This window comes from Arthrobacter bussei (assembly GCF_009377195.2).
Taxonomy (GTDB): domain Bacteria; phylum Actinomycetota; class Actinomycetes; order Actinomycetales; family Micrococcaceae; genus Arthrobacter_D; species Arthrobacter_D bussei.
In genome coordinates, this window is sequence record NZ_VJXX01000003.1 from 1 (window position 1) to 57,671 (window position 57,671).

50 protein-coding genes (1 of these 50 running past the window's edge) are annotated in these 57,671 nt (G+C 65.9%); 24 read left to right on the plus strand and 26 right to left on the minus strand.

All coding sequences use genetic code 11. From position 1 onward, the window contains the following. Window positions 1-909: 909 nt before the first annotated feature. Together FNH21_RS10715 and FNH21_RS10720 are read right to left on the minus strand one after the other, a co-directional pair. Complete coding sequence (locus FNH21_RS10715) at window positions 910-1,638, minus strand: hypothetical protein (RefSeq protein WP_152815286.1); 729 nt, start codon at window positions 1,636-1,638, stop codon at window positions 910-912. 892 nt (window positions 1,639-2,530) lie between these two features. Beyond that, window positions 2,531-3,085 carry a hypothetical protein gene (locus tag FNH21_RS10720; protein ID WP_152815289.1) on the minus strand — a complete coding sequence of 185 codons (555 nt, stop codon included), beginning with the start codon at window positions 3,083-3,085 and terminating at the stop codon, window positions 2,531-2,533. Window positions 3,086-3,862: 777 nt separating this feature from the next. Here FNH21_RS10720 and FNH21_RS10725 point away from each other — a divergent pair. The 5 genes from FNH21_RS10725 to FNH21_RS10745 all read left to right on the plus strand — a co-directional run bounded on the left by FNH21_RS10725 (window position 3,863) and on the right by FNH21_RS10745 (window position 10,672). Then, entirely contained in the window at window positions 3,863-4,561 is a 699-nt protein-coding gene (locus FNH21_RS10725) for a hypothetical protein (protein ID WP_152815292.1), read from the plus strand. Further along, entirely contained in the window at window positions 4,558-6,567 is a 2,010-nt protein-coding gene (locus FNH21_RS10730) for a hypothetical protein (RefSeq protein WP_152815295.1), read from the plus strand. Before FNH21_RS10725 ends, FNH21_RS10730 begins: the two co-directional genes overlap by 4 nt. Window positions 6,568-6,668: 101 nt before the next feature. Beyond that, window positions 6,669-8,816 (plus strand): hypothetical protein, encoded by a 2,148-nt coding sequence (locus tag FNH21_RS10735; RefSeq protein ID WP_152815298.1) that lies wholly within the window; start codon window positions 6,669-6,671, stop codon window positions 8,814-8,816. Between the two features lie 260 nt (window positions 8,817-9,076). Next, window positions 9,077-9,562, plus strand: coding sequence for a hypothetical protein (locus FNH21_RS10740; protein WP_152815301.1), 486 nt, complete (start codon window positions 9,077-9,079; stop codon window positions 9,560-9,562). Between the two features lie 30 nt (window positions 9,563-9,592). After that, a complete protein-coding gene (locus tag FNH21_RS10745) occupies window positions 9,593-10,672 on the plus strand; it encodes a PDDEXK family nuclease (protein WP_152815304.1) in 1,080 nt (359 codons plus the stop codon). Window positions 10,673-10,697: 25 nt separating this feature from the next. Here FNH21_RS10745 and FNH21_RS10750 read toward each other — a convergent pair whose 3' ends face one another. Beyond that, entirely contained in the window at window positions 10,698-12,467 is a 1,770-nt protein-coding gene (locus FNH21_RS10750) for a nuclease-related domain-containing DEAD/DEAH box helicase (protein WP_338403246.1), read from the minus strand. Window positions 12,468-12,740: 273 nt separating this feature from the next. Between FNH21_RS10750 and FNH21_RS10755 the strand changes: the two genes are divergently transcribed. The 4 genes from FNH21_RS10755 to FNH21_RS10770 all read left to right on the plus strand — a co-directional run bounded on the left by FNH21_RS10755 (window position 12,741) and on the right by FNH21_RS10770 (window position 24,030). Beyond that, window positions 12,741-16,076, plus strand: coding sequence for a helicase-related protein (locus tag FNH21_RS10755; RefSeq protein ID WP_191931871.1), 3,336 nt, complete (start codon window positions 12,741-12,743; stop codon window positions 16,074-16,076). Between the two features lie 4 nt (window positions 16,077-16,080). Continuing rightward, entirely contained in the window at window positions 16,081-17,970 is a 1,890-nt protein-coding gene (locus tag FNH21_RS10760) for a UvrD-helicase domain-containing protein (RefSeq protein ID WP_152815310.1), read from the plus strand. 243 nt (window positions 17,971-18,213) lie between these two features. Further along, the gene (locus FNH21_RS10765) at window positions 18,214-21,363 is read left to right on the plus strand and encodes a DEAD/DEAH box helicase (protein ID WP_338403247.1); all 3,150 of its coding nucleotides are present in this window, start codon (window positions 18,214-18,216) and stop codon (window positions 21,361-21,363) included. An 837-nt stretch (window positions 21,364-22,200) separates the two neighbouring features. Next, window positions 22,201-24,030 (plus strand): hybrid sensor histidine kinase/response regulator transcription factor, encoded by a 1,830-nt coding sequence (locus FNH21_RS10770; RefSeq protein ID WP_152815313.1) that lies wholly within the window; start codon window positions 22,201-22,203, stop codon window positions 24,028-24,030. A gap of 75 nt (window positions 24,031-24,105) precedes the next feature. On the opposite strand, the gene FNH21_RS10775 is transcribed toward FNH21_RS10770, so the two are convergent. Continuing rightward, the gene (locus FNH21_RS10775; RefSeq protein WP_152815315.1) at window positions 24,106-24,897 is read right to left on the minus strand and encodes an alpha/beta fold hydrolase; all 792 of its coding nucleotides are present in this window, start codon (window positions 24,895-24,897) and stop codon (window positions 24,106-24,108) included. 147 nt (window positions 24,898-25,044) lie between these two features. On the opposite strand from FNH21_RS10775, the gene FNH21_RS10780 reads away from it, so the two are divergent. Then, window positions 25,045-25,545, plus strand: a complete 501-nt coding sequence (locus FNH21_RS10780) for an SRPBCC family protein (RefSeq protein ID WP_152815318.1) — start codon at window positions 25,045-25,047, stop codon at window positions 25,543-25,545. A 20-nt stretch (window positions 25,546-25,565) separates the two neighbouring features. Here the strand turns inward: FNH21_RS10780 and FNH21_RS10785 are convergent, their stop codons facing one another. Continuing rightward, complete coding sequence (locus tag FNH21_RS10785) at window positions 25,566-26,003, minus strand: GlcG/HbpS family heme-binding protein (RefSeq protein ID WP_152815321.1); 438 nt, start codon at window positions 26,001-26,003, stop codon at window positions 25,566-25,568. A gap of 172 nt (window positions 26,004-26,175) precedes the next feature. On the opposite strand from FNH21_RS10785, the gene FNH21_RS10790 reads away from it, so the two are divergent. Genes FNH21_RS10790 through dhaK form a run of 4 tightly spaced genes read left to right on the plus strand, consistent with a single transcriptional unit; the run spans window position 26,176 to window position 29,522 of the window. Beyond that, complete coding sequence (locus FNH21_RS10790; RefSeq protein ID WP_152815324.1) at window positions 26,176-27,039, plus strand: class II fructose-bisphosphate aldolase; 864 nt, start codon at window positions 26,176-26,178, stop codon at window positions 27,037-27,039. A gap of 2 nt (window positions 27,040-27,041) precedes the next feature. Then, window positions 27,042-27,848 (plus strand): HAD-IA family hydrolase, encoded by an 807-nt coding sequence (locus FNH21_RS10795; RefSeq protein WP_152815326.1) that lies wholly within the window; start codon window positions 27,042-27,044, stop codon window positions 27,846-27,848. Next, the gene (gene dhaL, locus FNH21_RS10800; RefSeq protein WP_152815329.1) at window positions 27,845-28,477 is read left to right on the plus strand and encodes a dihydroxyacetone kinase subunit DhaL; all 633 of its coding nucleotides are present in this window, start codon (window positions 27,845-27,847) and stop codon (window positions 28,475-28,477) included. Before FNH21_RS10795 ends, dhaL begins: the two co-directional genes overlap by 4 nt. Before the next feature lie 49 nt (window positions 28,478-28,526). Next, window positions 28,527-29,522 (plus strand): dihydroxyacetone kinase subunit DhaK, encoded by a 996-nt coding sequence (gene dhaK, locus FNH21_RS10805; protein WP_152815331.1) that lies wholly within the window; start codon window positions 28,527-28,529, stop codon window positions 29,520-29,522. 128 nt (window positions 29,523-29,650) lie between these two features. On the opposite strand, the gene FNH21_RS10810 is transcribed toward dhaK, so the two are convergent. The 3 genes from FNH21_RS10810 to FNH21_RS10820 form a co-directional block, all read right to left on the minus strand. After that, window positions 29,651-30,652, minus strand: a complete 1,002-nt coding sequence (locus tag FNH21_RS10810; RefSeq protein ID WP_338403248.1) for an EcsC family protein — start codon at window positions 30,650-30,652, stop codon at window positions 29,651-29,653. Between the two features lie 106 nt (window positions 30,653-30,758). After that, window positions 30,759-31,526: a VldE C-terminal domain-containing protein gene (locus FNH21_RS10815; protein ID WP_338403249.1), complete on the minus strand. Its 768-nt coding sequence runs from the start codon at window positions 31,524-31,526 to the stop codon at window positions 30,759-30,761. Window positions 31,527-31,782: 256 nt separating this feature from the next. Next, complete coding sequence (locus FNH21_RS10820; RefSeq protein ID WP_152815333.1) at window positions 31,783-32,466, minus strand: class F sortase; 684 nt, start codon at window positions 32,464-32,466, stop codon at window positions 31,783-31,785. A 258-nt stretch (window positions 32,467-32,724) separates the two neighbouring features. Here FNH21_RS10820 and FNH21_RS10825 point away from each other — a divergent pair, with 258 nt between their 5' ends. After that, window positions 32,725-34,161, plus strand: coding sequence for an excalibur calcium-binding domain-containing protein (locus tag FNH21_RS10825; RefSeq protein ID WP_338403250.1), 1,437 nt, complete (start codon window positions 32,725-32,727; stop codon window positions 34,159-34,161). 76 nt (window positions 34,162-34,237) lie between these two features. Here the strand turns inward: FNH21_RS10825 and FNH21_RS10830 are convergent, their stop codons facing one another. Genes FNH21_RS10830 through FNH21_RS17105 form a run of 3 tightly spaced genes read right to left on the minus strand, consistent with a single transcriptional unit; the run spans window position 34,238 to window position 35,720 of the window. Next, the gene (locus tag FNH21_RS10830; RefSeq protein ID WP_152815337.1) at window positions 34,238-35,140 is read right to left on the minus strand and encodes an aldo/keto reductase; all 903 of its coding nucleotides are present in this window, start codon (window positions 35,138-35,140) and stop codon (window positions 34,238-34,240) included. Window positions 35,141-35,158: 18 nt separating this feature from the next. After that, window positions 35,159-35,464 carry a GNAT family N-acetyltransferase gene (locus FNH21_RS17100; RefSeq protein WP_338403251.1) on the minus strand — a complete coding sequence of 102 codons (306 nt, stop codon included), beginning with the start codon at window positions 35,462-35,464 and terminating at the stop codon, window positions 35,159-35,161. A gap of 10 nt (window positions 35,465-35,474) precedes the next feature. Beyond that, entirely contained in the window at window positions 35,475-35,720 is a 246-nt protein-coding gene (locus FNH21_RS17105; RefSeq protein WP_241743200.1) for a GNAT family N-acetyltransferase, read from the minus strand. 99 nt (window positions 35,721-35,819) lie between these two features. On the opposite strand from FNH21_RS17105, the gene FNH21_RS10840 reads away from it, so the two are divergent. The 5 genes from FNH21_RS10840 (at window position 35,820) to FNH21_RS10860 (ending at window position 39,799) form a co-directional block, all read left to right on the plus strand. Beyond that, complete coding sequence (locus FNH21_RS10840; protein ID WP_152815339.1) at window positions 35,820-36,671, plus strand: helix-turn-helix transcriptional regulator; 852 nt, start codon at window positions 35,820-35,822, stop codon at window positions 36,669-36,671. Window positions 36,672-36,770: 99 nt separating this feature from the next. Next, window positions 36,771-37,391, plus strand: coding sequence for a 6-phospho-3-hexuloisomerase (gene hxlB / locus FNH21_RS10845; RefSeq protein WP_152815341.1), 621 nt, complete (start codon window positions 36,771-36,773; stop codon window positions 37,389-37,391). 47 nt (window positions 37,392-37,438) lie between these two features. Continuing rightward, window positions 37,439-38,062 carry a 3-hexulose-6-phosphate synthase gene (gene hxlA, locus FNH21_RS10850; RefSeq protein ID WP_152815343.1) on the plus strand — a complete coding sequence of 208 codons (624 nt, stop codon included), beginning with the start codon at window positions 37,439-37,441 and terminating at the stop codon, window positions 38,060-38,062. 146 nt (window positions 38,063-38,208) lie between these two features. Further along, on the plus strand, window positions 38,209-38,400 hold the full coding sequence (locus tag FNH21_RS10855) for a hypothetical protein (protein ID WP_152815345.1): 192 nt from the start codon (window positions 38,209-38,211) through the stop codon (window positions 38,398-38,400). A 7-nt stretch (window positions 38,401-38,407) separates the two neighbouring features. Further along, window positions 38,408-39,799, plus strand: a complete 1,392-nt coding sequence (locus FNH21_RS10860; RefSeq protein ID WP_152815348.1) for an amidase — start codon at window positions 38,408-38,410, stop codon at window positions 39,797-39,799. A 38-nt stretch (window positions 39,800-39,837) separates the two neighbouring features. Here FNH21_RS10860 and FNH21_RS10865 read toward each other — a convergent pair whose 3' ends face one another. Further along, entirely contained in the window at window positions 39,838-40,545 is a 708-nt protein-coding gene (locus FNH21_RS10865; RefSeq protein WP_152815351.1) for a DUF6318 family protein, read from the minus strand. 176 nt (window positions 40,546-40,721) lie between these two features. Between FNH21_RS10865 and FNH21_RS10870 the strand changes: the two genes are divergently transcribed. Both FNH21_RS10870 and FNH21_RS10875 read left to right on the plus strand, forming a co-directional pair. Then, entirely contained in the window at window positions 40,722-41,954 is a 1,233-nt protein-coding gene (locus FNH21_RS10870) for an amidohydrolase (protein ID WP_152815354.1), read from the plus strand. After that, window positions 41,951-43,360: an amidase family protein gene (locus FNH21_RS10875; protein WP_191931872.1), complete on the plus strand. Its 1,410-nt coding sequence runs from the start codon at window positions 41,951-41,953 to the stop codon at window positions 43,358-43,360. The genes FNH21_RS10870 and FNH21_RS10875 overlap by 4 nt, the downstream gene beginning before the upstream one ends. Here FNH21_RS10875 and FNH21_RS10880 read toward each other — a convergent pair. The 6 genes from FNH21_RS10880 to FNH21_RS10900 form a co-directional block, all read right to left on the minus strand. Next, window positions 43,357-44,517 (minus strand): hypothetical protein, encoded by a 1,161-nt coding sequence (locus tag FNH21_RS10880; RefSeq protein ID WP_191931873.1) that lies wholly within the window; start codon window positions 44,515-44,517, stop codon window positions 43,357-43,359. The genes FNH21_RS10875 and FNH21_RS10880 overlap by 4 nt on opposite strands. A gap of 36 nt (window positions 44,518-44,553) precedes the next feature. Then, a complete protein-coding gene (locus FNH21_RS10885; RefSeq protein WP_152815357.1) occupies window positions 44,554-45,378 on the minus strand; it encodes a nuclease-related domain-containing protein in 825 nt (274 codons plus the stop codon). A 173-nt stretch (window positions 45,379-45,551) separates the two neighbouring features. Beyond that, the gene (locus FNH21_RS10890) at window positions 45,552-46,415 is read right to left on the minus strand and encodes an ABC transporter permease (RefSeq protein WP_241743201.1); all 864 of its coding nucleotides are present in this window, start codon (window positions 46,413-46,415) and stop codon (window positions 45,552-45,554) included. Next, on the minus strand, window positions 46,405-47,352 hold the full coding sequence (locus FNH21_RS17110; protein WP_338403252.1) for an ABC transporter ATP-binding protein: 948 nt from the start codon (window positions 47,350-47,352) through the stop codon (window positions 46,405-46,407). Before FNH21_RS17110 ends, FNH21_RS10890 begins: the two co-directional genes overlap by 11 nt. 55 nt (window positions 47,353-47,407) lie before the next feature. Further along, window positions 47,408-48,604: a LolA family protein gene (locus tag FNH21_RS10895; RefSeq protein WP_152815365.1), complete on the minus strand. Its 1,197-nt coding sequence runs from the start codon at window positions 48,602-48,604 to the stop codon at window positions 47,408-47,410. Between the two features lie 221 nt (window positions 48,605-48,825). Beyond that, window positions 48,826-49,086 (minus strand): GlsB/YeaQ/YmgE family stress response membrane protein, encoded by a 261-nt coding sequence (locus tag FNH21_RS10900; protein ID WP_152815368.1) that lies wholly within the window; start codon window positions 49,084-49,086, stop codon window positions 48,826-48,828. Between the two features lie 190 nt (window positions 49,087-49,276). On the opposite strand from FNH21_RS10900, the gene FNH21_RS10905 reads away from it, so the two are divergent. Further along, window positions 49,277-49,759, plus strand: a complete 483-nt coding sequence (locus tag FNH21_RS10905; protein ID WP_152815371.1) for a PGPGW domain-containing protein — start codon at window positions 49,277-49,279, stop codon at window positions 49,757-49,759. A 110-nt stretch (window positions 49,760-49,869) separates the two neighbouring features. After that, window positions 49,870-50,277, plus strand: a complete 408-nt coding sequence (locus tag FNH21_RS10910; RefSeq protein WP_152815374.1) for a four-helix bundle copper-binding protein — start codon at window positions 49,870-49,872, stop codon at window positions 50,275-50,277. A 57-nt stretch (window positions 50,278-50,334) separates the two neighbouring features. Here the strand turns inward: FNH21_RS10910 and FNH21_RS10915 are convergent, their stop codons facing one another. The 8 genes from FNH21_RS10915 to FNH21_RS10950 all read right to left on the minus strand — a co-directional run. Beyond that, the gene (locus FNH21_RS10915; RefSeq protein WP_191931874.1) at window positions 50,335-51,564 is read right to left on the minus strand and encodes a helix-turn-helix domain-containing protein; all 1,230 of its coding nucleotides are present in this window, start codon (window positions 51,562-51,564) and stop codon (window positions 50,335-50,337) included. Window positions 51,565-51,665: 101 nt separating this feature from the next. After that, complete coding sequence (locus tag FNH21_RS10920) at window positions 51,666-52,364, minus strand: glycosyltransferase (RefSeq protein WP_194718423.1); 699 nt, start codon at window positions 52,362-52,364, stop codon at window positions 51,666-51,668. Beyond that, on the minus strand, window positions 52,361-53,728 hold the full coding sequence (locus FNH21_RS10925; protein WP_152815383.1) for a bifunctional PIG-L family deacetylase/class I SAM-dependent methyltransferase: 1,368 nt from the start codon (window positions 53,726-53,728) through the stop codon (window positions 52,361-52,363). Before FNH21_RS10925 ends, FNH21_RS10920 begins: the two co-directional genes overlap by 4 nt. Beyond that, a complete protein-coding gene (locus FNH21_RS10930; protein WP_194718424.1) occupies window positions 53,722-54,771 on the minus strand; it encodes an acyl-CoA dehydrogenase family protein in 1,050 nt (349 codons plus the stop codon). The genes FNH21_RS10925 and FNH21_RS10930 overlap by 7 nt, the downstream gene beginning before the upstream one ends. Before the next feature lie 142 nt (window positions 54,772-54,913). Next, window positions 54,914-56,182, minus strand: coding sequence for an MFS transporter (locus FNH21_RS10935; RefSeq protein WP_152815386.1), 1,269 nt, complete (start codon window positions 56,180-56,182; stop codon window positions 54,914-54,916). Further along, complete coding sequence (locus tag FNH21_RS10940; RefSeq protein ID WP_191931875.1) at window positions 56,179-56,793, minus strand: TetR family transcriptional regulator; 615 nt, start codon at window positions 56,791-56,793, stop codon at window positions 56,179-56,181. The genes FNH21_RS10935 and FNH21_RS10940 overlap by 4 nt, the downstream gene beginning before the upstream one ends. Further along, on the minus strand, window positions 56,790-57,380 hold the full coding sequence (locus FNH21_RS10945) for a sugar O-acetyltransferase (protein WP_152815389.1): 591 nt from the start codon (window positions 57,378-57,380) through the stop codon (window positions 56,790-56,792). Before FNH21_RS10945 ends, FNH21_RS10940 begins: the two co-directional genes overlap by 4 nt. 98 nt (window positions 57,381-57,478) lie before the next feature. Further along, window positions 57,479-57,671: the end of a hypothetical protein gene (locus FNH21_RS10950; RefSeq protein ID WP_152815392.1), read on the minus strand. It continues 257 nt past the right edge of the window; 193 of the gene's 450 nt are visible here — the last part of the coding sequence; its start codon lies off the right edge, out of view — the gene reads right to left on this strand; the stop codon is at window positions 57,479-57,481.

Sequence of the window (57,671 nt, forward strand, 5' to 3'; positions counted from 1 at the left end):
ATGGGCGGCTCGAGCACCTGCGTGGATCGGCTCTGGGCTTCAGGAACCTCACCCACTACATCGCCCGAAGCCTGCTCGAATCAGGCGGCTTCAGACCCCACCTACACTCCTAATTACGAAGAGCCCATATACCGCCGTCTCAGGGGGCATGGCGTCCTCGAACGTGTTTGCGACGTGGGCGGCCAGAACGTACACCGAGGCGCTTCCGCCGAGCCGTCGGGCGACAGCGGCTGCGTCGATCCGAGTTCCCTCTCTAAGGGAGGAAATCACTACCACGGGATAATCACGCTCGCGATGGCACAGGAGTGCCGCGAGCTCGATAGCGTCCTTGCCGGTATCGACGGTTTGGTAATTTGTTACTGATTGAGGCGCAGTGGTCAAGGGGGTCCTCCAACTTGAGGCGCAGTGGTCAAGGGGGTCCTCCAACGGTGGGACTACAGCCACCATGTGTGGACGACGGGGGCCACCTCCCCAAGGCGGGCTTAGTACTGATTGGGACGACAGCTTAGCTGGAATTCTTTGCCGGATTCCGCAGTCAGGCTACCGCTGGACAGATCTTCCGAATGCCCAGTAATAACGGCCGCTGAGCGGATGGCTCTTGTAGCTGTGATATCCCCGGGAGGCGGAGGTCCTCGGCCCGATGCTCGTAGCGGTGGCACATGCCGGTGGCGAGGCCGTCGCCGAAAAGGCGCTCTCCTGAGCTCTATTCCTCTCGGGTCAGCTAGTGAAGCTCGGATCAGCTAGTGAAGACTGTGCTTGACTTCCGTAAAGCCGCCGCGAGCCGAGCGATTAGTCCCGACAGCTACCGGGACAGGCTTCTGGTTGGGGCCAGGGTAGAGGGGGCAGCCGGAGAATCGGGGTAAGACGAGCTAGCTGACGGTTTTCGTCGGGAGCGTCGGTTTTTTGTAACTAGGCGTCATCTATTGAGGCTTCCTCGAGTACATCGCCATCATCGTCGAATTCCGGTTTGGGTTTTCCGAATGCCAGTTTGCTAGTGCCGATGAGAGACCAGGTGGTCACAAAACTATACCCGCCACCGAGGGTAGCGCCGAACAGGTAGGGCAAGACAACAGCCAGTACGACGATGCCCTGTTTGTCACCCGATTTAGTGAAGAAATTATTGCCAAAGACGCTATTGAGTGGTTTTAAAGCCTCACCAGGAATGCGCTTCAACGTGTTCCTAGCCCAGTGCTGGCCCGTCCGTTCGGCAACCTTGGGTATGGCGGTGTTGGCGCCCCCACCGACGAGGATGGCGAGAGCGAGCTTCCGCCGGTGTTCAATGTCGGCAGCCGGAAGCTGGTGCACTTCTGCCACGGCGAGAACGTAGAAGACTGCGGCTGACAACGAAACCGCGGGTTCACCCAGGCTTATGGCCGCCATCGCAGCTTTCCCAACACCTGGCGCGGCGGCGGAAGCACCTAGGGCTGCACCGGTGCTGGTGGCGGATGCAAGCAGCTGGCGGTCTAGCTTCTTCAAGATGCCAGCCGGTTTGAGGTTGGGATGTTTCTTGCGCATTCTTCGGATGTGTGCAGCTGCAGGCGAGGTTTGGGCCCGCATGAAAGCGTCTACTTCGTCTGGTGCCCCCGGGGATCTCGAACCAGCGTTGCTTTCTGAGCCGTTCAGATCTTCGTCTTCCACGTGTCTCTCCTCAAGTAGCCCAAGGCTCCCAGTGCGGGCTGAACACTGCAATAAGTATGCCCCGATGAACACAAACGAGCAGCCGTCTAATCTTATATTCCTGAGAAGAAGAGGCCTGCGCGACGCTCATTGCGTGACCGCCCACCCTGAGATCGTTCGTATCTACCAGCTGCCTGGTTAGACCCGGAAGGCTGAAGCGCTGGCCCGATACTAGGTCCTGAGCATTTGTTGCCGCTGCACCACCGTCGGCACTTCTCAACCAAAGCCGAAGGCCCCGACTCCCTCTGCTTACAGGGAACCGGAGGTTTTTCCATTGAGCGTGACGGCGTATTAAACCCACCGTCGGTGAAACGCATGTTGAGCAAGCTTGACCCGAATTCCGTGCCGAGCACGGTGGTTGCCAGCCGGTGCCACTCGTTGTTGTTGCCCGGCTCTTGCGCCTGGGAACTCGCATGAGCGAAGCTGAGACGGATCACCGGCCGGTTTCATCATGCTGGGCTGCCTAGGTCGCTACCGGTGGGCCTTCCAAGCCACGAGACCGGGTCGGGCCGTCGAAATTCATCTTCCTCTCCCCAGCGCCAGTTGGTCGCGGTCAATCGGCTGAAACTACATCTTGGTCGAGGTTATTCTCGTCTTCGTCTGAGCCATCACCTATAGGCTGCCGGGACGAGCCGCCTCTCCGACATGCTCAATGACGCCAACACCGAGCAGCTTTACGCTCGGCCCATCCAGGCTGTCGCCGGGATACGGGGCGTGAAAGGTCACTTAGACACCTAACTGGCTGTAAGGGCTTCGCGTAGCCCGAAGGTTCCGCTTAGTCCTCGACGAGCATCTGCATTTCAGCGGAGCATTCTTGACGAGAAGCTTCGTCAAAGAACCTACGGGTTACCGCTCAGGGTTTTGCGATCACCGCGGAGTGAACTTCGTCGTGGGAGAGGAGCAGCGGCTCGTCGAAACCGGTGTGCATGCGGCCGTCATTTGGGACGCGTTGTACCATCATGCCGTACACGCGAAGAAGGGCGGAACGGTTTTCAGAGAGCAGTGTCTGGGCGCGTTCGATTCCTTCTCGAAGAACGGGCCTCACTTCGTCCGTCTGCGCCTCGGATCGGCCGCTCCCGAGGCGCCATATCTTTAGGTCGCCTTCGTAGCCGCCAGGCAGATAGTGTCCACACAATTCCGCCTCCGCGAGGCTTCCGGCCAGTAGGTAGACGAGAGCGTCTTCCGGCCGTGGGGCGACCCACTCTACGGGTTCACCTGGCATCAAGACGCCAGCACCGACAACCTCCTCGCCGAGCATCATCTGTCGGTATACATCGTGTCCAGGGTTGATGGAGACCTCGACGAACTTGAAGTCGAGAAGGATCGCGGCGGTCGCGTGCCCTGCCTCGTGAATACCGAAATGCCCGAACCAACCGTGTTCGGGGCAGGTCATTTGGTCAAGAGACATAGCCAAACTATAGAACGAGGTCGAGCTCAATGGTGCAGCAGACGTTTTTCGGCACCGAAACGTGGTTGAATTTAGATATAATGTATATATTCTTATTTTGAATCAACAGAATTTCGCTTTCTATGATAGCGCACGAGCGTGGCATTTTTTCATACAGTAGGGACAACCATGCCGCGTCGTTCAGTCCTATTCAACAAGAGCCGATGGTGTGCCGAGTTTGTTGAATGTATACTAACCGTGTTCGGCGGTGGGGCACGCCTAACGTAATTGGGACTTCGGCGTGGTTAATGGTCGACTCCAATTTGAGTGCCCTGATGCCCCTGGTCAGTGAATGCCGTCAGATATGTCCTTGTTCTGTAACCCAGTGGAATTTGTGCACCCGCCACCCTGACGGGTTTGGGGGATGAAGTTGCGTGGGCAGTCCCAGCCGACAAACACATCGATAGAGGTGCGACACGGCGGGTTAGGTCTCTTCTTGGGGCGCCCCTGGTGCTCGCTGCCCTAAGGTGGAGCATCTGAGGCGTGGAGTGGCGTGGGGGAGGATCAAGTTTCTCGGTCGAGTTCACGGGGTGTGCTGCTCCTACCGGTGAACGATGCGGACGTGGTGGAAGCCTGCCTCCCCGGGCGCCAGCAGTCATTGCAACTTCCTTTGTCCTGATAGGCGGGGCGACGGCCTGCAGCCCGGAGCACTCGGATACCGAAGGTCCATCGGCTCCTTTACCTGTCCGATATATTGTCCGAAATGATGGCGAGTTTTACTTGGGGTGGGGAATTGTGATGAGCGAAGGAGCGCAGGCCGATGTTGCGGTCCGTCCGTCGCCGAGCGTCATGCAGCACGCCATTAGGCTGTTGGTTCTGCTCGATGGGTGTGGCGAGCCGGTCGTGCAGGGAGACCCCGGCGGGTGCGTGACAGTTGTTCGTGCAGAATTGCGGCTTCAGGCTCTCGATTTCTGGCTACGGAATCCTGATTACCTCGCGGGGGAAATTCTCGCTTTAGTCGAAACCGATGGGCTGCCAGCTGATGAATACCTTCCAGTTGCTGAGGACCTGCTCAGCAGTCCTGAGCCGGACTTGCACTGGTACCCCATGCCGCGGTGGCACCACGGCGCGTATGAAGCCATTGATGACGCCTTCTCGGTACTGTCCGCGTATGGGTTGGCGCAGGTGCGCCGCCAGGGCGGCATCCGGAAGACAGCGCGTAGTCAATTTTTCTTGACGGAAGCCGGCCGTGCAGCCGTCGATGAGTTGAGGACCGAGAAGGTTTTGTCGTGGTACACCGATCAGGTCAAGCTCGTGGCCCTGGTCGCGGGCTCGGATATAGGTAGCAAGCTGAAGCAGCGCCAGTACGAGCAGGCCGAGTACGCGCGTACCAAGCTAGGTACGAATATCGCACCCATCCATGCCATAGTCCGTGAACGCTTGGACGTTGTGAAGGCCACGGCCATCAGCGCTCCCGCGGCGGAAGGAGCGTCATGACCATCCTCGGTGAAGCGGTCTTCGCTGGACTGAAGCGCAATTGCGTAGAGATTGAGCTGGCTCGGGTTGAGAAAGTCTTACGCGAGTCGGATGTCTCTTCGACCGCCTCGAGGGGCGTGCCAGCCCAACTGCGTGTCCGGCGTCTGCACGTCACAGGCACGAAGAGGTACTCCGAAACGCCGGGGGAGGAGACTGAGCTGGCTGAGATGGAGACGGCGCCCATCAAGCTCGACTGGACGCCAAATGACGGTGTGAATGGGGTCGGCAGCGGAGCAAATCTACGCGGGAAATCATCAGTGCTTCACATGACGATGTGGGCGCTCACCGGACGCAGCCATCTCCAAGCTGACGTCGTATCCTGGGTCAACCACGTCGATGCCGAGTTCCACGTAGACAGTGTCCCGTTGTTCGTCGAGTTCGACGTGGAGGGAGGAGTTCCGGTCGGAAAAGTGGAGCAGCAGCTGCCGTCCGGTGGGAGGACTGTCCTCGGGACGTTTGCTGCGGAGGCAGAGTTCGAATCTGTGATGGGGTCGGTTATGCTCGAGCGGCTCCGGCTCGACGCAATCTCAGTGTTCTCCAAAGGAGTGGAGATCGAGCACACCTGGCCGTCCTACGCGGCGGCGCTGACCGTGCATGCCGACAAGCTCGACCCGATTATCGGCAACGAGAACACTCTAAAGACACGCATATTGCAGATGTTCGTCGGAACCAGTTGGGCCTCGATTGACGCGCAGGTTGCGACCGCCCTGAACTCCCTGATGTTCGAAAGGGATGAGCACAAAGCTGAGCGCCAAGCGGCGGTTTCCGTCACGGCCGTCGCCTTGGAACGGGCAGAAAAACGCGCAATGAATGCTAAGGGTGTCCTCGAGGAGTTCGACCTGGACGAGCCCGATGTGGACACCGTGCTCGAGCTCGCGTCCGCAGCTTCCGATCGCTCTCGGGAGGCACATGAACTGTCGCTTCAGCTCATGACCGCAGAGGCGGCGGCTTCGGATGTCCGGGCCCACCTTCGGATCGAGGAACTTCGGCAGCAGGCGGCGGTCGAGGACGCAGTCGCACGGCGACTGTTCAATGGGATGGCTCCGACCGTGTGCCCGCGGTGTTCGACCAAGGTCGATGCGGAGAGGTACGCCGCGGAGCCAGCTACGCTCGAGTGTTCTCTCTGTCTTCACGAGCTTGACCTAGTCGAGCACCTTGCACATTCCGAGCCTGACGCCGGCAGCTTGGGAGCGGAGGATTTGCCAGAGACCGAGACTGAAGTGGTTGTTGACCCGCTAGAAGCGCTGCGAGGAGCAGTTGCCGACGCGGAGCGGGGAGTTTCTGGCCTGCGGGAGAAGCGCCGGCTCGCCGAAACGCAGCTTCGCGAAGCCGAACAGGCGGCAGCCGTGGGCCGGGACAAGATTGATTCCGCTCGCGGGCGTCTAAAAGCCGAGCTGGAGCTGGCCCGTGCCCAGAGCGCACTCGACACTCTCCGTGAAGCCGTTACCGATAAGCCTGGTGTACCGGCTTTGGACGAGAAACTCATCGTGTTACGCATGGCGTCGAACCTGACCAAGAAGTGGGTTAAAGACGACCAAGAGTTGCTACTGGAGTCGGTGTCACATGCGATCGCCGTACTCGCGCGGCGGTTCGGGTCGACCAACATTACTTCGGTCAAGCTCAAAGGCAACGGCAATATGGACATTGTCAAAGGTGGTGCGAACACCACCTACAGTGGCCTGACCAACGGTGAGAAGCTCCGCATCAAGCTCGCCGCCGTCATCGCGCTCATCGAACTCGGCCATGGTAAGGGCGTCGGGCGCCACCCTGGACTCCTTTTCGTTGACTCGCCCGCCGCCGAGGAGATCCCTGAATCAGACCTCAAGACCATGCTGGAGGCCATGGCTGCGGTCGCCGAGGCGACCGATCTGCAGATTGTGGTGGCCACTACCTATGGCGGGATGCTCAACGCCGTGCTTCCGAAGGATAACCTGCTGGTCGCAACCGGAACGGAATTCGTCTGGTGACCAGATACCCGTCCCCGACCGCCAGTGCGCGCCCCAACATATGAAGGGGCGAAACAGCACACAAGCCTACAAGCCCGCGAACCTGTCAATAAGGAGGTGCCGTGCTGGAGCAGCTTGATCCGATGGTCGTTGTCGATTCGCTCCGAATTGCCTTCACAGGAACGGAGCCGCCAGCGAACCTGCTCGAGCAACTCGGTGGGTGGGATGCGGTGCAGACTGCTGCTCCGGTTCTCGTTGACGACCCGCTTTTGTTGCCCCTGGCCGCTCTGACCGCCCGTGATGCCTTTGCCATGAAACGGGCCGGAGAGAACCTTCAGGCACTGAGGCCCGCCGCCACTGCCGTCGCTAACGCTATCCTCGACACAGCCGACCCTGCCATTTTCGCATCCGGGGTGGACTTGTTTATCGGAGATGCCGTTCTCTCCCTGGCGGTCGGGGAACCGATCGCGACTCGGTGCTTGACGTTGGCCGTACCCCCAACGGGTGAAGAGGGTGGGCTCGTTGAGGCGTCCGTTCTTCGCCGTGCCGTCGCCCTTGAAGGTGCAGCTAGGCTGGCGGTAAGTGGACTTGGTTCCAAGAACAAACTGCTCGGGCTCTTAGAGGACGTCCTCGAACCGCAGCCCCGAAGGTACGCGCAGGCGGTTGCCCGTACCGTCGCCATGGCGTTCGACCATTGGTCGCCAGATGACGAGGTTGCTGATGTCATTCATATCCTGACGGGTGTCACAGCGCCGCATTACGACCATGCCCCCGAGGATGAGGTGTTGAGGCGAAACGAGGAGTTCCGTAAGGACATCGCACCAGACGCTGAGTGGACTCTTGCGAATATCGCCGTAGCCAAGGCGCTACGCTTCACCAGAGTGACAGACATCTGCGCGGCGCTGAACACCGCGACGGAGCACCTTTCAACAGTCATCGCGCTCGACGACCGAGATGATGCCGAACTCCTACGCGCGTCGGTCGTACTTCTGCGGAATCTACTCTTGTCCCTGCCGACCGGGCCCGGCTCTCACGATGCCGTTACTTGGGACATTGAGCTGACCGATGCGCGAGAACTCGCAGCCCGTGCGGGGAAGTTCGCGCTTGACCGGCATGGGCTCAACCACTGGAGCGGCGACAGGAAGTTAGCCGTCCTCCAAGGCTGGAGAAGGCTTGCTGATGACCTAGCGTTCCTAAAAGATCAGCTGTCGCGCGACAGCATATACGCCGCTTCCGTGGTGCTGGACGACATCACTTCCATCTACTCCGCCTCCCGCGCATACGAGCTCACCTCGGGGGCTTATGAAGCCCAAAACGTCGTTGCGGTTATCCGTCCTTCAATCTCAAGTGGGTTCGCTTCACGTGCTGGGCTGCTGAGAAACCTCGTCGACCATACAGAAATGCTCAAGGTTCTGCTTGCTGATAGCGAGGGCACCGACGAAGCTGACGACCTTCGGACGCGTATGGCCACCGCGGAACAAATCCTGAAAGCAGCGCGGGCGAACCTTGTACCGTCGGAGCCGCCGGGAAAACTACGGGGGCAGTCGGCGGACCTCCCGCCCCTGCTAGCTGACTTTTTCGGTCCCACTCCGGCCGCGGCCGCGGCTCTCGAAGGAGTTCCCCCAGAAGAGCTCCGGCGTCTCGCAACTGGTATCGCGGACTTGAAAGCCGCAACCGACCTCGATCCCGACCTGACCGTCACCGCGGCCCGTAGGCGGATTCTCGATGCGTTAGTAAGTGCAGCCGATTTCCGTGACGAAGTTATACCCGCTGTTACCGCGGTGCTCGACCAGCTCATCAAATTCGTCAGGCAGCGGTTGAACTCGCAGGAATCGTGGAAGTCTTACCAGTTTCGACCGAATGCAAATGAACATGACCTGCACGTTGACTTGTACGAGTGGTTGTGCCAAGGCCAGTTTGGTAGCTTCACGAATGTTGAGGTGCAGGAAGTCGGAGCAGGCAGGGTCGACATCCAGATCCAGTTCTCCGGATTCCACTTGTATCTGGAGCTCAAAGTCGATGACACATCGGTGCCCGTCGATAGTAAAGCTGCATATATCAAGCAGACCGTTTCCTACCAGGCCTCCGACGTTCGCATTGGATTTCTTGTCGTGCTGCGGATGAGCCGCCCGAAAGACAAGTCACCGTCTGGTCACTTGAGTGAGTACGTTTCACACACGACTGTTCCGATCCAAGGCAGCGACGTTGTGCGGCACATCGTGATGTTGGAGATCCCCGGTAACCAGACAAAACCATCTAGCGTGCGTTAGCGCGCCGGATCGTTTGGGATCGTGGAGTTCGAGCACTGCAGGAGCGACCCCGTCACACGTTATTCGATTACTGAACGTGGTGGAGTTCCGCTTCAACGTCTCAGGATATTCATAGATTTTGGATGGCTTCAACCAAAGCGGGGCTGGAGCGCCCTGTCTGCAAGAACCACTTGGGTTTTCTACTGGTTTTCCGTTGGCGGCCCGGTATCCTTAACCCCGAGCGCAGAGTTGCGCCCGGTCGCCGGAGACAGGTGCCGAGAATGCAGCAGCTTCCCACGCCCAGCAACACTCAGGACCAGCAGCACACCCCGCCCTCACAGCTGCACCGCATCACGGAGCTCGCTGGGGGCATCGCCGCCCAGTTCGAGCTGGTCCCACTGCTCGAACGCGTCCGCGGGCACGCCGCCGCCCTCCTCGGATGCGAGAGCGACTCCATCTCAATCGTCCAAGAAACCGAGGGCTACTACCGCAAGGAAGTGGATCAGGGCGTCGGCTGCCGCGAAGGCCAGACCTTCCCGCTGACCGAAGGCCTTACGGGGCAAACCCTTAAAACGCACGGTAGGTTCAACCTCGATCGCTACGCCTTCGTGCCCGTCGGCCACATCGACCCGACTGACCCGCGGTGGATGAGCGCCGTGCTCGGTGTCCCCGTCACCTGGGCCGGCCGGAGTACATTCGACTTTGAGAGTGATGGACATCGTGCTGTGGATGCATGGCATCGACCTTGGGCTCAAGGCCGAGAATGACGACGAAGTCACCGATCCTGAAGAGTAGCAATGACAACCATCCTCACTCGCCCACTGGGCGGCCTCTGGAATGAGCCGCAGGAGGTTAGCTATGGGCGGGAGGCTGACCTGCAGCAGATCCTTGCCGATCACCCCAGCCTCATTCCTGGCGTAGGGGAGGATGCCGTCGCCTGCAAGGAGCTGCAGTCAGGTGCGGGCCCCGCCGACCTGCTCGTCGTCGACCAATCCGGCGGTATCACACTGGTCGAGTGCAAGCTCGCCTCCAATCGCCAAGTCCGGCGGGAAATCATCGGGCAGATGTTCGACTACGCCTCGGCGTTCTGGCGCATGCCCATGGAAGAGTTTGAACAGCGATGGCTCGCACGCGCCGGCAGGAGTCTCTCTGACAGCGTTGCATCGGCAAACCCCGATTTCGCCGGTGCTGTCGCGGCGAATCTTGTGGAGGGGCGCTTCAATATCGTGCTAGCCGTAGATGCCATCAATGAGGATCTGAAGCGCATTGTGGAGTACCTGAACGCGACGTCCGGACCCGCAACATCCGTCATCGCGGTCGAGTACAAGCGCCTGCTCACCGAGCACACGGAGATACTCATGCCGACGACCTACGGGAAAGAGCTCGCCGAGGCGAAGGTCGCTGCGTCGGAACGGGCCCAGGGTCGCTGGACCGAGAACGAGTGCCGCACGTGGATGCAGGACCACGACCCGGTGAACCTTTCCAGGTTCGATCTTCTGCTCGAAGCAGCTCGACAGCACGCCATTCCGTTTGTCGGGTCGCTGAAGCGCGCAAAGGCCATGCCGGCCGGGTCGCTGCAGGTTCCTCTGGACAACTCCGGTACGACCGGGCACGTGTACGTGTACCACTACACCGGGACCTCGACCTCAATCGAACTGAGTTTCACGAACGTGCCAAGGGCGGGAGGGCCTGACCCGCTGCACGATCGCACTCGGGGATTCTTGAACCAACTCGCGACCATTAGAGAGTTCGAGGACGCAGCAGCCACTCTCAGCGATCTCGGATGGAAGCGTCGCCCCAACGTTCCCCCGTCCGAGCTGTCCCCTGAGGCGCTGGAGGGGCTCGTCGTGGCCGTCGCGGGGCTGCGTCCCGGGTAGTCGCCTCGCCAGCGGTGTGACGCTGTCAGGACGCCGGCTTCCAGACCTCTGCTGTGCGCAGCGCCAGTTCCAGCCGCCGTCCGCCGGCCGCGATGATCTCAGCGTCATCTCCGACGATCACCAGCAGACTGCGCGCCCGGGACAGTCCGACATACAGCTGTTCTGCCGCCCTCTCCGCGTCGCGGAATCCATTGACGCAGAGGATGATGACCGAGCGCTCAAGCCCCTTGAAGCCCAAGACGTGTCCGTAGAACTCGGCATCGTCGCGATGGAACTCGCGCCAGTAGTCCGCGATGGTGCCGTTCTCGAAGTGCTCCAAATGAATCGGATGGCGACGTTGGGTGGTGAGCAGCGCGATCTGGTTGTTGGCCCAGCCATCCTCGATGAGCGCGTCGACGCAGTCCCCAGCGACATCTAGCGCGTCTTCTGTTGAGCAGTGGACGCGCCGGACGGGCAGTCCCGTCACACCTCGGGGTCTGAAGTGCGCGCCGGCGAAGCCCTTGAATGTTTCCGCGATTCGGCGGGTGTTGCGGAGATTGTCGTCAACGTGGATCGGTACGAGGTCGGCGAGCGGTGCGGTCCCCTCCTCCAGTGTGTGTGCCTTCCAGCGCCGGTAGACATCCTGCTGGTCGTCCATGAAGGCGTAGATTTCGCTCGACGCCGGGTCCTTCAGGCACGTTTTCAGCGCATCCCACCACAAGGGTGCGAAGTCCTGTGCCTCATCGACGACGACGGCGTCGAGCTTGTCCGCGTTGGCAAGGTCTCCCGCGAGCAGCAGCAGTTCGCGGGGCAGTTGATCATCGAAGTATTCCTGCCCCTCGCCGTCCCGTACCCCGAGGGTGAGGGCGTAATCGTGAAACTCGCCGGTGAAGACGGGAGTGGCCTGACGCCAGCCCTGCACCTGGTTCCTCAGGTACTGACTGAGCCCTTTGTTGTAGCAGAAAAGACCGACCCGTTTGCCTTCCTTGGCCAGCCGCTTCGCCTTCTCGACGGCTAGCCACGTTTTGCCGCTGCCTGCTCCTCCTATGAAGCGCACGCGCGGCAACGAGCGGGTGGCTGCCAACAGGATTGCCTGACGCTCGGTCAGATGGTTCTGCTCGTCTTCAACTTCGCGCGCGTCATAGGCGAGGTCGACCTTCGAATCGAGCTGTCCGAGTTTCGGAAGCATGCGCTCCATGAAGGAGGCTGCGAGGGGCGTCGTACCGCTGCCTTCGCGTTCGATGGCGGTCCGGATTAGTTCGACAGGTGAGGTGAGGTCGTCCCGGTCGAGGACGAGGCTGCGGGGACATCCGGCCATCTCCCACGACTGGGGCACGGATGTGTACGGGAAGCAGACCATGTACGCGAATCTGCTTGAAATGGGGCTACCGATTTGCTCGCTCATCCATGTCCGGAAGGCGTGCATCGAGCTTTGTGATTGAGCGACCGGGCTCTGTATCCCTCGCCGGCCTTCCGCGCCGCCTGACTGGTACCACTGGCCGCCGGCGATCGAGATAAGGCCGCCCTTGACCTCGATGGCGGCAAGGCCCACGCCTGGCCAGAAGACAAGCAGATCGATCTCGCACTCGGCCCGGCCGTGCCGCACCTGCACGGAGTGTGCGACGACGACCTCATCCGGCAGGTCCAACCGAAGCTTCTCCCAAACGACCTTCTCGGCCGACTGCGCCTCAGAAAAATCCGGCTCTGCAGGTATCGAACGCATTTCTTCCCCCCAGTAATAGCAGCATGTTACCGTCAGCGCGGTCCCACCAATGGCTCTGTCGACCACTTCCGACGCGCGGCCCTCGGCTTCCACAACTCCACCAACTATCCGAACAGACCACTCCTAGTAGCAGACGGCTAGAGAGCCGAACAACGAATGGTCCTGTCCGCTATTAGTGAGTTCTCGAGAAGCATGAGCAGTGAGACCCCAGGTTCAGATTAGTTCGACACCGCGGGTGAGCACGCAAAATGTCATCCCTCGCATTTACACTCAACTCACGACCGTCAGACCGACGGCAGCCGCAGCGTGGGGGTAGAAGTTTGAGATCGAGTCAAGTAGTCGCGTCCGATGTTGATGGGCGCGACCATGGTTGCTGACAACAGCTGCGGCTACCACCCACAAATCTCAGATCTCTCATCGCTGGATGGCGGAGCAATCGGCCGAGTTCTTCTGGTTGCACCGAGGTCGAAAGACCTTGGTGTCGATCATCAGTACCGAGTACTGCACAGCCCGGATCATGACGTCTCGCTGCGCCCCGGCGTTTATTGGGCGAAGGTTGATAACGAGTGGAACGCCCTTGTGATCGACCCGGATGCAGTTCCCGGACGGACTCCTCGGCCTGTGGAAGAAGTAGCGCTCTCCGATGCGGACGAAAATTCTCTCGGTGTTGTTGGCATGGAGTGGCTCGATGAATGGTGGGAGTCTGCCCGACCTATCACGCCGCCCGCCTTCCCATCATCCGGCGGAGCGATCTCGCGTAGCTCGGGCCGTGACGTGATCATTATTCGTCGTCAGTTGACGGGGGCAAACTGGTCGTACCTCGTGCGCCAGGACGGCCGAATGGTGACGGTGTCCGAATCAGATCTAGCACCAATCCCCGAAGTCTCCGAAGCCACATCGTGGCTTTGCCATAAACCGGCTGCGGCACAGTCGTTTTCAGCGATGGTGACACGAGCGAAACTCAACAGGGGTGTCACGGACGCGCTTTTCTCCTACGGCGTGACTAAGACGATCATTAACCCGTTTCAGTTCAAGCCGGTTCTGAAATACCTGGACTCCTCGATGGAGAGGATGTTAATCGCCGATGAGGTGGGCCTCGGCAAGACCATCGAAGCGGGCCTCCTCTGGACGGAGATGGCGGCGCGCGGTCAGGCCAATCGCGTAATAGTGGTATGTCCGGCGGCGCTTGTGCCCAAGTGGCAGCGAGAAATGAGCGAACGGTTCGGGTTCACACTGGTTCATTACACAACGCCTGATCTTCGCCGGCTGGTCGAGCAACTAGAGTCTGGAACCGTCCCGCAGACATTCGCCGTTGTCGTCTCCCTTCAAACGTTCCGGGCGTTCGACGGACTAGAACACATGGAAGAGCTAAACTTCGGGCTGGATCTGTGCATCGTTGATGAAGCGCACCAGATGCGTAACCAAGGGACCGCAAGTCTCAGGCTTGGCCTCTTTCTCCGGGACGTATCTGGCTCGCTGGTTCTCCTGAGCGCAACGCCCCTCAACCTCGGCAACCGGGATCTGCTCTCGATGATACGACTGATCATGCCGGGCGAAGTTGAGAGTCAGGCCGACCTCGAACTTCGCATTGATCACCACGGCCCTCTCCAGGCGCTGCGCAGGAGCGCGACCGATCCGAATATCTCGAACCTCTTGCGGCGCCAGTGGCTCCTCAAAATTGCCGGCTCTCGCATGGGAAGGGCTCTTCGCGAGCGCGCCGCGTTCAAGGATCTCCAGAGCCTCTTAGCCCATGACGACTATACCGTTGCCTCCGCGCCCGTTCTCAGGGACGCATGCAACCAGCTCCACGGACTTTCCTCGGCGATCACCAGAACGCGAAAGTCAGAGGTTCACGCAACGCGGGCCGTCCGCGAAGCAAAGAACGCTGAAGTCACGTGGACGGCAAACGAGCAAGCGTTTTACGACGTGTATGTCGAGTGGCTACGCCAAATCGCAACAGAGCGGAACATTCCTACCAACTTCGCGCTCCAGATGCCACTCCGCCTCGCCAGTTCCTGCCTTCCAGCCGCGGCCAAGCAGGTGCTCGGCCTTGCAGCAGACCAGGCCGTAGATGGAGACGCCGCCTCAACCGCCCGTGGGAGCAGTTTTCTCGCGTCCGAGCGTCCACCGTCGGATGTCCGGTCTCTTGCCGAAAAGGTCCTTAGGACGGACACCAAGTTCGAGGCCTTCACGGAGGCACTGGCCAGCCCCGAGATGGCGGGTCGCACTACACTCGTATTCACGTTCTCGCGCAACACTTTGGACTATCTTCATCGTCGTCTGTCGCAAACCCATCGTGTAGCCGTCCTCCATGGCGGGATTGCGTCTGAGGAACGCGAGTCGATCATGAAGCGGTTCCGAGCCGGCGCCTTCGAGATGGTCATTGCAACCCGCGTTGCGAGCGAGGGCCTCGACTTCGAGTTCTGCTCGATGATCGTCAATTATGACCTGCCGTGGAACCCGATGGAAATCGAACAGCGCATTGGGCGCCTGGATCGCATCGGACAGACGTCGGACAAGATCCTGATTCTCAACTTCTCCACCCCTGGGACTATTGAGTCCCGAATACTCGAGCGACTGTTGGATCGCGTGGGGGTCTTCGAGCACTCAATTGGTGAACTCGAGCCGATTCTCGCTGAGAAGTTCGAGAACCTGGCCGACCTCGTGGTCGATTTTCATCTCACCACTGATGAACGCGAGCGACGTATCAATGAGGCCATAGCTGCTGTAGAGCAGGGAAAGTTGGACGCCGCGGAACTCGAAGAATCGTCTTCCAAGCTCCAGGCCGAAGATCAATTCGGGATCAAATCCGTTGAGGAGCGGATTAGCCAGGGGCGGTACTTGGGACAGATCGAACTCGCCCACTTGGTTGCAGACTGGGCTCGGCTCCGCGGGGGTTCTGCCGTCATTAATCGACACGACAGAACTCTCCGAGTAGAAATCAGCCAAGAGATGCTGGTGAAGATCGTTGAATGGCGGCGGGATCAAGGCGTCACATCGGCCGAGGTGACGCGTGTTGAGGGGGCAGGTCGCACGAAAGCGCCACTGATCATGTGCCTCGACGCAGAAGAGGCGAGGGTCAACGGCGGGTCACTTCTCAACGGACACCATCCTTTGGTCCGGGTTGCTAGCGAGGACTACGAGCGGCACCACATCCCACGGTTCGCGGTCCTTCGCACGGCGGGCGGCTCGGAATGCGCTCGCGGGACGTACCTCATCGCGGTTGCGGCGACCGAGTGGAAGGGCTTGCGGCCTACCAGTGAGCTCTGGACGGAAGCGGTCGACCTCACATCCGGTCGCGGGATGACCGAAGAGGCCGGCGCCCTCCTCATGACCGCGGTGGCTTCGGGTGCTCTGGAGCGGGCAGATGAGGTCGACATTCACCCTGATGCCGATGCCTACTGCGAGCAGCTCTTAGCTGACCTCGAACGTCGCCGCCACGACGAGCAGGCGAAGCGTCGACAGGAGAACGACGCGCTCATCCTCGAGAGGAGGGTGCGTGCGGAGGAAGTCTTTGAGAACCACCGACGGTCCATTGAGGAGCGGATTCGTGAAGCGACGGCAAAAACGGTCCGAATGTTCGAGGGTCAGCTGAGGCGAGCCGAGGAGCGACGGAATGATGCGCTGGCGAGGATCGGCGACAGCGCCCATTCGAGCCTCGCCTTGGAAAATCTGGCGCTCCTGCAGCTGGAAGTGATCTGAGCCCGTGAACGACAAAAAGCAGATTCTTGCGTACGAGAACTCAATGAATGACCTCTACCTGCAGCAGGTAGAAAACAAGACTTGGTCGCACGCCGCAGGTGTGCCCGAGCGAAGGAAGACTGATTTCAGCCCACTTTCCGGGCGCATTTCGATCGGAGGTGACAGACCAGGTGAGGTAGTGAATTACTACATCGGCCCCATGCACATCGACCAGGATAACCTGTTCGTCATCAGCTGGGTGGCCCCCGCGGCTGCGGTGTTTTTCAAGAATATGAACACGTGGCAATCGAAGCCGGTACGAGTTCAGCGGCGTTTCATTCAAAAAGCACGCCGGCTAACGAACTATGCCGATATCTGGATCGGCCGACCCAGCGGTGAACCTTTCCCACTGCTCGGCGACGAGGTCGAACAAACGCCTCGGCCCCCCAAAGCCTCGCCCTGGCTTTCGAAAGCGAGGGCCAGGGCCGGAGTGCATACGACCAAGCCCGCGAACGACGTGATTGTCGAGTTTTCATCGCTGCAGGGCACGGAACAGGAAGCTCCCGCTGCCACGATGGAGGACCTGCTCCGCGAAACTCTCCTTCGCCCACGATCGCTTGGACTTTCATCAGTCCTTTCAACGCTCCAAGCGGAACAGTATGACCTCGTCACGTACTCGGACGATAAGTCTCTTGTGGTTCAAGGGCACGCTGGGACGGGTAAGACAATCGTGGCGACTCATCGTGCTGCATGGCTGGTGGATGAGAATCGCGCTGAGGCATTGGAATCCGTTCTGCTTCTCGGCCCAACCCCGGCGTGGGAGGCACACGTGTCCAGCGCTGTTAGTGAGTTGAGCGGCGGGGGGAAGGAGATTGTCGTCAGCTCTTTGCACAGCCTGATTCTGAAGGTACTCGGCTTCGAGCCTGAGATCCGCCCGCGCCCTGTCGATGCCGCTCGAGTGCCCGTCGGCGCGGATGCCCTTGTTCGAGAGGCTGCTCTGGGTGCACGAAAAAGCGGAAAGAAGGGCCCGACGGCCCTTGGGGATTTCTACCACTCATTTGTCACGCAACTGCATCTAAATGGGATGTCGACTGAGCTGAAAGACTGGGCTGGAGATCTGCCGTCCACCTTCAACGGTGCACGCAAGGATCCCCTGCTGTGGCCGCTACTCGCCTACATGTCCACTCTCATCGACCCGGGCGAGGTATTCGAGCACGTCATCGTTGACGAGGCGCAGGACCTCACGCTCTTCGAGTGGCGCGTGCTTGAGGAAATGAACGCTGGGTCGTGGACTCTTGTCGGCGACATGCAGCAGCGCCATTCCCAGCAGGTGAAGTCCTGGTCAGATGCTACCTCTCGCATCACAGACACCCCGTGGGACGAGCGGGTCATGAACGACGGATACCGCACCTCGCAAGCAATTGCAGAGTTCGCAGCGTCTCTCCTTTCGAAATCTGCTGGCATGCGCCGCGCATCTCCTCTCGGCCGCGGCATTTCCCCGCGAGTGATCAATGCGGCAGAGCTGCGTCGAACAGTCGAGGCTATCGCGCTCGAGCAATGCAGGAGGTTGGCGTCTGACCACGCGGAGGGCACTGTAGCTGTCATCACTCCTCACATAGAGAAAGTTCTCCGGGAGGCGAGGATCTCAGGATGGTCGGCCGAAGACCGGTGGACCTGGTCGGACAAGGAACTCTACCGTTACTCCTTCCTCACCCCGGAAGAGGCCCGGGGCCTCGAATTCGATGCGGTCGTTGTAGTTGAGCCATCGGCATTTCGAGCGAATTCCGGGTCAGACGGCAAACTTTACACGTCCCTTACGAGGGCGAATCTCGAACTCGTTGTTGTGCACAGCGGATCCATGCCCGCGGCGCTCGAGAGGGAATCCGCGCGCCTCGCCAGGAAAAACTCCTCCTAGGCGTAGTGGTTGAAGTGCATCCAGGTCACGAGTTAATCATCAGACGTACGGTAGAACCTGACAGTCTTGACCAGCGACGTTGATGCCTGTGCTCATGCATTCAAGGACATTGTAGGAGCTGCGGAACGTTGGGGACCCGACGTTTGCGTGCTGTCGCTCGCCCGATGGTCGACGTATAAGCTTTTGCAGCGCGCTTTCTGCGGGGCGTGAAGCTCTGTTCCTTAATGGCCATACCCTAGGACTGTGGATAACAACATTGGGCGAAGGGAGCAGAAGTTGCTCACCGAAGGTCTTTACGAATCGCTTGTCACTCGCTCGCTCGCCGAGCGTCTGACGCATGCACCGCAGTTCGAAGCTACCCTTGAATTACTTGAGGAGAAGGGTGCTCTCGTTGCCGTTTCGCGGCACGTTTCCGCGGTTCTTAGGGATGCACTACAAGGGGCTGACCTAAAGGATCAGCTTTCTCTGGCCAATCGACTGCTCGCGGCGATGGCGTCTGACGATGCAATCGACCATGAACCATCGCAGCTCCTCGCCTTACACAAGCCGGAGTCAATCAAGCGGCGCGACCTGCGCCGCCCATCGACAGCCTTGTCAGATTCTGCGCTGCTTACGAATGGCCGGGACGAGCCGAACTTAGCTGCCGAGCTGCGTGCTGAGATGGAGTCCGCGAATACCGTCGACCTTCTTTGCGCTTTCGTTCGATGGACCGGGCTGAGGCTTCTTCACCCCGCGCTCGAGAGGCTGGCGGAACGGGGGGTGAAGCTGCGGGTCATCACGACCACGTATATGGGAGCTACTGAACGCCGTGCCATCGACGAACTGGTCAAGCGCTACGGCGCCGAAGTGAAGATCAGCTATGAGTCCCAGGCGACGCGACTGCATGCAAAGGCATGGCTCTTCCGCCGCAACACCGGATTCGACACGGCCTATGTGGGCAGCTCCAACCTTAGTCAAGCAGCGTTGGTCGATGGGTTGGAGTGGAACGTGCGGCTCAGCTCCGTCGCTACACCGGAGCTCCTCAAGAAGTTCGAAGTCACCTTCGACAGCTACTGGGCGCAACGGGCTTTCCAGTCCTACGATCCCGAGCGGGATGGCGACAAACTCGACGCGGCCCTTGAACGCAACGGTGGACGACGAACGGGTGGGCCAGCACCGACAACTGGACTTGAGGTTGAGCCTTACCTGCACCAGGTCGAGATGCTTGAAGACCTCGAGGCAGAACGCATCAAGGGCCACACACAGAATTTGATGGTCGCCGCTACCGGTACGGGGAAGACCGTGATCGCAGCACTCGATTATCAGCGGCTCTGCGCTGCGGCAGGACGGCGACTCAAGTTGCTCTTCGTCGCTCACCGCCAAGAGATTCTGAAGCAGGCGCTCAGTACCTATCGAACCGTCCTGCAAGACGGCGCGTTCGGCGAACTCCTTGTAGGAGACAACAAACCGACCCGTTGGAACCACGTTTTCGCGTCCGTGCAGTCATTGGCGTCGCTCAGTATCGAGACGTTGCAACCGGAGGCGTTCGACGTCGTCGTCATCGACGAGTTTCACCATGCCATGGCGCCAAGCTATCGACGACTCATCAACCACCTGCGTCCCCAGCAATTGCTCGGGCTGACGGCCACTCCTGAACGTGGGGATGGAGTGAACGTAGCGCAACAGTTCTTCGACGGACGCACCGCGAGCGAGCTACGACTCTGGGACGCTTTGGACGCAGACCTGCTCGTGCCGTTCCACTACTTTGGCGTTTCGGACGACGTCGACCTCAGCCGGCTGGAGTGGAAGCGCGGGAATTATGACCTTGCGCAACTCGACCGCCTCTACACCGGAAACGATGCGCGTGCAGCGAAGGTGATCCGAGAAGTACGGGACAAGGTCACCAGTGCGGACGACATGCGGGCACTTGGCTTCTGCGCCTCAGTTCAGCACGCGCATTACATGGCCGAAGTGTTCAACCGCGCTGGCATCCCATCGCTCGCGATCGATGGTGGGACGCACGACGTTGAGCGCGCGCTCGCCCTGGCCCAGCTTCGGAACGCGACGATCAACTGCCTTTTCACGGTCGACCTTTTCAATGAAGGCCTCGACCTACCTCAGGTGGACACCGTTCTTCTGCTCCGTCCCACTCAGAGCTCGACAGTCTTCTTGCAACAACTTGGTCGCGGACTTAGGCGAGCCGAGGGGAAGTCAGTGCTGACGGTGCTGGACTTCATCGGCCAGCAACGACGTGAGTTCCGCTTCGACCTCCGATACCGGGCTTTGACAGGCTACGGGCGCAAGCAGCTCGAGAAAGCGGTTGAGGACGAGTTTCCGTATCTTCCGTCGGGTTCTCAGATCATCCTCGACCGCGTCGCCCAACAAGTCGTGCTCGACAACATCAAGTCTCAGTTGCGCTTTAGTCGAGCACAGCTCGTGCGCGACATCGCGTTCTATGGCGAGACCGACTTGAGTACCTATCTGGAGAAATCCGGGAGCGACCTCAAGCAGCTTTACCGCAGCACGAAAGACTCTTGGACGGGTTACCTTCGCCTGGCCGGACTGATCGGATCCCTGGCGGAGGCTGGGACGAGCGAACAGATTGTGACCCTGTCCGGCCCCGATGAGCAGAAGCTTCTTGGCCGTATGGTGCGCTTCCTGCACGTCGATGATCCTGAACGCGGAGACGCATACGCGCGGCTGCTCGAACCGACCTGCCCGGGGTACGCGGAGCTTGGTGCGCGGGATCAGACCTTCGCACGAATGTTGTTCTTCACGCTATGGAACGACGGCGGCGGATACGCGACTTACGACGCGGGGTTGCAGCATCTGCGGCGATTCCCGTTTGTCTGCAGTGAGATTCAGCAACTGGTGTCCCTGGGGGTTGCCGCCTCACGTCACGCGGGCAAGAGTCTTGGGTTGGGGTTGCAGCACGTTCCTCTTCTACCCCACGCGACCTATCGTCGAGAGGAGATTCTTGCTGCCCTGGGCTACGGCTCACTCGAATCAGGTAAGAGCGTGCAGCACCGTGAAGGTGTCGCCTGGTGCGCTGAAACCTCGACCGACGCGTTTTTTGTCACCCTTACTAAAGACGACAAGAATCACTCAGCATCGACGATGTACAAGGACTACGCAATTAGTCCTGCGCTGTTCCACTGGGAATCACAGAACGCGACGTCGACCTCGAGCCGGGTAGGACGGCGATATCTCGACCACAAGGGACATGGCTCGCACGTCCTGATTTTCACACGACCGGTTGCTAAGGATGAGACGGGGCCTGCGGTGCCATACACGTGCCTAGGCGCGGTGGACTACGTGCAGCACTCGGGGGAGAAGCCCATCGCCATCACCTGGAAGCTGCACCGGCCGATGCCGGCGGATGTGTTCGCAGAGGCGGCCGCAGTGGCGCAGTGATTGGCGTTCGACCGCTGTGCTGATGGACGAAAGAGGAATAGCTGAACACGCTTTCCGAATCACGGAAGGACTGCGGGTCACCGGCATCGAGATTGATATCGCGGTGTCGTGGCTCGAAGCAGAAACAGCATCATTAGAATCTGACCAAGCATCACGAAAGTTTGCTTGCCGACAGTCGGGCTGTCGGCAATACTGGAGCGCAATGAATTGTGGCGGAGGAGCAAGAGAGTGGATCAACACAGTTGTTCGCGAGCTTAGCTTTCATGATCGACAGGAACCAAAGCATGATGTTCTCTTGTCCGCGATGCACGCGACCACTGTCAGCTTTCAGCGCTCAACAGACGATAGGTAAGCACTCAGCTCCGAACGGCTCATACTGTGACGAATCGGGGGCGCCACTGCCTTCGGGAGTGAGCGCAGGGCTCAGTAGAGACGTTTGGAAGAGTAAGCCCCGGTGGGGCATATGCCCGACGTGCGGCGGAAACTTTGAAATGCGCAACGACGTCCGAATAGTGCCTTCGCACAAGAACGCAAGACAAAGGCACTGTAGTGGGTCAGGCAAAAACCCGAAGGGCGTTAATTATGGACCTCTAGTGCGACGTAAGCTGCCTGGCTCCAGCAGTGTGCCCGATATCCCTGGCGGTGCGCCCGGCTTGGGTAAGCGGTCGTGAAGTCGCGAGTCGGTTAAGTCGTTGCAGCGACTCCAACAGGTCGGTAGCTCTCACTTCGGGGGCTTACCTTCGTTCGACGATCAGCAAGCTGAAGCTGGGGCATAGCCAGCTATCCTGAAGGCCCGAGCGCAGCGTCGCGCCCGGTCGCAGGAGACAGGTGCCGTACATGCAGCAGCTTTCCACGCCGAGCATCACCCAGAACCAGCAGAACCCTCCGCCCTCCCAGCTGGACCGCATTACCGAACTTGCCGGTGACCTCGCCGGGCAGTTCGAACTGGTCCCGCTCCTCGAACGCGTCCTCGGGCACGCCGCCGCCCTCCTGGGGTGCGTGAGTGGCTCGATCTCGATCGTCCATGAAACCGAGGGCTACTACCGCAAGGAAGTGGACCAGGGCGTCGGCTGCCGCGAGGGCCAGACCTTCCCCCTGACGGAAGGGCTTACCGGGCAGATCGTGAAGACCCGCGGCACCGTGATCCTCGACCGCTACGCGTCTGTGCCGATGGGTCACATCGACTCCAACGATCCGCGGTGGGGGAGCGCCGTCATTGGCGTCCCCATCACGTGGGCCGGCACGATCATCGGCACGTTCGCCATCTTCAGTGACGGTCCGGGCCGCGTCTTCAGCCCCGGCGACGCCTCTCTCGTAGAGCTCTTCGCAAACCACGCCGCCATTGCCATCATGAACTCCCGGCTCCACCAAGCCGCTGCTGCAAAGGCAGGTGAAGCCGCAATCGCGAGCGAACGCGAGCGTGCGGTTCAAGAGGTCCACGAGATCATCGGCCGGTCCCTCGGCTCGCTCCTGCTGCACCTCGACCGCGCGGACAAGGCGACGCCCGGCGGATCGCCCTCCATCCAGCACATAGACTCCGCCCGGGTGCTCGCCCACGAGGCGCTCTTCGAGACCCGCCGCACCGTCCTGGGACTAGGTCCCTCCAGCCTGGCCGACCGCTCGTTGGAGGAAGCGGTCCGCCAGGAACTCGACCGGGTGAGCGCGAATGATCCGATGGACGTGACGCTCCTCGTGACCGGCAAGCCTCACGAACTGGCGCATGCCGTCGCGCACCAGCTCTTCATGATCATCCAGGAGGCCGTGGCCAACGCGGTGGCACATGCGTGCGCCACCGCGTGCCGGGTGGGCATCTTCTACGACACCGCCGGCATCACGGCCGTCGTCGAGGACAACGGCCGCGGGTTCGAGGGCCGGGAGAGCACAGACCTGAAGGGCAGCCGGCTTGGCCTGCACGGCATGGCAGCCCGGGCCCACTATCTGCGGGGCGAACTCCACGTGGAGTCGACGCTGGGCTGGGGGACGAGCATCCGTGCGCAGGTGCCGTACTCCTCGAACGGCAACGCCTCCCGTGAACGGTGGAAGGTCCTCGTCGCCTGCACCCAACCTCTACTCCGGGCCGGACTCGTCCGGCTGCTCGAGACGTCCGAGCCGTCGGTGCAGGTACTCGGCGAATTCGGGACGCTCGAGGACCTCACGGAGTCCGTGTCCCTCCTGCAGCCGGACATGATCGTCCTCGACGAGCACCTGCTGTCCCGGTATGCCGAAGCGCGGGTAACGAACGCGGACACCGTCGAGCGGCCGGTGGTCGCCGTCGTCGACCATTTCGCGGACGAACTCCTGGCGGCCGCCGCGTCGTCGGGCGTGCGCGGCTTCCTCTCGTTGTCCTCGACACCCGCGGAGGTGGCGCGCGTCGTCGTGGCCGCTGCCCGCGGCGACGCCCTGCTGGACGGGGCGGTGTTCACGCGGCTCACGGAGAGTCGCGCGGCGGACACAGGCGAGGCGATATCGCTGACGGCTCGCGAGTTGGAGGTGCGGGACCTTCTGGCCGAAGGGCTGGCGGACAAGCAAATTGCCACGCGGCTTGCCATCTCGGTGAAGACTGTCGAGAAGCACGTGAGCGCCATGCTGCGGAAGACCGGGGCACGTAACCGCACCATGTTGGTGGGCCTGCAGCACCAGGGTCAGGCGATCGCGAATTCTAGGTAGGCGGCGGCGCCCGTCTTCAGCCTCCGCACTGAGGCGACACCAGCACGGTCGCCGAACGTCCGGCTCGGAGGATGCCTACGAAGACCCAGCGGCGGTGGCGTCGAGGATGAACCGGGCTGTCTCCTGCGGCTGGTCCCAGTGCGGGAAGTGCCCGCAGTCCTCGAAGACGTGCAGGGTGGCGTCCGGATAGAGCGACATGGCGACGGCGGCCTCACTGAGCGGGGTGACCCTGTCCGACCGGCCCCAGCCGAACGCCAGCGTGCCCTTGATCGTCCCGCGTGGCGCGCCTGCCTGGCGCGGTCCGTGCGCGAGCGACTTACGCGCTTCGTCAAGGCTGGGCGAGGTGGCGAATCCGCGAAGCTCCGTCAGGACGAGGTCCGGATCGAGCTTCCAGGGGGCCGCAGAGAACTGGGCCAGCAACGCCGTTCGACCAGCAGGGTGCTGGACGAGCGAAGGTAGGGCGGACTGGAGGCGCCGCACCAGCCCGATGGACGGGGTGATGGTGCCATTGAAAACGCGCACCTGGGTATCGTTCCAGAATCCTCCGGGATCGAGGGCGACGACGTTGCCGGTGTGACCTCGCCGCGCCAGCTCGACCACGATCCGCGCACCCATCGAGCTTCCGACGAGGTCCGCGTCGCCCAGGTTCTCCTGCTCGAGGAACTGCGCGACGGCGTCCGTCAGGGTCGCGATGGTCACCTCACCCGCGAGCGGCTTGCTGCCGCCGAACCCGGGGAGGTCGATGGCGATGACCTCGCGCTGGTTCCGCAGCAGCGGAAGGACGGGGTCCCAGGTGCGGATGCTCGAGCCGAGCCCGTGCACGAGGACGAGGGGCCTTCCGGTGCCGGTTCGTTCGGTGTTTAGCATGTGTGAGCCCTTCTTAGACGGCACGAGGCCCCAGTCTATGCGGGCACGAATCGCTGCAGCCGATCCCCGCGGTAGCGAGGGACGCTGCCGTCCTTTCTGGAGGCGACTGCCGCAGAAGCGAGGGGAATCTTCTGTGAGAATGAGCGCATGAGCCAGACAGAGATCCGCCATCACCAGGAGTCCGTCACGATTCAGGCGTCGGCGGAGAGCATCTACGACCTGGTCTCCGACATCACCCGCACCGGCGAGTGGAGCCCGGTGTGTACGCGGTGCTGGTGGGAGGACGACATCAATGCGGGCCAGGTCGGAGCCTGGTTCACCGGGCGCAACGAGCTTCCGCACCGCACTTGGGAGACCCGGTCGCAGGTCGTGGCTGCAGAACCCGGCCGTGAATTCGCCTGGGTGGTCGGCGGCGACAGGGTGCGCTGGGGCTACACGCTGGCGCCGGCCGGCACCGGGACCACCCTGACCGAATCCTGGGATTTCCTGCCGGGCGGCATCGCCATGTTCGAGGAGAAGTTCGGGGAGGATGCGCCCGCGCAGATCATCGACCGGACCCGGCAGGCGCTCGACGGCATCCCGACGACGCTCGCCGCCATCAAGCGGATCGCCGAGTCCGGCGCGTCCCGTGAGGGTGGCCTGTCCTAGTGCACTGACCCGCGCCAGGGTCAGGCGATCGCGAACTCCAGGTAGGCAGCGGCGCCGGCGGAGGCGACTTCCTGGTCCTGCTCGATGGTGCCCGTGGAGACGCCGATGGCGCCCATGATGTTGCCGTCGCGCACCAGCGGGATGCCACCGGGGAACACCGCGAGCCGGCCGCCGTGGGCGTCGCTCAGCCCGTAGATGGGACCGTCCTGCCGGGTGACACCCTGCAGGTCGCCCGTCTCGCACTGGAACGCGATGGACGTGTAGGCCTTGTTGATCGCGATGGTGATGCTGCCGATGTTCGCGCCATCCATCCTCACGTGGGCCTTCAGGTTCCCGCCGGCGTCGACGACGGCGATGTCCATGGGCTGGCCAATCTCCTCGGCCTTCGCCGCCGCGGCATCGATGACGAGGCGGGCCTCTTTGGACGTGATGGTTTCGAGTACTGATCCGGGAGTCATGGGGGTCCTTCGTCGTCGAAGTGGGCGGCCGGGCGGCCGCGGCCCACTCAACCACGCGTATCCATTGCTGACGAGGTGGTGATTACCCCCAGGGGGAGGGCGGGAGAACCCCCATACCCAGCGCGGCCTCGCCCACCTAGCGTGGGGATCAGCCTGACCAGGAGGAATCACTATGGCCGTTGTACCGCTGAAGGACATCGTCGACCCGGCATTCGAGGCACGCTACGGGGTGCCCGCCATCAACATCTTCAACGACCTGACCATGGAGGGCGTGCTCGCCGGCGCCGTGGAGGCCAACTCCCCGGTGATCCTGCAGACCTCGGTGAAGACCGTGCGCAGCATCGGCTCGCGGGTGCTGTTCGACATGTGGCAGTCGATGACGCGCGGCATCGAGGTACCCGTCACCCTGCACCTGGACCACTGCCCGGACCGCGACGTCGTCACAGAGTGCCTGAAGGCCGGCTGGAACTCGGTGCTCTTCGATGCGTCCAACCTGCCCGTCGAGGAGAACCAGCGGCAGACCGTCGACGTCGTTGCCGAGGCCCGCAGCTACGGCGCGCAGGTGGAGGGCGAGATCGAGGCCATCACCGGTGTGGAGGACGACCACGGGTCCGACGACGTCTCCAAGCAGCAGAGCCTCGAGGTGGCGCTCGCGTTCATCGACGCCACCGGGATCGACGTCTTTGCCCCCTCGATCGGCAACGCCCACGGCAGCTACAAGGCAGCCCCGGTGCTCGACGCCGAGCGTGTCACGCAGATCGTCGAGGCACGCAACGTGCCCATCGCCCTGCATGGCGGCAGCGGCTTGAGTGCCGAGCAGTTCGCCGACCTCATCGCCCGCGGTTGCGCGAAGGTCAACATCTCCACGGCGCTCAAGGAGACGTACATGCAGTCCAGCCTGGCGTTCCTCAAGCAGGCCGAGCAGAACAACAAGTGGGATCCGCCGTCGCTGTTCAAGCACACCCGGGCTGACACCGTCGCAATGGTCACGGACCTCTGCAAGCAGTTCGGCAGCGCGGGCAAGGGCGGCCGCTGACCATGCCGGCCCTGATCTTCGACTGCGACGGCGTGCTCGCCGACACCGAGCAGTACGGCCATCTCCCCGCGTTCAACCGGACCTTCTCCGACTTCGACGTGCCCGTGCAGTGGAGCGTCGAGGAGTACGCCGAGAAGGTCAAGATCGGCGGCGGCAAGGAGCGCATGCGCAGCATCCTGACACCCAAGCTGGCCGCCTCCCTCGGCCTGCAGGACGACGACGCCGTCGACGCCGCGATCCTCTCCTGGCACAAGCGGAAGACCGAGGTGTACAAGGGCCTCGTGGAGAGCGGTGTCATGCCCGCCCGACCGGGCATCGCGCGCATCGTGCAGGAGGCGCACGACGCCGGGTGGACACTTGCCGTCGCCTCCACCTCCGCGGAACCCGCGGTCCGCGCCGTCCTGACGCACGCCGTCGGGGAGTCACTCGCTGCGCACTTCTCGGTGTTCGCCGGGGATGTGGTGCCCGCGAAGAAGCCCGCCCCGGACATCTACCTCCTGGCCCTGCGGGAGCTCGGGGTGTCCACGGAGGATGCGATCGTCGTCGAGGACAGCGGGAACGGGCTGCGCGCAGCCGTCGCCGCCGGACTCAGGACCGTGGTCACGGTCAGCGGCTTCACGCGGGAGGAGGACTTCACGGGCGCCTCGCTCGTGGTCAGTTCCCTCGGGGATCCCGACGGCGAACAGGCCGAGGTCCTGGCGAGTCCCGTCGGCGTCGAGCCCTCCAATGTCGTCACCCTCGCCACCCTGCAGGAGCTGCTGTCCGCTCCCGCCCCACACGCCGCGAACACCGAAACGGAGACCTCATGAGCGCCACCGACCTCGCCGACGTCGAATACGCCGTCCATTCCCTGGCGCAGACCGCCGTCGACAAGGAGAAGGAGTTCGGCGATCTCGACGCCGTGGTGGGCGACGGCGACCTCGGCTACTCCCTCGCCCGCGGCTTCGAGAAGGTCCTCGCGGACTGGGACTCGTTCAAGCGCGACGACGTCGCCACGTTCCTGCAGCAGATCGCGCTCGCCATCTCCAGCAGGATCGGCGGGACGTCCGGGCCGCTCTGGGGGACTGCCTTCCTGCGGGCGTCCGCGGCCGCGAAGGCGGCGGACACAATCGACGGGACCGCCGTCGTCGCCATGCTCCGCGGGGCCACCGACGGCATCAAGGCCCGCGGCAACGCCGACCTCGGCGACAAGACCCTGCTCGACGCCCTGATCCCGGCGACCGACGAGCTCGAACGGCAGCTAGCCGCGGGAGCGTCACCGGCCGAGTGTCGGACGGCGTTCGCGACGACGATCCGCGAGTGCGCGGATGCGACGTCGACCCTGCAGGCCAAGCGCGGCCGTGCCAGCTACAGCGGGGAACGCAGCATCGGTTCGCCCGACGCGGGTGCGGTGGCCGTGGCCATCATCGTCGAAGGCATCGTGGCCGACTGGCCCTGACTCTCTGTACCTACCAACTCACCCCTACTCACAATGATGTGGAGTTCCCATGAAGAAGTTCGTCAATGATCCGCAGCAGTTCGTCCCGGAGATGCTCGAGGGCCTGGCGCTCGCGAACCCGGACACGCTGAAGTACGTGCCCGAGTACAACCTGATCATGCGCGCCGACAGCCCCGACCAGAACAAGGTGTCGATCGTGCAGGGCTCGGGGTCCGGTCACGAGCCAGCGCACGTGATGATCGTGGGCAAGGGCATGCTCGACGCCGCCTGCCCGGGTGACGTGTTCGCGGCGCCGCCGTTCGACTACGTGTACGAGACGACCAAGCTCATGGCCTCGCCCAAGGGCGTGCTGCTGTTGGTGAACAATTACACCGGCGACAAGATGGTGTTCGAGATGGCGCAGGAGATGTCATCGGCCGAGGGCATCGAGGTGAAGACGCTGTTCATCAATGATGACGTCTCCGTGGAGGACTCGACGTACACGATCGGCCGCCGCGGGGTGGCGGGCAACTTCTTCGTCATTAAGGCGGTAGCCGCAGCGGCCGAGCGCGGGGCGGACCTCGACGAGGTCATCCGCATCGGCGAAAAGGTCAACTCCGTGACCCGGACCATGGGCGTCGCACTGACCGCCTGTACCCCACCGGCGAAGGGCAGCCCGCTGTTCGAGCTCGGTGAGGACGAGATCGAGATCGGCGTCGGTATCCACGGCGAGCCGGGCCGCCGTCGGGGGAAGATGATGCCGGCCAACGAGATCGTCGAGGAGATGCTCGCGCCGGTGGTGAAGGACTTGCCTTTCAGCGACGGTGACCGCGTGGCCCTGATGGTCAACGGTCTCGGCGGCACCCCGATCAGCGAGCTGTACCTGCTGTACGGGCAGGCGCATAAGCGCCTCGCGGAGCAGGGCATCAGCGTGGGCCGAAGCTACGTGGGGGAGTACTGCACCTCCCTGGACATGGCCGGCGCGTCCATCACGCTGGTGAAGCTCGACGACGAGATCGAATCGCTGCTGATGGATCCGGCGGAGATTCCCATTCGCACGTTCTAGCTTAGAGTGCACGACGGCGGGCCGGTCACCTTCGGGTGGGCGGCCCGCCGCCGGAGGGAGTTATTTCGCGGCGTCCTCAGATCCGGCCTCTCATTAAGCTCGTCGACGAGGCGAAGCGGCGTGACCCATCATGCCGATTCGTCGTCTAAGTCAGGATGTAGTGCGGCTGGTAAGGGCATTCCATATTTCTCACAGAGAAATCGAGTCTGGCAGTATCTTCTAGCGTCAGCAGCTACATTTCCCAGAACAGCCGAGTTGGTCCCGGTCCCGATGACGATCCCGATGAATGGCACGACTTTTGCGACGTTCTGAAGAGGGACGGTCGCTCCCACGGGACCGAGTTGCTTCATCAACGCCTCAATTGCAGTTAGCAAACGATGGTCTGCGCGTAACTTCGGTGACCAATTTACGCGTCCCTTCACCGCGCCGGCGGCGCCAGCAACCCGCCTCAACGGTTCTGCTTTGCCCGCTTGCGCCACGAACGAGCGGCGCACCAATCGTTGAATGAAGAGCTGCTCGTCAGGGTCCTTCGCGTCGAAGCCATAGGAGTAAGCGATCCGGGAGGCGATCGACGTGCTTAGGACTTGAATGACGAGGAGATCCGCCGTCATGGCGATTGGTATGCCGGCAACAGGAATCAAGGCCAGAAGGCCCATCACTCCGCCTTCGAGCGCTCCTGTCGTGCGCCATCGAAGCGTATTGCCCGTCAGAAGGCGGTCACAGGACTTAAGGTCCTGATCACGAAGATCCGCGAAGGTGTCAAACGTGAGCCCCTGTTTACGGGCGAGAAGCTCAACTTTCGTCGGGTCATTTAGCTCCATTGCCCAGTCGTTTACCAGTTGCAGCAATGCGATTGCAGCTTCAACTGCCGGTCGCCCAGCCCGGTCAGCGACAGCTTCGCCCGCTCGATTCAGAGGCGTAGTGACCACATCTGGTATCGAGTTGCCTACCTTATTTGCAGCGGTACCCGCTACCTGCCTCGTCTTGCTAAGAGCAACGCCTGCCCAATTTGGTAATCCACGGTGATTATTGCGGCGCTCCCAGTGCCTGTCCAACCCGCTCCAAACTTGCAACTCGTACGCGCTCATCAGCTTTTTACCGCTGAGATCGGGGCCCACATTCGTGCTCACTAGAAGTCCGTTCTATCATCTTTGTCAATTTCTCATTGACGCTACCAGTTGAGATCGATCCTTCTACACAGAGATGTGAGGGGACGTCCCCTCTGGTCAGGTTCGGTCAGGATTCGCCCGCCAGCACATCCACGTGCACGTGGTCGATGTGCCGGAGGATCTCGCTCGCCGGCGCGGGGGCGTCGTAGGGATGCCATCCACCCCGGTCCAGGCGGGCGCTCCAGAACTGGTCGTCGAAGATGACGTACTGGATGTCCAGGTCTGCGGCATGGGCGACGAGCCAGTGGGAGAGCATCCAGCCCTGACGCCGGTTCTCTTCGGACACGGGACGGAAGAACACATCGATGGCGCGGCCGTCGTAGTGCGTCGATTCCCCGCCGTGCCCGGAGCCGACCCCGCCGGGCTCGAACCCGCCGAGGCTCTGCTCGCCGAACACCTCGGCCATGGATGTCCGCACCTGCTCGGCCCTCGGTGTGAGGCCCGACGGCGTCAGCTCCTCCACCTGAAGGTCCTCGTCCACGCTGCCCCGGCAACTGAGGACCGGCCCGGCGTCGTCCACGGGCCCGCCGGCAAGGGCCTGCAGCACGCCTTCCTCGAGGTCCTCAGGCGCCGTAGCCTCGACGCCTCGCGCCTGCAGCGCAACCGTCGTCGTCGCCTGTTGGGCCTGGTCGCGCGTCAGCCCGACCTCGCCGCCCGGCGTCTTCACCGTGCACTCCGGTCCACCGAGGAGTGGACCGCTGCCGGCGCGCAGCCCGCCGACGAGCCCCGAACCCAGCAGTACGAGCACCGCGGCGACGGCCGCGAACACGACGAGCCCGAGCAGCAGGGCCGTGGCAGCGCGCCGTCGGCGCCGCACCGCGCTGCTACTGACCACAGCTGGCACCAGCTTCAGGAAGGACCGGGGAGGCACCGCACGCCGTCGCGCCTCGGCAGGTACGTGCTGTCCTGATCCAGCTCACCGACGCCAACCCTTCCGTTGCGATGCCGTGAATCGCCCGTCCGTCGGGAAGAGCGTCTGAAGGGTTAAGGGACGGGAGACCCGGAAGGTTCCTTGCAACGGATCAATGTCGGAGGAGTCGAGGACCGAGAAAAGAGGTCCTGCCGAGGCCACGCGCCTGCCAGCCAGCGGGTCAGGTCACCTGCAGGGTCGCGTAGACGACGTAGTTGTCATCGAACAGGCCGGTGTCAGGGTCGTACCCGTCGCAGGTGATCAGGCGCAGTTCCGCTCCGTTGGTGTTGCCGTAGACCTGGATCGTGGGGAACTCGTCCTTCGCGTACTGCTCGCCGCGCTGGACGACGAACGTCGCCACGGAGCCGTCCTTTTGGGTCACCTTGATCGTGTCGCCCTCGCCGAGGTCGCGGAGGGAGGCGAAGACACCCGCTCCGCCATCGGTGGCATTGACGTGCCCGAGGACGACGGCGGGGCCGCGCTCGCCTGGCGTAGGCGACTGGTTGTACCAACCCGCGGGTGATCCCGGCTCGCCGGGTGGGACCTCGAGGGACCCGTCGTCCTGCAGCCCGAGCGACATGAGGTCCGTAGTCGTACCGGTGGGTGGCAGGCTCAAGGTAACAGGCTCGGACCGTGGCAGAACCTCCGGCAGAGCGTCAGGAACGGCAGCGGGAGGGGTCGCGGCGTCGGGCGTCGGCACACCGGCCGTGGCCTTCGCCGTCGCCGTCGCGGATGCCGACGGCGGCGCCGGCGCGGGGGAGTTGACGACAGTTGCCTGCTCTGTGGCGCAGCCTGCCAGGAGAAGAACGGCGATCGCCGCGGAGGCGGCGAAGCGCCCATGGCGGACGAAGGAGGAGTCGATCATCGCCTCATTCTCTACGACGCGGCTGAACGGTGCGTGTGTACGGATGGTCCGGGGTACAGAGCTTCATCTCAGGCCGATATCCACCTACGCCCTCGTGTCCAATCTTCTGCGCGCGTTCATGCCTGAACGGACGTTCTACACTTCAGACTGTCGCGTCATCACTCGATGACAGCGCCTTCTCACGTACACCAATGGGGTTCCATGCTGCCGTCTTCACCTCCGCCTGCCCACAAGCCGTCATCCACGGGAGGCTTCTACGTGCAGAGGTCCACCGCTGTAGTTGCGGGTGTCGCCCTGTTCCTCGTCGTGGTCGGCCTCATCGTCGGCGGTTTGAGCGGGGGCATCATCATGGCGGCCGTCGTCGCCCTCGTCACCGGTCTCTACACGGCGGTGACGAACCGGCCCTCGTGGGTGCGGCTGAACGGCCGTAAGGCGGGCGCCATCACCGCCGGCGCGAGCGTCGTCGCGCTCCTCATCGGCGGAGCGCTCGCCCCGGCCGACGAGTCCGTACCGACCGCGGTCGCCGAGCAGACGCAGGAGGCTGCGCCGGAGGCGACGCCGACGACGGCCGCCTCCACAGCCCCAGCCACGCCGTCGCCCTCCGCGAGCCCGACCCCCACGCGCACGCCGTCGGCCACTCCGACTCCGACGGACGCCGACGTCGCACCTCTCGACGGTGACGCCGTCGTCGATGCGGCCGGGACGCCGCGTGCGCCGGCCGAGCAGCCGGCCGCGAATACGACGGCGCTGGCACTCCTCGAGACCCTGGCCATCAAGGGCCGTGCGCCGAAGACCGGCTACGACCGCGAGCAGTTCGGCCAGGCCTGGCTCGACGTCGACCGGAACGGCTGCGACACCCGCAACGACATGCTCAACCGCGACCTGACGGACATCGTCCACACGAACTCCGTGCCCTGCAAGGTGCAGTCGGGCGTGCTGGCCGACCCGTACACGGCGACGTCGATCGCCTTCCAGCGTGGACAGTCGACGAGCACGAAGGTGCAGATCGACCACGTCGTGGCCCTGTCCGATGCCTGGCAGAAGGGTGCACAGCAGCTCACCTTCGACCAGCGCGTCGCGTTCGCCAACGATCCGCTGAACCTGCAGTCCACCGACGGACCGACGAACCAGCAGAAGGGTGCGGGCGACGCCGCCACCTGGCTGCCGCCGAACAAGGGCTACCGCTGCGAGTACGTCGCGCGGCAGGTCTCCGTGAAGGCGACCTACACCCTCTGGGTGACGCAGGCGGAGCACGACGCGATGGCGCGCATCCTGTCCGACTGCAACGGCATCCTCGTGCCGACCAACCAGATGGCGCCGTCGGTGACAGCACCGCCCGAGCCGGTCGAGACCGCACCATCGCCGGAGCCGGTGCCGGAGGCGCCCGTCGTCGTGCCCGCGCCGGGCCCGTTCGCGAACTGCAGCGAGGCTGCAGCAGCCGGGTTCTCGAACATCCCCGTCGGCTCACCCGCCTACTCGCCCGACCAGGACGGCGACGGAGACGGCGTCGCCTGCGAGGGCGGAGCGTCGGAGCCGGTCGCTCCGGCACCTGCTCCCGTCGCGCCGGCCCCTGCACCGGTCTACGCCAACTGTGACGCGGTCCGCGCAGCGGGTGCCGCACCGATCTACGCCGGCACTCCGGGCTTCCAGCCGAAGTTCGACCGGGACGGCGACGGCGTCGGCTGCGACAGCTAGGCCGGCTCCACCACGAACGACGGCGGGGCAGTCACCGAGAGTGACTGCCCCGCCGTCGTCGTTCGCGCGGGACGAGCTACATGCTCCAGAGCTCTGCGTGCACATCCGTCTCGTCCGACCAGCGGCGCTGCAGGGCGAAGAGTTCGTCGACGATGTCCCGCGGCAGGGGTTCGATGTCCCGGCTGAAGGAGAGGAGCTCGCGCAGGTTCTCCTCGCGGCTCGCCGACCCGACGGTCGAGACGACCTGCGGCGTGCTATGGGCGAAGCGCAGGCAGAACTCCGCCCAGCTCGCGACGCCGGAACGCTCGAAGATGGGAGCCACCTCGACCGCACGCTCCTGCAGGTACGGCTTCCAGGCGGCGCCCGGGACGTCACGCAGGGTGTGGACGGGGGCGCCGGCGACGGTGCGCATCGAGATGATGGTCTTGTCCTGCGCGAGCAGCTCGTCCCACAGCTCGTTCGACGCGAAGCGCTGCAGCGGGTTGAGGTAGAAGATGTAGCCGTCGATCAGCCCGTCGAGGTGCCCGGCCCGGAGTGCTGCGAGGGGAGCCTCCGAGGTCCAGGGGAAGACCTCGAGGACGAAGCGTCCCACCAGCCCTTCGTCCCTGATGCGCTGCAGGTCGGCGAGGACCGGCCCGCCGGTCCTCATGTCGTCGGCGAACGCCCCGACGCCGGTGAGCTGCCCGATGTCGATGGAGCTGATCCCCAGCGGCTCGATGTTCTCCGCGATGGTTGCCCGGACGTCGTCCGCCGTCCCGCCGCCCAGCTTCACGATGACCGGCGGGACCTTCGTCCGGTCCTCGTCGAACGCGGCGCCGAGGACCTCGAGGGCGTGGTCGTACTGCCGGGACGTGTGCAACCACAGGCCGGCGTCGATGGCGGTCCGGGCCATGTGGGCCTGCTGGTCGCGGGGGACGTCGTCGTGCCCCAGCCGGGTGGTGCCGTAGATGTACGGAGGGAGGTCTGCGAGAGGCTTCATTGCCTCAGGCTACCGGCCTCAGCCGCGCGGGTCGGTGCTGAGAATCGACATCATGAGGGCGTCCACCCACTCACCATCCCAGTGCAGCCCGTCCCGCATCCGCCCCTCCTCACGGAAGCCGATGGTGCGGTAGGAGCGCACAGCGCGCGGATTGAACGCATACACCTCCAGCGCGAACCGGTGCAGTCCGATCGATTCGAAGGCATGAGCAACCACGGCCCGTCCGGCCTCCGTGCCGTAGCCCTGGCCGATCGCCCCGGGACCGCTCAGAGCGATCCGGTAGCCCATCGACGCGTTGTCGCGGTCGAGGTCGTTCAGCACCACCTCCCCGAGGTTACTGGCTCGTGTCACGCCGCACGACGGCCCAGTCGGCGCGGTCGTCGGCGGTAGCCACGGTGTCGAGCCACGCGCGGATTTGCTCCTCCGTGAATCGCGCGTGCGTCCCGGTCAGGCGCAGGGTCTCCGGATCGTTCACACCCGCCCAGAGACCATCGACGTGCCCGGCACCCTGTGGTTCGAGGCGCAGGCGCGACGTCTCGAGGGTCGGTAGCCTGGTGAAGTCGTAGTCGGCGATCGTCATTCCTCGATTGTCGGCCCGATAGGGGGATGGACGGACCACGCCGGGGAGCGCGCCCTGCGGAATCGAACCGACGTGCCCGGGTGCGGCAAGATGGGAACCATGGACCGGGCCGCTGAGATCTCCGCTTTCCTGCGCTCGCGACGCGCACGGCTTTCCCCGACCGAGCTCGGAGCGCCGTTCGACGGCAGGGTGCGCCGCGTGCCCGGTCTCCGCCGCGAGGAGGTGGCGCGCCTCGCGGGCATGAGTCCCGACTACTACATGCGGATCGAGCAGGGCCGCGGTGGCGCGGTGTCCCTGGAGATCATCGACTCGATCGCCCTGGCCCTCCGCCTCGACACGGTGGAACGCAATCACCTCCTCAACCTCTGCGGAACGCCCACGCCGCACCACACGCCCGGGCTGGAACCCCAGCGGGTCCGGCCCGGGCTGTACGACCTGCTCGCCGTCATGGAGTCGGTACCCGCCATCATCCTCGGGCGGCGCACCGACGTCCTGGCCAGCAATCGCCTGGCGCGGGCCCTGATGACCGACTTCCAGGCGCTGCCCGCTCCGCACCGCAACTACGCCCGCTTCATCCTGCTGGACCCGAAGGCCCGGGAGCTCTACCAGGACTGGGAGCAGGTGAGCGAGCAGACCACTGCGATGCTCCACCTGGACGTAGGGCGCTTCCCCGACGACCGCCAGCTCGCCGAGCTCATCCGCGACCTCCGCGAGGGCTGCCCCGAGTTCACCCGGTTCTGGGACAACCAGAACGTGCACGAGAAGGACCAGGGGGAGATCCGGTTCAACCACCCGAGCGGCGGGGAGTTCGTGCTGCACTACCAGACCCTCCTGGTCCCGGGCGAGGCGGACCAGAGCGTCTGCACCTACTACGGGGCGCCGGGCTCCAGCAGTGAGGCCGCGCTGGCGCGCCTGGCCGGGCTGACGACGTCGTCCCCCACTCCCGCCTGACCGCCGCGCCGGTCTGGCGGGGACCACGGGTCAGGCTAGCCCTGCGCAAACTAGGTCCAGCGGGGTAGGTCTCGGGCGCGTCGGCGCTCCGGGGGAGTGATGGACTGGAATCCGGACGAACCCCCAGAGGCAGGAGACCCACTCGTGACCACAGCATCGGACACCCCATCGGTCCGGGACGCCCTGCGCCTGGTGCAGGACGAGCTCGCCGGAGCGGCGGACGGCCTGCAGGACGACCAGCTCACCGCACTCGTCACCGAGATCCAGCAGGCGGGGCGCGTCTTCGTGACGGGGGGCGGCCGCAGCGGGCTCGCCCTGCGCATGCACGCCATGCGCCTCATGCACCTCGGCCTGACGGTGCACGTTGTCGGAGAGACGACGACGCCGGCCATCGGTTCCGGTGACCTGCTGCTCGTCGCGTCCGGCTCCGGCACCACCGGCGGCGCCGTGGCTGCAGCGGAGACCGCGGTGTCCGTGGACGCCCGCGTGGTGGCGCTCACGACCGACGGCGGGTCGACGCTCGCGGGGATCGCCCACCGCGTGGTGGTCATCCCCGCCGCGCAGAAGACGGACCACGGCGGCACGGCCTCCCGCCAGTACTCGGGCAGCCTCTTCGAGCAGGCACTGCTGCTGGTGCTCGACGCCACGTTCCACACCCTCTGGACGGTCGACGGCACCCCGGCCGAAGACCTCTGGCCCCGGCACGCCAACCTCGAATAGCGCGCGCCACCCCTGATCCTCCATCCCCAGCCAGCAAAGGAAACACCATGAAACTGCAACTCGCCATGGACGTACTGACCGTCGACGACGCCCTCGAGCTCTCCGGGAAGGTCGCCGAGTACGTCGACATCATCGAACTCGGCACGCCACTCGTGAAGAATGCGGGGCTCTCCGCCGTCACCGCGATCAAGGAAGCCCACCCGGACAAGATCGTCTTCGCGGATCTGAAGACCATGGATGCCGGCGAGCTCGAGGCCGACATCGCGTTCAAGGCCGGCGCGGACCTCGTGACCGTGCTCGGCGTCGCCGATGATTCCACCATCGCCGGAGCCATCAAGGCCGGCAAGGCCCATGGCAAGGGCGTGGTCGTCGACCTCATCGGCGTCGACGACAAGGCAGCCCGCGCCAAGGAGGTCACCGACCTCGGTGCCGAGTTCGTCGAGTTCCACGCAGGGCTCGACGAGCAGGCGCAGGACGGCTACGACCTGAACACCCTGCTGACCGCCGGCAAGGAATCCGGCGTCGCCTTCTCTGTTGCCGGTGGCGTGAAGCTCGCCACCGTCAAGGACGTGCAGTCCTCGGGTGCGGACGTCGCCGTGGTCGGCGGGGGCATCTACAGTGCCGACGATCCCGCACAGGCCGCGAAGGAACTCCGCGCCGCCATCAGCTGATCCGCCCGTCCATCACCGGGTGCCAGAGGACGAACGAAGGACCGGACCCGAGGGGCCGGTCCTTCGTCGTGTTCCCGCCCGCTCGGATGTAATCCTGCCCGCGACGCGCGACGTGACCGCTCCGGTGCACCGGCTACGGTCGAGGTATGAGCGAATCCACCCCTGACCAGGCCTTCGTGCGGGCCATCGCCCTGCAGGCCCGCCTCGACCTCCCCGAGGAGCGCGTCGCGGATCTGGCGGCGGCCGCCGCACCGATCCATGCCCGGCTCCGCACCCTCTCCGCCGTCGACCTCGGCGAGACAGCACCGGCCCTCTCCTTCGACGCGGCGTGGGACTGAGGCGCCGATGCAGCCCTATGAACTGACCCTCACCGAGGCCTCCGCCAGCATCTCCTCCGGCGAGCTCTCGCCGCGGGAACTGACCGAGTCCGCGCTCGCCCGCATCGAGGCCGTGGAGGGGCGCGTCCATGCCTTCGCCACCGTCACTGCGGAGATCGCGCTCGCGCAGGCGGACCGCGCCACCGCCGAGATCGCCCGGGGGAGCTACCGCGGACCCCTGCACGGGATCCCGGTGGGCATCAAGGACCTGATGAACACCGCGGGGACCGCCACCACCGCCAGCTCGAAGGTCCGCGCGCAGTTCGTGCCCGACACCGACGCGGCCGTCGTGGAGGCCGTCGGGCGCGCGGGGATGGTCATGGTGGGGAAGACCCACACCCACGAATTCGCGTACGGGGGAGTCACGCCCACCACCCGCAACCCCTGGGACCTCGAGCGCATGGCGGGTGGGTCCAGCGGCGGATCCGCCGCGGCGGTCGGCTACGGGGGAGTGCTCGCGGCCTTGGGCTCCGACACCGGCGGGTCCATCCGGATCCCGGCGTCGTTCTGCGGGACGGTGGGCCTCAAGCCGACGTTCGGCCGGGTCTCCCGCGTGGGCGTCGCCTCCCTGGCCTGGTCCCTGGACACCGTGGGGCCGCTGACCCGCAACGTCAGCGACGCGGCCCTCGTCCTGAGCGCGATCGCCGGCCACGACCCGCGCGATCCCGGCTCCGCGCGGACGCCCGTCCCCGACTTCACCGAGGGGCTGGAGGACGGCGTGCACGGGCTCCGGATCGGGATCCCGACCAACTTCTTCACGGAGGACCTCGACGGCGAGACGGACGCGGCCGTCACGGCAGCCGTGCGGGTACTGGAGGGTCTCGGCGCCGTCGTCGTGGCCGTCGTGATCCCGCAGGCCGAGCACCTCGGTGCGGTGATCACCGGGATCATGATGCCCGAGGCCAGCGCCTACCACCGGCGGGCGCTGCGTGAGACGCCGGAACTGTTCACCGAGGAGGTCCGCAGCCTGCTGGAGGTGGGCGAGACCATCCTCGCGACCGACTACATCGACGCCCTCCGCTTCCGGCAGTCGATGAAGCACGCGTGGAAGGACATGATGCGGGCGGTGGACGTCGTCGTCGCCCCGACCGTCCTCACCCCGGCGCTCCCCGCGCAGGACACGGAACGCTTCCGGCCGGACGGCACCAGCGAGGACGCGAACGTCGAGTTCGGCCGGCTGTCCATCCCGGCGAACCTCCTCGGGTTGCCGTCGCTCCAGGTGCCCTGCGGGTTCTCCGCCGCGGGTCTGCCGCTGGGCGTGCAGATCATGGGCAGGCCCTTCGCCGAGCAGACCGTCCTCGCCGTCGGCCGGGCGTACGAGCTGGCGACGGACACGGTGGGGAGGATCGCGCCCCTCTGATGCGGGCCGACCAGCGGGAACCCCGTCCGCCGCTGTGCCTAGCCCTCCGGTGACTCGGTCACGGGTGGTGCCGTGTAGCCGATCAGCTGCCAGGCGCCATCGACATAGCGCGCCGTCACGGTGTGCGGGGAGTTCGGGCTGGCCTCGCTCGAACCGAGCCACCCCTCGCCAGAGAAGTAGAAGATCTCGGCCTGCGTGGTGGTGATCTCCGCGGTGTAGGTCCCGGCGGCATCCGGGGCGAAGTCGGTGGAGAAGTCGGCCAGGGTGGTGGCTCCTCCGAGAGCCCATCCGAGCTGATAGATCTGCGCCATGGCGGTTTCGGCATCCGCGCAGAAGGTGCACGCCGGGTCGCTGACGGCTCGGAGTGGCTCGAGGTCGTTCGCCTCGTAGGAGTACGACAGCAGACTCAGCCAGTGCGACGTGAAGGCCTCGAGCCCCTCGCGCGACTCCTCGTCCGCTTCCGCCGGCACCGCCGGGATCGGCAGATTCGCGGCGGGCGCGGCCGACGATGCCGGCCTCGGCTCGGCGCGGGCAGCGGTGGGTTGCGCCGAGGCGTCGGGCGGCGCCGTCGCCGGTGCCGTCGACGGGTCCGGAGAAGCCGTAGCAGTGGCCGTAGCCGTCGTCGCCCCCGCCTCGCGCGGTTCGTCCCCCGTCCCTGCTGGCCCGTCGCAGGCCGTCAGCGACAGCGCGACACCGAGGGCAAGGGCGAGCACGGAACTGCGAGCCCGACTGAACGTGATGGACATTCGATCTCCTCCTGCACGACGCCAGAGAAGGAGTCGAAGCCATCATGACCTATCGGGGAGGGCCGCGCGTCACCGTGGACGCAGTGTCGAGGTCGGAGTTCCGGGGCCCGCTCTCGCGTCGGGGAACCACCACCTGATGTACTCGTGAACCAGACCACTTCTTCCGAAAGGACACCATGACCATCGACACCGCCGTCTTCGACCTCTCCGATGCGCACACCACCGCGATGCACGAGCTGTACCGGCACCTGCACGCGCACCCCGAGCTCTCCATGCAGGAGACGCACACCGCGGCCTTCATCCTCGAGAAGCTCACGCACCTCGGACTGGAGACGTTCATGTGCGGAGGAACCGGCGTCGTCGGGATCCTGCGCAACGGCGACGGACCGGTGGTCGGCTACCGAGCCGACACGGACGGCTTGCCCATGCAGGAGGACACGGGCCTCGACTACGCGAGCACGTCGACGGGCACCCTGGCCGACGGGACGGCCGTCCCGGTGATGCACGGCTGCGGCCACGACACGCACATCACCGTCGGCCTGACAGCGGCACAGTTGCTGACCGAGCACCGCGAAGCGTGGGCCGGCACGGTGGTGTTCATCTTCCAGCCCGGTGAGGAGATCGGTAAGGGCGCCGAGGCGATGGTCGAGGACGGGCTGTGGGACAAGGCGCCGAAGCCGTCCATCATCTACGGGCAGCACGTCTGGCCCGGACTGGCCGGGACCGTCAACATCAGCAAGGGCACGGCGATGGCGATGGCCGACTCCTGGCGGGTCACGGTGCACGGAAGGCAGGCCCACGGTTCGCAGCCCGAGCAGTCGATCGACCCGATCGTGCTCGGCGCCCACATGGTGGTCCGCATCCAGACGATCGTCTCGCGGGAGGTGCACCCCATGAAGTCGGCCGTCGTCACGATCGGCACGTTCCACGGCGGGCTCAAGGAGAACATCATCCCCGCCTCGGCGGAGTTCACCCTCAACGTGCGGACGTTCGATCCCGAGGTGCGGGACCGCGTGCTGGCCTCGCTCCGCCGGATCATCAGCGCCGAGGCCGCGGCGTCTGGGGCGCCCGAGCCGACCATCGAGGAGATCACCAGCTTCCCCCAGTGCTACAACGACCCCGCGTCCACCACGGACCTGATGGCCGTGCTCGGCGAGGTGCTGGGCGAGGACGCCGTCATCGAGGCGCCGCCCGTCATGGGCAGCGAGGACTTCGGCCTCCTCGCCGAGGCCATCGGCGTCCCCAGCGTCTACTGGTTCTTCGGCGGGCACGCGCAGGACACGCTCGACGCCGGCACCCCGCCCGGCAACCACTCGCCGTTCTTCGCACCGGTGATCGAGCCGACCCTGACCACCGGCGTCCGTGCGGCGATGACCGCCGTGCTGTCGACGGTGGGGACGACGGCGTGAGCGCTGCGCTGCACGAGCTGTCCGCCGTCGAACTGACCGGAGCCATCCGCCGTCGCGAGGTGTCTGCGCGGGAGGCGCTCGACGCGCACGTCGCACGGATCGACGCCGTCAACGGGGCGATCAACGCGGTCATCACGGAGGACCGGGAGGGTGCGGCGGCGCTCGCGGCCGCGGCGGACCGGCTGACGACGTCGGGCGCTGATCTTCCGCCGCTCCACGGCCTGCCCATGACGCACAAGGACACCCACAACACGCGGGGACTGCGGACCACGCAGGGGTCGGCGATCTTCAAGGACTTCGTGCCGACGTTCGACGACCTCATCATCGGGCGCCTCAAAAAAGCCGGAGTCGTCACCACCGGCAAGACCAACGTGCCGGAGTTCGCCGCCGGATCGCACACCTTCAACGAGGTCTTCGGGACGACCGTGAACCCCTACGACACGAGCCGCAGTGCCGGGGGCAGCAGCGGGGGAGTGGCGGCGTCGATCGCGGCACGGATCCAGCCGCTGGGCGACGGCAGCGACATGGGCGGGTCGCTGCGTATCCCGGCGTCCTTCTGCAATGTGGTCGGGTATCGGCCGTCCATCGGGGTGGTCCCGTCCCTGCCCACGCGCAACGGCTGGGCGTGGCTCTCGCGGCACGGGCTGATGGCGCGCGATGTCGAGGACATCGCCCTGGGGATGACCGCGATCGCCGGGTCCGATCCGGGGAGTCCGTTCGGCTACCCCGTCACCGGCTCGTTTGCCGATCCGCTGCAGCGGGATCTCATGGGCCTGCGGATCGGGTGGTCACCAGACCTCGGTCTCGGCGTGCCGGTGGACCGCGAGGTGCTCCGCGTGCTCGAGGGGCAGCTGCAGGTCTTCACGGACCTCGGCGCGATCGTCGAGGAGGCGGTCCCGGACCTGCGCGACGCCGACCAGGTTTTCGGGACGACGCGTGCCTTCGACTTCGTGCTCGGACTCGGTGAACTGGCCGCGAAGCACGGTGACGCGATCAAGCCGGAGATCCGGTGGAACATCGAGCAGGGGCGGAAGCTGACGGCGCAGGACCTGGTGGACGCAGCCCTCGCCCGGACCCGGCTCGACACCAGCGTGCGCCGCTACTTCGGGAGGTACGACGTCTTCGCAAGCCCTTCCGCGCAGGTGCTGCCCTTCGACGCGGCGTCGCGGTACCCGACGTCGGTCAACGGCGTCGACTTCGCGACGTACCTCGACTGGATGCGCTCGGCGTGCCTCGTCTCGGCAACCGGCCTGCCGGCGGTCTCGGTCCCGGCAGGGTTCAGCGAGGGCGGCCTGCCGGTCGGGCTGCAGCTCGCGATGCCGCACGGGAGCGACGTCGGACTCCTGCAGGTCGCGTACGCGTTCGAGCAGGCGACGGGCTGGGCGAAGCGGGCACCTGCGCTCTAGGCGCTGGGTGCGAGCCGGACGACCGACGGGTCCACCGGATCCTTGACCACCCCGACTCCTGCAGCCGCCGCCTGCGCGAGGCACCACGTCACGAGGCCGCCCAGGGCAAGGCTCGCGAGCTTCCTGTCCCGGTCGAGGCGCTGCCCCACGAGTGCGCCGAATTGCCCTACATGCACTCCGCTCGCGCGTAGCTGCCCGTCCTGCAGGGCGGCGAGGAAGGCCGCACGGACGTGCTCGGGACCGGCCGACGGTGGGACGTGCTTCACGACGTGTCGCCGCAGGTGTCCGCTGACCGAGGTGGTCCTCGTGGGCGTTCCGGCGACGGGAGGTGCTGCTGGTGGCGGGGCCTCAGCGGCCGGTGCGCCCGCCGGCGCCTTCGGTGGGGCAACCGCTGCTGCCGGTCGCATCGGAACCGCGGCTGCCGCCGGGGCGGGTGCTGCTGTCGATGCGAGCTCTTGCTCGGCGAGCGCCGCGAGTTCCAGATGCAGCGCCGCCAGTTCGCGGTGGATGGCGGCGACCCTCGACGGCGTGCGCGGCGTACCGGTACCGGTTGCGAGCTTGCGGCGGATCACGGTCGAGACGGCGCAGCGGAACAGCGCGGCCAGTGTCTCCGCGAGCGCAGCCCTCCCCACGTCGGCCGCGACCACCAGGGGTACGGGCGAGGAGCGAGTCTCGATGGTCCGGGCCAGTTCCTCGAGCGATCCGTGCACCGCCCCGAACCGCAGGCGCTCCTCCTGCGTCGCCGGTCCGACCTGCGGCGAGTAGACGCTCTGGAAGGGATTGACGGAGACGAGGTCAGCGGACGGGAAGTGGTCCTTCGCGACGACCTGCCGGAGGACCCTGCGGACCGCGTCGAGTTGCCGGGCCACCTGTTCGACCGGGTTCGGCACGGTGGCGCCGGTCACGAGGACCCACGGCTCGCCCACGTCCCGCACCCGGGAGACCGCCGCCGGATACCGTTTCCACTCGCTGAGGATGAATGTGCCCCTGGTCGCGTTGTAGAAGAGCCAGTCCACCTCGGCGACCGGGAACCCCGGCGCGTCGACCCGACAGTTGCTGAACGCCCAGACGTGGTCGCCGAGAAGCTGATCCAGGCGGTGCACGTCTGCCGGCGCGGCCGTGTGGGCGGCAGTGTTCGTCGAGGGGAAGTGGAGCACGGGTGTCTTTCCGGCGGGAGGGAAGGGGCGAACCGGTCAGAACGGCGGCAGGACGCCGGCCACGGTGGCGAGGACGGCGGCCGGCACGGCCAGGAGCCAGCCGATGCGCCGCCGTCGTGCCTGGTGCACCAGGCGCTGGAGGGCAGAGAACTGGGCGACGACGTCGGCGGGCGATTGCAGCTCCAGTGGGGTGCGGCGCCAGGTGGACGGCTGGGCCGCTGCCGCTGCGAGGATTGCGACATGATCGGCGGTCAGCACCACGGGGCGGCGGGTGAGCCAGCGGAGGAGCTGGTCGGAGGTCAGGACGGTGACGCTGCTGTGCTTCTCCCTGACCGTCAGTCTGCGCGCTCCGACGACGACGATCGCCGCGTCCACGGTGACCTGATGGCACACCGCTGCGGCCAGGAGCTTGGCGGCCCTGGTGGCTTCGTGCTCGGCGTTGCGGACGTGCGGCTGCCGCACACCGTTCACCATGAACGTGCCCTTCGCCGTCCAGATGGTCTGGCCCGCGTGATGCTTCGTGTTGAGCGTGTAGACACCGGTGGGGCCGATCACCACGTGGTCGATGTCGGAATTCTTCTCGCCGACCGGTACGGCGTGGAGCACCCGCCAGTCCGGGCCGAGGGACGCGAGGCGCCGCCCGACGGCGCGCTCCCCGAGCGCGCCCTGGTACCAGGGCCAGGCGGACGCTCCGAGCGGGCTGGCTCCGAAGAAGCGCTGCAGGCGTCCACGGGTCGGCCGCCCGGACTGGAGGGCCAGCACTTCCTCCATAACCGACTGTCCCGGCTCCCGCCGCATGAGGAGGCCGACCGTCTTCCCGGTCATCAGCCCGGGGTGCTCCATCGGCTCGGCACTGCTCATCGCCTGTCCCTGCCCGTTCGATCGGTTCCCGACGGGACCCGTGCAGCCCCGAGGTGACCCGGGCGGTCTAAGCCCCGCCCGGGTCACCACGAATCTATCGGGGAGTCCTCAGGGCGGAACCGCCACGAGCTGCCGTGGGACGGCAGGATTGCCTCAGGGTTTCCGCAGCCCCGTCAGCTCAGGATGTCCTTGGTGCTGAACCGCCCGTAGGCCAGCGTGCCGAAGACGGCGATGTACCCGGCCTGCAGCACGGCGTTGTCGATGAACGAGGACCAGACGATGGGCTGCCGCAGGAAGTCCGCGAAGCCCAGCCAGTAGTTGGTGAACAGCCAGGGGTGCAGCCATTCCAGCTGGGGCAGCGCTCCGAGGATCTGCGCGACGGCCGCCAGCGCCGCGGTCGCCGCCATGGCTCCGACCGGGATGGTGGTGAGCGTCGAGATGAACAGCCCGATGGCGCTGAGTCCCATGAGGGACACCGTGACGTAGAGGGCGAGCAGCAGGAGCCGCCCGAAGTACCCGCCGACGCCCACGGTGTCGCCGGACAGCAGCGTCACCGGCCCCACGGGGAACAGCAGTGCGCCGATGATGGCGCCCGTGATCACGACCGTGAGCGTGGCGACGAAGCAGAACAGGGCCGCGCCGGCGTACTTCACGAGCAGCAGCCGGATGCGCCCGGCAGGAGCGACCAGCAGGTACCGCAGGGTGCCGAGGTTCGCCTCGCCGGCGATGGTATCGCCCGCCACGACCCCGATGGTCAGCGGGAGGAAGAGCGGGATGGCGACGGTGAGCGCGGTCAGCGACACGAACAGGCCGTTCTCCGTGATGCTGTTGAGGAAGGCGGGTCCGCGTCCGCTGGCCGAACCGTCGGAGGACACGCGGACGACGACGGCGATCAGGATGGGGATCAGCGCGAGCGCCCCGATCATCGCCCACGTGCAGAGCCTCCGGAACAGCACGGTGACCTCGGACAGCACGAGCGTGAGCCCAAGCGATCCTCCGGCGCGAGGTGGGCGGGTGACTGCGGATTCAGCCGGCAACGTCGAACCCCTCTCCGGTGAGTGCGACGAAACGGTCCTCGAGCGAGGCACCGCTGGCTTCGAAGCCGCGGACCCGCACGTCGGCACGCACGAGTGCGGCGTTGACGGTCTCGGGCAGGAGCCCGGGTACCGAGAGTTCGGCGGTGATGACATCGTCGCGTCCGTGCGGTTCGGGCGTGAGCCCGAGTCCGCTGAGGACGCGGTGGGCGTCCGCGAAGTCCGGCGTAGCGACGCGGACGCGAGCCGTGCCTGCGGACCTGAGCTCGTCGAGGGTGCCCTGGGCGACCAGCTGACCGGCGCTCATGACCGCGATGCGGTCGCACATCTGCTCGACCTCGGCCAGCAGGTGGCTCGAGACGAAGATGGTGGTGCCGTCGTCGGACAGGGACCGGATGAGGCTGCGGACCTCCCGGGTGCCCTGCGGATCGAGTCCGTTGGTCGGCTCGTCGAGGATGAGCAGATCCCGCGGGGCGAGCAGCGCGTTCGCGATGCCGAGTCTCTGCTTCATGCCGAGGGAGTAGGCGTGCGCCCGCTTCTTGGCGGCATGGCTCAGGCCGACCCGCTCGAGGGCGGCGTCGACGCGCGCGTTCCGGGTGGCGGGGGAGGTGTGCCGGTCCGCGGCGTCGAAGCGCTGCAGGTTGGCGCGCCCCGAGAGGAACGGATAGATGGCCGGGCCTTCGACCAGGGCGCCGACCCGCGGCAGGACCGACCGCGCGTCCTTCGGCATGGCGCCGTCGAGCAGGCGGATCTCCCCGCTCGATGCGGCTGCCAGTCCGAGGAGCATGCGGATGGTCGTCGTCTTACCAGAACCGTTCGGGCCGAGGAAACCGAAGACCGAGCCTCGGGGTACGGCGAGATCGACACCATTGACGGCCTTCTGCTTGCCGAAGACCTTGGTCAGGCCGAGCGTCTCGATCGCGAGAGTGCCCCCGCTCACGAGCGGGCCCGCACTGTCCGTGCGGGCCCGCTCGAGAACTTCGGTGGTGCTCCGGTCACTGCTGGGCGGCGGCGACGAGCACGTCGACACCGACCGCGCCTGCGAGGATCCGGCCGTCATCGGTGACGAGCACCGAGACGAGCGAGGTCTGCAGGGCCTTGCCGCCGTCCACCTCGGTGAGTGCCTGCTGCAGGAGCGCCTGGGCTCCGGCGACCTCCTCGGGGTCCATGCCGGGCTTGATCTCCATGATCTCGCCCATTCCTGCGGCTTCCCCGTCGCCGAGGTTCAGGCCGAGCTGACCCGCACTGGTGGCGGGCAGCTCCACGATGGTGCTCCAGTCCTCGCCGATGACGGTCGGCTTCTCGGGCGCCTCGGCCGGTGTTCCCTCTGCCTCCAGCGTCGCCCGGGCCTCGTCCGCGGTGGGTGCTTCCGTGACGGTGGCTCCGGCAGGAGGCGTGAAGTCGAAGATGCCGGCATCAGGGGTGCTGAAGTCGACGGCGCTGAAGCCGGCCGTGAAGGCCGGGTCGTCCTGGCCCTTGGCCTGGACGGTGACGCTCAGCGGCACACCGGTCTCGGCGTCGACGCTGACGGCGATGGAGCCGATCAGTGTTGCAGGGTCCTCAGGGGTGAGGAGGAGCTGGTACGCGCTGCGTCCCGCGACGCGGCTGGTGCCGTCCACGGCCACCTCGGTGCTGGGGTCGATCCTCGCGAGGAAGGTCTGCGTCAGTTCGGCGGGAGTGCGGGGGACGTTCTGCAGCTCCGGGTATTCAGCCGCTTTCTGCTGCAGCTTCGCTTCGAGCTCGGCCTTCGCGGCGTCCTTGTCCGGCAGCACGGCGTGCGTGGCCTCGTTGGACTGCGAGTCGTAGTACCAGGCGTCGGTGTCGTTCACGACGACGTCCCGCTGCGCGAGTTGGTCCAGGACCTGGACGCGTGCCTTGTCCGGACCGTCGACGTACACCTGTGCGGTGTGGTCGCCGGTCAGCAGTTCGAGAGCCATGGAGGTCGGGTCCGAGCTCGATGTCCCGCCCGGGGGAGTGGCCATGCCGATGTCCGGGAGGCCGAGGTCGGAGGACTGCTCCACCGTGCCGGAGTAGGCGTCGTCGCTGCTCGTCGCGACGAATTCGAGCAACTCCTGCGCGGTCTTCGCGGGGAGTTGCGGTTGGGCGTCGGCCACTGCGGACCCACTCACGGCGGCAGCGACGATGACGACTGGGACGATGCCGGCGGGGAGCCAGCGCCAGTTCTTGTTCATGATTGAGCCTTCCGAACGTTTCTGTGCCCCATCTGATGTCAACGCTACACCTGCACTGTGACAGTTCTCGGGGCACGTGTACTGGGTGAACGAGCGGGAGGGCCGAGGCGTGCCGACGTCCGTCGGGTGCCGTCGGATGGAGCGGGGTACGACGTCGACGACTCACACCGGGGTACGAAAAAGGGGCGGCCGGAGCCGCCCCTCCCGCGCCTCGGTGAGTCCTAGCGCGTGACGCGGCGGCGCCCGGCGACGGACTCGGCGACACCGATGAGGAGGACGGCGGCGATCACGGCGAGGACGAAGCCCAGGACGTTGAGCTCGAAGATGCCGCCCGTGTGGAAGAACTGCGCGATGAGCCCGCCGATGATGGAGCCGACGAGGCCGAGCAGGAGGGTCGCGAGCAGCCCCAGGTTCTGCTTGCCCGGCTTGATGAGGCGGGCGAGTGCCCCGATGATGAGGCCTGCGACGAGGAATCCGATCATGATGTGTTCCTTCTGTAGCGGCCCGCCCTGAGGGCGGGAAGTGTACGGGTGATCGTGCCGGTCCCCGACGCTGACGCCGAACCACCTCCCCGGTGGGAAGCAACCCGGTGCCGAGCGGAGTAGGAGGCCTTGCCACGATCTGGTGTCACCTCAACGATAGAGGAATGCACAGCTGGCTGAGTAACTCGTGATGGCACGATCTCCTCGACAACGCCGCGGGCGCGGGTCCGTGTTCGCGGGACGGACGCGCCCGCACGGCGTCGGCCGCATCCTCGGCCTGGTGGTGGGGTGGCTGCTGGTGCTCGTCGGGCTCGCGGCGCTCGTGCTTCCCGGGCCCGGCCTCCTTGCGCTCGTGGCAGGCCTCGCGGTGCTCGCCCAGCAGTACGAATGGGCGCGGCGGTGGCTGCAACCCGTCAAACGCAAGGCCTTCGCCGCAGCGGCACAGGGCGTGAAGAGCCTCCGGAACATCGTCATCAGCTTCCTCGGCGCCCTGGTGCTGGTGCTGCTCGGTGTCCTCTGGGGCCTCGACCCGCCCATGCCCGGCTGGTGGCCGCTCGACGAACGGTGGTGGCTGCCCGGCGGCTGGAGTGTCGGCTCGGGTCTGATCCTGTCCGGGCTCCTTGCTGCGGCCTTCATCGTCTACAGCATCCGGCGCTTCCGCCCTGTCCACTGATGGTTCCACTGGATCCCGGTGCCGAATCAGGTGGCGGCGGGGAAAACGCCGAGCGTACGGTCGAGTGGGTGTCCTGGCCGGGCGCCCGAACCGATCAGAAGGAGTCTGCCATGACGAACGCCGGTGCGATGCTCGATACCTACCCGCAGGACCGCGACGGGTTCGACCACGATCTGCTGGTCGCGTGCCTCGACGCATGCTTCGAGTGCGCCCAGACGTGCTCGGCGTGCGCGGACGCCTGCCTCGCCGAGGACATGGTGGCCGACCTGCGGAAATGCATCAGGACGAACCTCGACTGCGCCGATATCTGCGCCACGACGGGACGCATCCTCTCCCGCCACACGGGCTACGACGCGAACCTGAGCCGATCCGTCCTCGAGGCGTGCCGTACGGCCTGCAAGGCCTGCGGCGACGAGTGCTCGCAGCACGCGGACAAACATGAGCACTGCCGGATCTGCGCCGACGCCTGCCGCCGCTGCGAGCAGGCCTGCGAGGCACTGCTCGCGTCGATGCACTAGTCCACAGGTTGATGCACCAGGACACAGTGGGTACGGTCCGACGACCGGGCGGACGCTTCAGGCCTCCAGCGCCCGCACCTGGTCCGTCAGCTCACGGGCCTTCTCATCGGCGCCGGCCTCCGCGTACAGGCGGGCCGCCTCGCCGAGGTGGCGTGACGCCTGCCTGCCGGAGCCCAGGGCCGTGTAGAACAGCCCGAGGCACTCCTCCAGATTCGTCAGGGAGTCGAAGTCCAGGACGTCGCGCTGCTGTGCGAGCGCGCCGAGAAGCTGTCCCGCCGCTTCCAGGTCCTCGTCGAGGAGTGCCAGACGTGCCTTGGCGCCGATGATCTCGCGTTGCTGCAGAGCGGTGCCCGCCAGCCCGAAACCGATCTCGGCGTTGGACAGCGACGTGCGCACCACCTCGTCGACGACGCCGGCCTGCAGCATGTGGACCGCACGCCCGTAGTTGAAATCGGACCACGCGGCGAAGTCGGCCTGCGGCGTCAGGAGCCGGGCGGCCAGCGCGTACTGCTCCCGGCCGAACGCCACCTCCCCCCGGCGGAAGGCGATGTTGCCGACGGCCCAGGCTCCCCGGGCGATGAGCAGTGACGGCGCCGTCACCGCATCGGGTGTCAGATCGAGACCGGTCGCGACGTCCCACGCGTCGTCGAGGTCGCCCTTCACCGCGAGGGCGGCGATGAGGATGAAGGCGGCCTGGAGGCGGGCGGACGCGTCGTGGTCGGCCAGGTGTTCGACGACGTCCATGGCTTCCCGCGCGAGGTCGACGGCCTGCTCGAGCCGTCCGAGGCTCCGCGCGATGGTCGAGAGGTGTCCGAGGACGATCGAGGACATCTCAGGGGTCGGGGCCAGCATCGGGGAGGTGTGCATGCGCAGGAGCACGGCCTCCGCCTCCTCGAGGCGACGGCGGGAGATCAAGGACTGCGCCTGCAGCATCGACATGTCCCACCAGGCCGGTGCGTTCTGCTGTTCCTGGGCGATGGCGGCGGCGTGCTCCGCCTCCGAGGCGGCGAGGGCGTCGTCCTGCATGTCCCGGGCGTAGTTCGCGGCGAACATCGCGGTGGCGAGGGCGGGCTGGTCCTCGGCGGCGCGAGGTTCCACCCACCAGCCCAGGGTCTGCGCGTCCATGCCGAGCTGCGCGGCGAAATGCTGCACCATGTCCGGGGTGGGCTGGCGCCGCCCACGCTCCAGCAGGGAGATGAAGCCGGGGGAGTAGACGCCGGCCCCCAGTTCGGCCTGGGTCAGCCCTGTGGCACCGCGGGCCTCGCGCAGCATCTCCCCGAATCGCATGTCCCTGTACTTCCCCCTGACGTGCCCCGCAATCCGCTCCGAACGGCGGCCCGCTGATGACACGACCTGTCTAACAGATGCCCCGGACATTCAGGAAAACGTCACCCGGCCCGCACGCCGAGGGCTTCGAGGTAGGTGGAGAAGCCGGCGGGGACACGTCCCACGGTGCGCGACGATGTCGTGACTCGGAGCGCCCCCGAGGCCGTCCACCGCGCCCCGGCCTCCCGGGCACGGTGCACGAGGTCGACGTCCTCGTCCTGCGCCAGCGGCCCGAACCCGCCGATGTCCTCATAGGTACTGCCGCGGACACCGAGGTTGGCGCCGTGGATGTGGTGGTGCCCGTCGTCGGGCATGTACGCGGCCGACCACAGCTGGAACCGTTCCGCGTTGTCCGCGGTCAGGGTGGGGCGGACGGTACCGAGGACGACGTCATGGGTGGAAGCGAGGCGATGGTGGCTGACCAGCCAGTCGCGGGGGACGAGCGTGTCAGCGTCGGTGTTGGCCACCCATGTCCGCTGCGGCAGGCTGCGGGACCGGGCGAGGGCGAAGCGCACACCGGCATCGCGTGCAGCGCCGACGGAGCCGAAGTTCCCGGAGATCACCGAGACGCCGGGCATGCTGCGGGCCGCGGCCTCCGAACGGTCGGTGCAGCGATCGAGCACCACGGTGACCGAGACCAGGACCCGGGGGACGGTCCGCAGGAGATGTATGCGGGCGGCGTCGATCGCAGCGAGGCACGCGGGCAGCCACTCCTCCTCGTCACGCGCGGGGACGACGACGGCGACGTGGCCGGGGATCACAGGAGGCCTTCGCGTCGCGCCACGGACACGGCCGGCGCGGGGACGAGAACCTCCAGGAGGAAGTCCTCCTCGGTGTGGAGGGCGAGCGTCGCCAGGCCGGACTGCCGGCGGACGCGCTCGTGCACGGCGTCGCCGTCCAGCTCCCAGCCGTCGATGGGGTGGCGCCAGTGGCAGAGGACCAGGACGCCGTCCTCGTCGAGGGAGCCGAGGATCAGCCGGACGACGTCGTCGAGCTGGTCGGCGGAGAGGAAGTACCCGGTCTCGGACAGGACCACGAGGTCGAAGGGCCCGTCCTCCCGCGGCCAGTCGCGGGGCACTGTGGCGAGGCGGGCCGAGGCGGCGTCGTCCATGATGAGCGCCTCGTTGGTGCGCCGGACCGCGGTCTCGCTCGTGTCGAGGGCCAGCAGGTTGTCCGAGATCGCCGCGAGCTCGCGGGTCAGCGCCCCGACGGAGCAGCCGATCTCCAGCGTGCGGCAGAAGCGGCGCCGCGGCAGGCCGGCCAGGGTCAGGGCGCGCTTGCGCTGCTCGTAGAAGCGCTCGGCCACCTCCCAGGGATCTGCGTGGTCGCGGTGCAGCCGCTCGAACGTGGAGCGCCCTTCGGTCACGAAGAACGCCTCGACGTTACGGCTGAAGTGCTCCAGCACGTCGGGCGTCAGCAGGACCTCGTCGCCCGGCGCGTCCGAGAGCGGCTGGGTCTGCGAGACGTGCGTGGCGAGCGCGGACTCCTTGCGGGTGTGCTCCTCCGCGCCGAGCGGCAGCAGGAGGATCCCGTCGAGCTCCTCCTCCTGCTCCTCGACGGATCCCCAGTGCCAGAGCCAGATCGGGTACTCGAGCAGGGGGATGTCGCGTTCGGTGCACACCTCCGCCGCCGCCCGGCCCGCGGCGTCGTGGTCGGGATGTCCGTCACCGCGCCACGGGGCGGCGACGAGCGTGCGGGTGTCCTCGCCGACGGCGAGTTCGCGCCGCAGCACGGCGGCGACGGCGTCGTCGGCCACCCCGCCGTCGGGCAGTCCCTCGAAGGACACCCGGGCGGCGGGTGCGAGGACCTGGACGGCGTTCAGGACCTCTTCGCGCCGCACCTCGGCCAGCCGCGCCGGGGTGTGCGTGGGGGAGTCCGGGTGCGAGCCCTCCCCGTCGGTGAGGACGATGACGTCGCACCGGACGCCGTCGCGCGCGAGCCGCGCCAGGAGGCCGCCGGCGCCGAGCGTCTCGTCGTCGGGGTGGGCTGCGAGCAGGAGGAACCGGGCCGGGAGCCGGCCGTCGAAGAGGGCTTCGACCTGCAGGTCGCCTGCGCTGCGGTCGTGCTCCCACGTGCGCCAGTGGGATTCCGGCGTACCGGCGCCGTCGTGCGTGAAGCTCACCATGCCGGATCTCCCGCCGCGGTGAGGTCGAGGACACGCCGGCCGAGGGCGGCGTCGTCACGTTCGGCATGGTGCTGGCGGAGGTAGAGGTGCAGGTCCGCGACGCGCCCGGCGTGGCGGTCGTCGAAGGCCAGCGGCGCGGGGCCGAGGCCGTGGGCGGCCGCGTCCAGCACGAGTTCGGCGCAGCGGAAGGCGGTGGCGCGGACACGGGCTGCGAGGAGCGCTCCGTCCTGCCCGGTGGCGCGACCGGCATCCACCTCGTCCGCCGCCCGCGAGAGCAGGGTCCGCGTCTCGTGCAGGGCGGCGTCCACCCGGCCGAGGTGCATCAGGGCGATCTGGTCGGGGGTGCGGCGCCGGGCGGCGTCGAGCAGGGTGCGGGCGATGCCAAGGGCCCCGCCGTACCAGCAGGCCGCGACGCCGATGCCGCCCCAGGCGAAGCCGTCACGCGTGAGGTACCAATCGGTCCCGCCGATCGGTGTGGCCGCGACGCCGTCGAGGCGGACGGGCGCACTCGTGACGGCCGGCAGTCCACGGCTGATCCAAGTCCCCGCCGGCTCGGCCGTGACGCCGTCGCTGCGGAGGTCCACGGCGAAGGCCCTGCGGCCGCCGTCGCCCAGGTGTGCCGTGACGACCGCGCGGTCGAGGTGTCCGGCGAGGGAGCACCACGGCTTGGTGCCGGTCAGGGTCCAGGCGTCACCCGTCCCGACGGTGGCGGTCAGGACGAGACCGGGCTGCTCCGCCGCGTAGACGCCCCAGGTTCCGTGGGCGCCGGGATCCGCTGCGTCGGGCAGGCCTGCCTGGTCGAGGATGGCGAGTGCGTCGAGGTGGGGTTCGACGACGCGGGCCACGGTGAGGTCCGCCGCGGCGAGGGTGGTCAGCAACTGCCAGGTCACGGCGGTGCGGCCGGAGCCGGGGAGGGGCACCGCAGTGCCGAGATCGAGCGCGAGTTCGAGGGTCAGGGGGAGGGAGTGCCGTACGGACTCGACCCTGTCCGTGAGGAACCGGAGCGAGGGATCCGAGGTGTCAGCAGGAGCTTCAGCCGTCACGCGAGGTGGTCCTGGCTGCACCGCTGCGGGCGCGGCCCCATTGGAAGGCGTCACGGGCGTGAGATTTTCGGGGACCCGGTGGGGATGCGCAACATATTCGAAGTGTACTGACGTCCCCGGAAAGTGCTTGCGCCGCACGGCATCAGCGGTGTGGGTGTACCCTCCGCGGCAGCACGCCGGAGGCGACGAGGGTGAGGATCCCGGCGAGTGGCACCACCACCAGGCCCACGCGGAGCGAGGAGGCGTCCGCGATGGCGCCGACGATCGGGGGTGAGAACAGGAACCCGAGGCGCATCAACCAGCTGATCACCGTCAGGCCCGTTCCGGTACGCAGGCCCGGCAGCTCGTCCGCCGAGTGCATGGCCGCGGGCACCAGCGTGGCGACGCCGAGCCCGGCGAGGCCGAAGCCGAGGATGGTGAGCGGCACGGACGGGACGAGGAGCGCGATACCCATGCCGGCCGCTGTCAGCACCCCGCCCGCCTGCGCCACGGCACGCTGTCCGAACCGGTCCACGAGGCGGTCCCCGAAGAGCCGTCCCACGAACTGCAGCCCGACGAGCGCCACGAAGCCGAGCCCGGCGACGGTCGGCGTCGCCTCGAGGGAGGTGCTGAGGTAGACCGCGGCCCAGGTGCTGCCGGCATCCTCCACGAGGGCTCCGGCGATCCCGATGACCACGAGGGCGGCCAGGATGCCGGCGGTCGCGAGTGACCGCCGTCGGGCCCGCGCACCACCGGCGCCACCGGCACCACCGGTGCCGGTACCTGCCGCGTCCGCGGTGCCGGCTGTATCGGTCGGGTCCGTCGGGTCCGCGGGCTCGACGCCGGGCAGGAGATGGCGGTAGCTCACGAGGGTCAGGGCGCTGAAGAGGAGGAAGGACACCGTCAGGTGAAGTCCGCGCGGAACGGCGAGACCCGCCGCGGCCGCGCCCATCAGCCCGCCGATCACCGCGCCGATGCTCCACACGGCATGGAAGGAGTTGAGGATGGAGCGCCGGTACAGCTTCTGCACGCGGAGTCCGTGCGAGTTCTGGGCGACGTCGGTGATCGCGTCCATCGCCCCGGCCAGGAACAGCGTGACGGTGAGGACCGCCCAGGAGGGTGCGATCCCGGCGAGGAGGATCGACAGCCCGATGAACCAGGTCCCTGCCGTGGCGACCCGGGAGGACCGGAAGCGGCGAACCAGGGCGCCCGAGGCCAGGCCCGCCGTGATAGCACCGAGCGGGAACGCGGCCACGGAGATGCCGAACGCCGCGTTGCTGAGGTCCAGGCCGTCCTTGATGGCCGGGTAGTGCGGCAGGATGTTCGCGAACAGGGCGCCGTTGGCGAGGAACAGGGCGCTTACGGCGAAGCGCGCCCGAGCGAGCCGACGGGGTGTGTACTCCGTCTCCTGTGTCGGGATGGTGGTGCTCATGGCTGGACGATCCTCCTGATCGCGGTGCGGACCGTACCGACACCCATGGGGTCGAGGGAGAGGGCGCGGTGGAGCGTGGTGCCCTCGATGAGTGCGTCGAGCATGAGTGCGGTCTCCGGATCGAAGTGGGTGTGCAGGGCGGCGCGGCTGCGCGCCATCCAGGCGTCGGTGATGGTGCGGAACTCGGGACGCCGGGCGGCCAGGGCGTACAGCTCGAGGCTGGCGAGCATGGTCTCCGGCGAGGTCAGGGTGGTGCCCGTGATGAGCCCGACGACGGCCTCGCCGGCGTCCTGCCTGCTCGATGCGGCGGAGAGCGTGGCGTCGAAGACGTCCGCCGTCCGCTCGGCGAGCACGGTGAAGGCTGCGTGCAGGAGGTCGTCCATGCCGTCGAAGTGGTAGGTCATGGAGCCGAGCGGCACATCTGCGGCCGCGGCGATGCGGCGGTGCGTGGTGCCGGCGACACCGTGCTCGGCGATCACGCCGAGGGCGACGTCGATCAGCCGCTCGCGGCGCTGCGGGTCGTGGCGGCGGGGACGCGTCGGATCTGCCGCGGCAGGAGCGGCTGGTTCCCCTCGGTCCGCAGACCTGTGCGCGGCCGGACCGGGCGTCACGGGGAGAGCCTGCGGATGATCCGGGCCGGCGAGCCGGCGACGACGACGCCGGACGGGACGTCCCGCGTGACGACCGACCCGGCGCCGACCACGGAGTCCTCGCCGACGGTGACGCCGGCCAGGATGACGGCACCTCCGCCGATCCACACGTTGTCACCGATGGTGATCGGCCGGGCTCCCTCGATCTTCGCGCGCCGGGGAGCCGGCGCGACGGGATGCGTAGGAGTCAGCAGCTGGACGCCGGGACCGATCTGCACATCGTCGCCGATGGTGATCGGTGCGACGTCGAGCGCCGTGAGGTTGTAGTTGACGAACGTCCGCGCCCCGATGCTCAGGTGCGCGCCGTAGTCGACGTACAGGGGAGCGCGTACCTCGGTGCCCTCGCCGATCTCACCGAGCAGATCGGCGAGGATGGTCCGGCCGGACTCGGGGTCCTCGGGCCAGATGCGCGCGTACGCGGCGGCCAGGCGGATCGCACGGCGGCTCGCCGCTGTGAGCTCCGGGTCGTCGGCGATGTAGTCGTCGCCGTCGAGCATGCGCCGGCGCATGGTGCGTCCGTCGTCCTCGAGGAATCCGTGCCGGGTCATGCGTTACCTGCCGTCGTCGATACCGATGGGTACGATCGTACGCATCATACGTACAGATGTACACACCAGTCTTCGGAGGTGACGACGGCAGGAGCGGCTCAGGCCTCCGGGGGGAGCGCCTCGTGGTGTTCCTTGCCCTTGGTGCGGCGGTCCTCCTTCATCTCCGCCTCGAACAGGTGCCGCTTGCCCTGGACCAGCGAGTCGCGGGCTTCTTTCTCGAAGGACTTGAACTCGGAGTAGTAGTGGTCGTCGTAGTCCTCCATGATCTGGAACGTCCACCGGCCCTCGATC

What these genes read in the sequence shown, in the direction of transcription:
- FNH21_RS10770 (WP_152815313.1), top strand. Translation starts at nt 22,201, where the DNA reads ATGCAGCAGCTTTCCACGCCGAGCATCACCCAGAACCAGCAGAACCCT.
- hxlB (WP_152815341.1), top strand. Translation starts at nt 36,771, where the DNA reads ATGGACTGGAATCCGGACGAACCCCCAGAGGCAGGAGACCCACTCGTG.
- hxlA (WP_152815343.1), top strand. Translation starts at nt 37,439, where the DNA reads ATGAAACTGCAACTCGCCATGGACGTACTGACCGTCGACGACGCCCTC.
- dhaL (WP_152815329.1), top strand. Translation starts at nt 27,845, where the DNA reads ATGAGCGCCACCGACCTCGCCGACGTCGAATACGCCGTCCATTCCCTG.
- FNH21_RS10915 (WP_191931874.1), bottom strand. Translation starts at nt 51,564, where the DNA reads ATGCGATTCGGGGAGATGCTGCGCGAGGCCCGCGGTGCCACAGGGCTG.
- FNH21_RS10945 (WP_152815389.1), bottom strand. Translation starts at nt 57,380, where the DNA reads ATGACCCGGCACGGATTCCTCGAGGACGACGGACGCACCATGCGCCGG.
- FNH21_RS10785 (WP_152815321.1), bottom strand. Translation starts at nt 26,003, where the DNA reads ATGACTCCCGGATCAGTACTCGAAACCATCACGTCCAAAGAGGCCCGC.
- FNH21_RS10925 (WP_152815383.1), bottom strand. Translation starts at nt 53,728, where the DNA reads ATGGTGAGCTTCACGCACGACGGCGCCGGTACGCCGGAATCCCACTGG.
- FNH21_RS10905 (WP_152815371.1), top strand. Translation starts at nt 49,277, where the DNA reads ATGGCACGATCTCCTCGACAACGCCGCGGGCGCGGGTCCGTGTTCGCG.
- FNH21_RS10790 (WP_152815324.1), top strand. Translation starts at nt 26,176, where the DNA reads ATGGCCGTTGTACCGCTGAAGGACATCGTCGACCCGGCATTCGAGGCA.
- FNH21_RS10720 (WP_152815289.1), bottom strand. Translation starts at nt 3,085, where the DNA reads ATGTCTCTTGACCAAATGACCTGCCCCGAACACGGTTGGTTCGGGCAT.
- FNH21_RS10740 (WP_152815301.1), top strand. Translation starts at nt 9,077, where the DNA reads ATGCAGCAGCTTCCCACGCCCAGCAACACTCAGGACCAGCAGCACACC.
- FNH21_RS10860 (WP_152815348.1), top strand. Translation starts at nt 38,408, where the DNA reads ATGCAGCCCTATGAACTGACCCTCACCGAGGCCTCCGCCAGCATCTCC.
- FNH21_RS10795 (WP_152815326.1), top strand. Translation starts at nt 27,042, where the DNA reads ATGCCGGCCCTGATCTTCGACTGCGACGGCGTGCTCGCCGACACCGAG.
- FNH21_RS10780 (WP_152815318.1), top strand. Translation starts at nt 25,045, where the DNA reads ATGAGCCAGACAGAGATCCGCCATCACCAGGAGTCCGTCACGATTCAG.
- FNH21_RS10730 (WP_152815295.1), top strand. Translation starts at nt 4,558, where the DNA reads ATGACCATCCTCGGTGAAGCGGTCTTCGCTGGACTGAAGCGCAATTGC.
- FNH21_RS10935 (WP_152815386.1), bottom strand. Translation starts at nt 56,182, where the DNA reads ATGAGCACCACCATCCCGACACAGGAGACGGAGTACACACCCCGTCGG.
- FNH21_RS10830 (WP_152815337.1), bottom strand. Translation starts at nt 35,140, where the DNA reads ATGAAGCCTCTCGCAGACCTCCCTCCGTACATCTACGGCACCACCCGG.
- dhaK (WP_152815331.1), top strand. Translation starts at nt 28,527, where the DNA reads ATGAAGAAGTTCGTCAATGATCCGCAGCAGTTCGTCCCGGAGATGCTC.
- FNH21_RS10840 (WP_152815339.1), top strand. Translation starts at nt 35,820, where the DNA reads ATGGACCGGGCCGCTGAGATCTCCGCTTTCCTGCGCTCGCGACGCGCA.
- FNH21_RS10870 (WP_152815354.1), top strand. Translation starts at nt 40,722, where the DNA reads ATGACCATCGACACCGCCGTCTTCGACCTCTCCGATGCGCACACCACC.
- FNH21_RS10895 (WP_152815365.1), bottom strand. Translation starts at nt 48,604, where the DNA reads ATGAACAAGAACTGGCGCTGGCTCCCCGCCGGCATCGTCCCAGTCGTC.
- FNH21_RS10910 (WP_152815374.1), top strand. Translation starts at nt 49,870, where the DNA reads ATGACGAACGCCGGTGCGATGCTCGATACCTACCCGCAGGACCGCGAC.
- FNH21_RS10745 (WP_152815304.1), top strand. Translation starts at nt 9,593, where the DNA reads ATGACAACCATCCTCACTCGCCCACTGGGCGGCCTCTGGAATGAGCCG.
- FNH21_RS10865 (WP_152815351.1), bottom strand. Translation starts at nt 40,545, where the DNA reads ATGTCCATCACGTTCAGTCGGGCTCGCAGTTCCGTGCTCGCCCTTGCC.
- FNH21_RS10900 (WP_152815368.1), bottom strand. Translation starts at nt 49,086, where the DNA reads ATGATCGGATTCCTCGTCGCAGGCCTCATCATCGGGGCACTCGCCCGC.
- FNH21_RS10725 (WP_152815292.1), top strand. Translation starts at nt 3,863, where the DNA reads ATGAGCGAAGGAGCGCAGGCCGATGTTGCGGTCCGTCCGTCGCCGAGC.
- FNH21_RS10855 (WP_152815345.1), top strand. Translation starts at nt 38,209, where the DNA reads ATGAGCGAATCCACCCCTGACCAGGCCTTCGTGCGGGCCATCGCCCTG.
- FNH21_RS17105 (WP_241743200.1), bottom strand. Translation starts at nt 35,720, where the DNA reads ATGACGATCGCCGACTACGACTTCACCAGGCTACCGACCCTCGAGACG.
- FNH21_RS10820 (WP_152815333.1), bottom strand. Translation starts at nt 32,466, where the DNA reads ATGATCGACTCCTCCTTCGTCCGCCATGGGCGCTTCGCCGCCTCCGCG.
- FNH21_RS10885 (WP_152815357.1), bottom strand. Translation starts at nt 45,378, where the DNA reads ATGAGCAGTGCCGAGCCGATGGAGCACCCCGGGCTGATGACCGGGAAG.
- FNH21_RS10755 (WP_191931871.1), top strand. Translation starts at nt 12,741, where the DNA reads ATGGTTGCTGACAACAGCTGCGGCTACCACCCACAAATCTCAGATCTC.
- FNH21_RS10775 (WP_152815315.1), bottom strand. Translation starts at nt 24,897, where the DNA reads ATGCTAAACACCGAACGAACCGGCACCGGAAGGCCCCTCGTCCTCGTG.